40 protein-coding genes, 1 tRNA gene and 4 pseudogenes (2 of these 45 running past the window's edge) are annotated in these 57671 nt (G+C 69.8%); 12 read left to right on the top strand and 33 right to left on the bottom strand.

Annotation, left to right across the window (positions count from 1 at the left end; all coding sequences use genetic code 11):
• From OG524_RS33055 to OG524_RS33040, 4 genes and pseudogenes are all read right to left on the bottom strand, one after another.
• Positions 1 to 510 carry the 5' portion of a glyceraldehyde-3-phosphate dehydrogenase gene (locus OG524_RS33055; protein ID WP_384499346.1) on the bottom strand. The gene continues 936 nt to the left of window position 1, outside the view, so the window shows 510 of its 1446 coding nt (coding positions 1–510); its start codon is at positions 508 to 510; the stop codon falls past the left edge of the window.
• Positions 511 to 703: 193 nt separating this feature from the next.
• Positions 704 to 1453: a hypothetical protein gene (locus OG524_RS33050; RefSeq protein WP_405812225.1), complete on the bottom strand. Its 750-nt coding sequence runs from the start codon at positions 1451 to 1453 to the stop codon at positions 704 to 706.
• 188 nt (positions 1454 to 1641) lie between these two features.
• Positions 1642 to 2277, bottom strand: a pseudogene (locus tag OG524_RS33045) (transcriptional regulator); the annotation flags it as partial.
• 61 nt (positions 2278 to 2338) lie between these two features.
• On the bottom strand, positions 2339 to 2734 hold the full coding sequence (locus tag OG524_RS33040; protein WP_405812224.1) for a VOC family protein: 396 nt from the start codon (positions 2732 to 2734) through the stop codon (positions 2339 to 2341).
• A 234-nt stretch (positions 2735 to 2968) separates the two neighbouring features.
• Here OG524_RS33040 and cpt point away from each other — a divergent pair, with 234 nt between their 5' ends.
• Positions 2969 to 3502 carry a chloramphenicol phosphotransferase CPT gene (gene cpt / locus OG524_RS33035; protein WP_405386757.1) on the top strand — a complete coding sequence of 178 codons (534 nt, stop codon included), beginning with the start codon at positions 2969 to 2971 and terminating at the stop codon, positions 3500 to 3502.
• A gap of 878 nt (positions 3503 to 4380) precedes the next feature.
• Positions 4381 to 5263, top strand: a pseudogene (locus OG524_RS33030) (IS701 family transposase); the annotation flags it as partial.
• On the opposite strand, the gene OG524_RS33025 reads toward OG524_RS33030, so the two are convergent.
• The 6 genes from OG524_RS33025 to OG524_RS33000 form a co-directional block, all read right to left on the bottom strand.
• Complete coding sequence (locus OG524_RS33025) at positions 5172 to 5417, bottom strand: hypothetical protein (protein WP_405393408.1); 246 nt, start codon at positions 5415 to 5417, stop codon at positions 5172 to 5174. The pseudogene OG524_RS33030 and the gene OG524_RS33025 overlap by 92 nt on opposite strands.
• Before the next feature lies 1 nt (position 5418).
• A complete protein-coding gene (locus tag OG524_RS33020; RefSeq protein ID WP_405386758.1) occupies positions 5419 to 5733 on the bottom strand; it encodes a trypco2 family protein in 315 nt (104 codons plus the stop codon).
• A gap of 667 nt (positions 5734 to 6400) precedes the next feature.
• Positions 6401 to 9781 (bottom strand): SAV_2336 N-terminal domain-related protein, encoded by a 3381-nt coding sequence (locus tag OG524_RS33015; protein ID WP_405812223.1) that lies wholly within the window; start codon positions 9779 to 9781, stop codon positions 6401 to 6403.
• A 4-nt stretch (positions 9782 to 9785) separates the two neighbouring features.
• A complete protein-coding gene (locus OG524_RS33010) occupies positions 9786 to 10796 on the bottom strand; it encodes an AAA family ATPase (protein WP_405812222.1) in 1011 nt (336 codons plus the stop codon).
• Entirely contained in the window at positions 10793 to 12949 is a 2157-nt protein-coding gene (locus tag OG524_RS33005; RefSeq protein ID WP_405812221.1) for a trypsin-like serine protease, read from the bottom strand. The genes OG524_RS33010 and OG524_RS33005 overlap by 4 nt, the downstream gene beginning before the upstream one ends.
• A 1-nt stretch (position 12950) precedes the next feature.
• Positions 12951 to 13262: a trypco2 family protein gene (locus OG524_RS33000; RefSeq protein ID WP_405386767.1), complete on the bottom strand. Its 312-nt coding sequence runs from the start codon at positions 13260 to 13262 to the stop codon at positions 12951 to 12953.
• 121 nt (positions 13263 to 13383) lie between these two features.
• Here OG524_RS33000 and OG524_RS32995 point away from each other — a divergent pair, with 121 nt between their 5' ends.
• The 4 genes from OG524_RS32995 to OG524_RS32980 all read left to right on the top strand — a co-directional run bounded on the left by OG524_RS32995 (position 13384) and on the right by OG524_RS32980 (position 18108).
• Positions 13384 to 14949, top strand: a complete 1566-nt coding sequence (locus tag OG524_RS32995) for an N-6 DNA methylase (protein ID WP_405386768.1) — start codon at positions 13384 to 13386, stop codon at positions 14947 to 14949.
• Positions 14950 to 15619: 670 nt separating this feature from the next.
• The gene (locus tag OG524_RS32990; protein ID WP_405386770.1) at positions 15620 to 17176 is read left to right on the top strand and encodes an FAD-dependent oxidoreductase; all 1557 of its coding nucleotides are present in this window, start codon (positions 15620 to 15622) and stop codon (positions 17174 to 17176) included.
• Positions 17177 to 17499: 323 nt separating this feature from the next.
• Positions 17500 to 17826, top strand: coding sequence for a plasmid stabilization protein (locus OG524_RS32985; RefSeq protein ID WP_405812220.1), 327 nt, complete (start codon positions 17500 to 17502; stop codon positions 17824 to 17826).
• A 78-nt stretch (positions 17827 to 17904) separates the two neighbouring features.
• On the top strand, positions 17905 to 18108 hold the full coding sequence (locus OG524_RS32980) for a hypothetical protein (protein ID WP_405812219.1): 204 nt from the start codon (positions 17905 to 17907) through the stop codon (positions 18106 to 18108).
• A 496-nt stretch (positions 18109 to 18604) separates the two neighbouring features.
• Here the strand turns inward: OG524_RS32980 and OG524_RS32975 are convergent, their stop codons facing one another.
• The 5 genes from OG524_RS32975 to OG524_RS32955 all read right to left on the bottom strand — a co-directional run bounded on the left by OG524_RS32975 (position 18605) and on the right by OG524_RS32955 (position 23394).
• Entirely contained in the window at positions 18605 to 19789 is a 1185-nt protein-coding gene (locus OG524_RS32975) for a zinc-dependent alcohol dehydrogenase (protein ID WP_405386776.1), read from the bottom strand.
• 60 nt (positions 19790 to 19849) lie between these two features.
• Positions 19850 to 20674, bottom strand: coding sequence for a hypothetical protein (locus OG524_RS32970; protein ID WP_405386777.1), 825 nt, complete (start codon positions 20672 to 20674; stop codon positions 19850 to 19852).
• Between the two features lie 255 nt (positions 20675 to 20929).
• The gene (locus OG524_RS32965; protein WP_405393021.1) at positions 20930 to 21466 is read right to left on the bottom strand and encodes a cysteine hydrolase family protein; all 537 of its coding nucleotides are present in this window, start codon (positions 21464 to 21466) and stop codon (positions 20930 to 20932) included.
• Between the two features lie 69 nt (positions 21467 to 21535).
• Positions 21536 to 22450 (bottom strand): non-homologous end-joining DNA ligase, encoded by a 915-nt coding sequence (gene ligD, locus OG524_RS32960; protein ID WP_405812218.1) that lies wholly within the window; start codon positions 22448 to 22450, stop codon positions 21536 to 21538.
• A 62-nt stretch (positions 22451 to 22512) separates the two neighbouring features.
• Positions 22513 to 23394, bottom strand: coding sequence for an SDR family oxidoreductase (locus OG524_RS32955; protein WP_405812217.1), 882 nt, complete (start codon positions 23392 to 23394; stop codon positions 22513 to 22515).
• A gap of 656 nt (positions 23395 to 24050) precedes the next feature.
• Between OG524_RS32955 and OG524_RS32950 the strand changes: the two are divergent.
• Positions 24051 to 24188: pseudogene (locus OG524_RS32950) on the top strand (site-specific integrase); the annotation flags it as partial.
• A gap of 97 nt (positions 24189 to 24285) precedes the next feature.
• On the opposite strand, the gene OG524_RS32945 reads toward OG524_RS32950, so the two are convergent.
• A tRNA-Pro gene (locus tag OG524_RS32945) sits at positions 24286 to 24359 on the bottom strand.
• A gap of 125 nt (positions 24360 to 24484) precedes the next feature.
• On the opposite strand from OG524_RS32945, the gene OG524_RS32940 reads away from it, so the two are divergent.
• Both OG524_RS32940 and OG524_RS32935 read left to right on the top strand, forming a co-directional pair.
• Positions 24485 to 25186 carry a transketolase gene (locus OG524_RS32940; RefSeq protein WP_405812216.1) on the top strand — a complete coding sequence of 234 codons (702 nt, stop codon included), beginning with the start codon at positions 24485 to 24487 and terminating at the stop codon, positions 25184 to 25186.
• 59 nt (positions 25187 to 25245) lie between these two features.
• Positions 25246 to 26145 carry a transketolase family protein gene (locus OG524_RS32935; protein ID WP_405812215.1) on the top strand — a complete coding sequence of 300 codons (900 nt, stop codon included), beginning with the start codon at positions 25246 to 25248 and terminating at the stop codon, positions 26143 to 26145.
• A 73-nt stretch (positions 26146 to 26218) separates the two neighbouring features.
• On the opposite strand, the gene OG524_RS32930 is transcribed toward OG524_RS32935, so the two are convergent.
• The gene (locus OG524_RS32930; protein WP_405812214.1) at positions 26219 to 26593 is read right to left on the bottom strand and encodes an MmcQ/YjbR family DNA-binding protein; all 375 of its coding nucleotides are present in this window, start codon (positions 26591 to 26593) and stop codon (positions 26219 to 26221) included.
• A 200-nt stretch (positions 26594 to 26793) separates the two neighbouring features.
• On the opposite strand from OG524_RS32930, the gene OG524_RS32925 reads away from it, so the two are divergent.
• Entirely contained in the window at positions 26794 to 29859 is a 3066-nt protein-coding gene (locus OG524_RS32925) for a ThuA domain-containing protein (protein WP_405812213.1), read from the top strand.
• A 198-nt stretch (positions 29860 to 30057) separates the two neighbouring features.
• On the opposite strand, the pseudogene OG524_RS32920 reads toward OG524_RS32925, so the two are convergent.
• The 14 genes and pseudogenes from OG524_RS32920 to OG524_RS32855 form a co-directional block, all read right to left on the bottom strand.
• Positions 30058 to 30638, bottom strand: a pseudogene (locus tag OG524_RS32920) (GAF domain-containing protein).
• A complete protein-coding gene (locus OG524_RS32915) occupies positions 30635 to 31258 on the bottom strand; it encodes a GTP-binding protein (RefSeq protein WP_405386788.1) in 624 nt (207 codons plus the stop codon). The pseudogene OG524_RS32920 and the gene OG524_RS32915 overlap by 4 nt, the downstream one beginning before the upstream one ends.
• On the bottom strand, positions 31236 to 31607 hold the full coding sequence (locus tag OG524_RS32910; protein WP_405393022.1) for a DUF742 domain-containing protein: 372 nt from the start codon (positions 31605 to 31607) through the stop codon (positions 31236 to 31238). Before OG524_RS32910 ends, OG524_RS32915 begins: the two co-directional genes overlap by 23 nt.
• Positions 31608 to 31609: 2 nt before the next feature.
• The gene (locus OG524_RS32905) at positions 31610 to 32044 is read right to left on the bottom strand and encodes a roadblock/LC7 domain-containing protein (RefSeq protein ID WP_405386790.1); all 435 of its coding nucleotides are present in this window, start codon (positions 32042 to 32044) and stop codon (positions 31610 to 31612) included.
• A gap of 7 nt (positions 32045 to 32051) precedes the next feature.
• Positions 32052 to 33974: a sensor histidine kinase gene (locus tag OG524_RS32900; protein WP_405812212.1), complete on the bottom strand. Its 1923-nt coding sequence runs from the start codon at positions 33972 to 33974 to the stop codon at positions 32052 to 32054.
• A 494-nt stretch (positions 33975 to 34468) separates the two neighbouring features.
• Complete coding sequence (locus OG524_RS32895) at positions 34469 to 35149, bottom strand: DUF6193 family natural product biosynthesis protein (protein WP_405812211.1); 681 nt, start codon at positions 35147 to 35149, stop codon at positions 34469 to 34471.
• A gap of 27 nt (positions 35150 to 35176) precedes the next feature.
• On the bottom strand, positions 35177 to 41974 hold the full coding sequence (locus OG524_RS32890; RefSeq protein WP_405812210.1) for an RHS repeat-associated core domain-containing protein: 6798 nt from the start codon (positions 41972 to 41974) through the stop codon (positions 35177 to 35179).
• Positions 41975 to 42232: 258 nt separating this feature from the next.
• Entirely contained in the window at positions 42233 to 45880 is a 3648-nt protein-coding gene (locus tag OG524_RS32885) for a LamG domain-containing protein (RefSeq protein ID WP_405386797.1), read from the bottom strand.
• A gap of 23 nt (positions 45881 to 45903) precedes the next feature.
• Complete coding sequence (locus OG524_RS32880; RefSeq protein WP_405812209.1) at positions 45904 to 47493, bottom strand: VCBS repeat-containing protein; 1590 nt, start codon at positions 47491 to 47493, stop codon at positions 45904 to 45906.
• Between the two features lie 396 nt (positions 47494 to 47889).
• Positions 47890 to 49416: a VCBS repeat-containing protein gene (locus OG524_RS32875; RefSeq protein ID WP_405393023.1), complete on the bottom strand. Its 1527-nt coding sequence runs from the start codon at positions 49414 to 49416 to the stop codon at positions 47890 to 47892.
• 419 nt (positions 49417 to 49835) lie between these two features.
• Positions 49836 to 50831 carry an alpha/beta hydrolase gene (locus OG524_RS32870; protein ID WP_405386801.1) on the bottom strand — a complete coding sequence of 332 codons (996 nt, stop codon included), beginning with the start codon at positions 50829 to 50831 and terminating at the stop codon, positions 49836 to 49838.
• Positions 50832 to 50883: 52 nt separating this feature from the next.
• Positions 50884 to 51597 carry a C39 family peptidase gene (locus OG524_RS32865; RefSeq protein WP_405386802.1) on the bottom strand — a complete coding sequence of 238 codons (714 nt, stop codon included), beginning with the start codon at positions 51595 to 51597 and terminating at the stop codon, positions 50884 to 50886.
• 286 nt (positions 51598 to 51883) lie between these two features.
• Positions 51884 to 52291: a hypothetical protein gene (locus tag OG524_RS32860; RefSeq protein WP_405386804.1), complete on the bottom strand. Its 408-nt coding sequence runs from the start codon at positions 52289 to 52291 to the stop codon at positions 51884 to 51886.
• A 97-nt stretch (positions 52292 to 52388) separates the two neighbouring features.
• On the bottom strand, positions 52389 to 53384 hold the full coding sequence (locus OG524_RS32855; RefSeq protein WP_405812208.1) for an ArsR/SmtB family transcription factor: 996 nt from the start codon (positions 53382 to 53384) through the stop codon (positions 52389 to 52391).
• 365 nt (positions 53385 to 53749) lie between these two features.
• Here OG524_RS32855 and OG524_RS32850 point away from each other — a divergent pair, with 365 nt between their 5' ends.
• Positions 53750 to 54124: a hypothetical protein gene (locus OG524_RS32850; RefSeq protein WP_405386808.1), complete on the top strand. Its 375-nt coding sequence runs from the start codon at positions 53750 to 53752 to the stop codon at positions 54122 to 54124.
• 105 nt (positions 54125 to 54229) lie between these two features.
• Here the strand turns inward: OG524_RS32850 and OG524_RS32845 are convergent, their stop codons facing one another.
• Entirely contained in the window at positions 54230 to 56047 is a 1818-nt protein-coding gene (locus tag OG524_RS32845) for a flavin-containing monooxygenase (protein ID WP_405812207.1), read from the bottom strand.
• 223 nt (positions 56048 to 56270) lie between these two features.
• On the opposite strand from OG524_RS32845, the gene OG524_RS32840 reads away from it, so the two are divergent.
• The gene (locus OG524_RS32840) at positions 56271 to 57293 is read left to right on the top strand and encodes an SMP-30/gluconolactonase/LRE family protein (protein WP_405386811.1); all 1023 of its coding nucleotides are present in this window, start codon (positions 56271 to 56273) and stop codon (positions 57291 to 57293) included.
• 217 nt (positions 57294 to 57510) lie between these two features.
• Here OG524_RS32840 and OG524_RS32835 read toward each other — a convergent pair whose 3' ends face one another.
• Positions 57511 to 57671, bottom strand: partial view of a TetR/AcrR family transcriptional regulator gene (locus OG524_RS32835; protein ID WP_405812206.1) — the 3' end only. It continues 430 nt past the right edge of the window; the window shows 161 of its 591 coding nt (coding positions 431–591); its start codon lies beyond the right edge, outside the window; the stop codon is at positions 57511 to 57513.

Here is a 57671-nt window from a genome sequence, read left to right as displayed (position 1 = left end):
CTGGTCACCGGCCCGGCGGACGACGACGGCACGCAGCCGCAGGCCGTTGCCGGATCCGGACTTCTCGATGAGCAGGCGCGCGACGAGACGGCCGATGCGGCCGAAGCCGTAGAGCACGACATCGCGTCCCTCGCGGCGCTCGATCTTGTTGGCACCCGTGGCGTCGGCGACGGCCTCGGCAGTGAACTCCTCTGCCGAGAGCCCGCGGTCGTCTGCCTTGTAGGTCGCGGCGAGCATGCCGATGTCGATCTGGGAAGGGCCGAGATCGAGCGCGGTGAGGGCCTGCAGGAACGGCAGCGTCTCGGTGACCGAGAGCTCCTCGCCTGCGATCTGCCGGGCGAACCGGTGGGTCTTGAGGATGCTGACCACCGACTTGTTCACCAGGGAGCGGCTGTGGAGGAGGACGGTGACGTCCCGCTCCCGGTGCAGCTTCCCGATGACGGGGATCATCGACTCCGCGATCTCCTCGCGGTTCTTCCAGTTGGTGAACGAGTCGTCATTGACAGTCACAGGTTCATCTTTCGAGCTAGGCGGTGCTCATATGTTAACCCGCCCCCATTTGGAGCATCCATGCGGTGCCGCCCGAGCCCGGGCCGGCACTCACGAAGGCGGACCGAACGGGGTGAATGACACCACCTGACGTATCGCGGCGAGCCCGCAAGCACGTCTGCCCGGCCGACCCCGGGTAACGCGTCCCGACGGGTCAGGGAGTGGGCGAGGTCTCGGTGAGTGACGTCCAGTCCCGGACCGTCTCCTGGTGCGAACCGCTCGCTGTGCTCGCAGCCACTGCCTTCGCATCCTCGGCAGAGCACGGCGTTCCTGCTCGGGTGAGCAGGACGAGGGGCCACTCGGGGCCCGCGCCGGCTGCCTCTCCATCGAAGACGGTCCAGTCCCAGGGCCCGTCGAACCGCCATGCCCGGCCGACGGCGTCGGCGGCCTCGTCGCCCACCCGGAGAAACGCGTACGGACGCATCAGCAGTTCGAAGGAGAAGGGGATCCCGTCGCCGGGGTGGATCGTGTACCCCGAGCCGTCGAGATGGCTCCCGTCCGGGAACTCACGGCAGGAAAGGCCTCGGCGCAACACGGTTACGGTCCGGGTGGGATGCGGCAGCCAGACCGTCTCCAGCGGAGGATCGTGGTGGTCGACAGCCGTCACGTGCACCACGGTGGGTGGCACGCCGACCCGGCAGGCGTCCCCCGCCTTCAGCTGCTCGGGCGGAGGGTCCGTTCGGAACAGTTCGGCCTCCGCCTCGGGCGAGACGCGCCCACCGCTGCCCACCCCGAGGGCGACGATCCCGTTCCAGTGCGCGAACTGGTTGCCGGTGTCGATTTCCCACCATGGCCATCGCACCGCCAGGTGATCCCCCGTGAGACCCCGCTCGACCCTGGTCACCGTCAAGGGGCAGGCGACCGACAACACGTCGCCGACCCGGAAGTCCCCCTCATCCATCATTTGGCCAGCGTAAACGGGCCACTCTCGCCTTCTGCCCGGGACAGCCTGCCAGGGTCGCCGACTGAGGTCTGCGGGTCACCTACAGTGCTCTCGCGGACCAGCCGGCACGCTCAGGAGCCGGCTGTCGCGCTCCTGTAAGCGAGATGCCGGAAAGGCTGACAGGGGCGCGACGTCCCACGTTCTCCACGCTATTCGCCGACCCCCGGAAACTCCGCCAACGGCCGTAGCCCCGCGGATGGTCGGGGCGCCCACAGGTCTCGCACGATGGCCACTGCCAGCGTGTGGTGCCGCATCCATGCCGGCGCCACCCGGCGCAGGGACTCCAGGGTCTTCACCGCCTCGGCCGCGTCCCCGATGTCCGTGTGGTCCCGGGCCACGTCCAGCAGCAGCCACGTCCGCCAGGACGGCGGGGTGTCTTTGCTCAGCCGCATCCCCCCGGCCAGTGCCGGATCGTCTTCCGGGTGCCCGTACTGGACGGTGAGGCGGACACGTTCGATGCGCACCGACGACGGGCTGAAGACGCTGACCATCCGGTTGTCCCCACTGTCGGGGAGCTTCGCGACCCGTGCGGCTTCCTGCTCCGCCGCCTCCGTCATCGCCGCCGCGCGCTGGTGGTCGCCGCTCCGGGCGGCCGACGTAGCTGCGCTCATGGTCAGCGCGCCCCACACCTTCAGGCCGTCGGCAGTCTCGTCGCAGCCTGCGTTCACCAAGTTGTCAGCAGCGCGGAGGGCGATACCCGGCGCAGCCTTCAGCCGTCCCTGCCTCCGACAGGTCCAGGCCGTGGAGTTGACGATCATCGGCAGAAGCAGCGGGCCGGACGACCGCCTGGTCCCGGCACCGTTCTCCACCCCCGCGTGCTGCCGTGGCCGCGGTTGTGGTCCGACGTCAGAACGCTCGTTCGTCCCCGCTGGGCGCATGACTCAGATCCACGACGCAGAAGATGTTGCCGTCCGGGTCGGCCAGGACGACGAAGTCGGGATCTGCCGGGTACAGGGGCCAGTCCACTGTCCCGGCACCGAGAGAGATCAGCCGCCGGACCTCCGCACGTTGCTCCTCCGCCGTGTCCGTGAAGAGGTCCAGGTGAAGACGTGGCTGAGGCTCGGACGGGGACACGCTGCGTTGCAGACCGAGGGCACGACCGGAGCCGTCGGCGTGGTCGAGGGTCTGCCACGTGTCGCTCCTCCCTTCCTGAGCGGCGACGAGGTTCAACGCCTCGGACCAGAAGGCCACAGCACGAGGCATGTCCGTGACACCGATGACGGGGATTCCGAGTCGCAGCATGGGAACCAGCCTAGAGCGTCTTGCCGGACCCTCGGAGGCCTCCGCCCGTCGACATGCCGTCAGGCCGGCGTCCGTGGTCTGCCGGCCGGTCGTGCGGCGCGTCACCCCGACCCTCGGCGGTGACGCGGCGACCGTACGCGCCGCTACCCTGGCCGGTCGGCATCGCGCGGCTCGCGGCCGTCGGCCGTGTCACCGCACGTCGGAACGCACCACTTCGGAAGGCGAGTTCATCAAGTGAGCACCAACGTCATCGTGCTGAACGGCGGATCCAGTTCCGGCAAGTCCGGCATCGTCCGCTGCCTCAAGGTGATTCTCCCGCAGCCGTGGATCAACATGGGCGTGGACGACCTGATCGACCGGTTGCCGCCCTCCATGCTCGACTCGGGCTCCGGCGTCTCGTTCGGGCAGGGCGGCGAGGTCGTCCTCGGTGACGGCTGGCGCGCGCTGGAGACCGCCTGGACCAAGGGCGTCGCCGCCATGGCCCGGGCGGGCGCCCACGTCATCATCGACGACGTCTTCCTGGGCGGCCATGCCGACCAGGAGCGCCTCCGCGGACACCTCGAAGGCCTGGACGTGCTGTGGGTCGGCGTGCACTGCGACCCCGAGGCCACCTCTGCCCGGGAGATCGCCCGGGGCGACCGGGTACCCGGCAGCGCCGCCCTGCAGGCCGAGACGGTGCACAAGGGCGTCGTGTACGACGTGGAGGTCGACACCACGCACACCGAATCGCTCCACTGCGCACGCACCATCGCCCAGCACGTGAGCTGACGGGCTCCGCCGGAGAGGGCGGGCGCGCCGTGCGACCTGCGGAGCGCCCGCCCCGAGCAACCGCGACCCGCAACCGGACCGGATACGCGAAGGCCCCATTCGTCTGCGAAGGACAGTTCCCCCACGCCTCAGTACGACAGCGTTCTCGACACCGTCGGCCGCACACCGGTCGTCAGGCTGAACCGCATCGCGCCGGACCACGTCACGCTCTACGCCAAGGTCGAGTCGTTCAACCCCGGCGGCTTCGTGAAGGACCGCCCCGCCCTCTCCGGCATCCTCGACACCGAGGCGAGAGGCGCTGTCCGTCATGCGTCTTGGGCTGCTGCTGAGTCTTCGTCCCACTCGTCAGGAGCGCCACCCGTGCGCGCGCAGTTTCTCCAGCGCATGCACGCGCCGGGCTCGGCGCAGGGACGCGCGGTCATCTCGGTTCCGAGGGTCTTGGGCGAAGGACATACCCATCGTCCCCAGGCCTATTCGGCCTGCCACCGGCCCTCCCTTTCCCAGTGTGGTGGTTCGCACGGGACAATCCCCTTCCGGGGAGACAGCCCCTCCCGTAGCTCGCGCCGGAGGGCTTCGTGCATGAGCTAGCCGTCCTCGACCCCGCCACCGGGCAGCTACCAGAGGATCTCGCCGGCGGCGCCGAGACTCTCTCGCACGAGCAGCATCTCGGCGCCTTGGCGGATGATGCCAATGACCAACTACGCCCGGGGTTTTGGAGCCTTCGAATCCTCTGCCGTCTTGCCGCAGACCGTACGTGATGGCCAGCACGCGGATAGCCAGGGCCGGTGCGGTGACGGGTGCGGCCACCGTTGATCATCGTGAGTTGTGTGGACTGACGAAGAGACGGTGGCCTCAGGTCACAGCATAGATCCAGGCCGTTGGCGGGAGGTGTTCGAGGTGGCCGAGGCCGCATCGCAGGCCGGTCTACCCGGTCGAACCCCGGCTGCGGGCTGGGCGGTTGGTGCTGGGGCTGCTGTCGGACCTGCCGCGCAAGAACTGCTGGACGATCGCGGAGTGGGCTGGGGAGAAGGCCCCCCACGGCATGCAGCACCTGCTATGCCGGGACGCCTGGGATGCCGATGCCGTGCGGGACGACGTGCGCGAGTAGGTCGTCGAACATCTCCACGAGGAGGCGGCAGTGCTGGTCGTGGATGAGACCGGCGATGTGAAGAAGGGCACCCGCACCGTCGGGGGTTCAGCGCCAGCACACCGGAACCGCCGGACGGATCGAGAACTCCCAGGTCGCCGTCTACCTCGTCTGTGCGGGCGCCCGCGGGCACGCGGCGGTGGACCGGGAGTTGTACGTCCCGCGCTCGTGGACCTCGGACCCGGACCGATGCCGGGCGGCCGGGCTCGGCGAGGACACCTCTTGGCCACCAAGCCGGAGTTGGCCCGCACGATGATCGAACGGTTCCTGGACGCCGGGCACTGCATCGACTGAGTGACTGGCGACGAGGTCTGCAGCGGCAACCCGACACTGAGGTCCGCCCTGGAAATGGCGGCCTGGGCTATGTCCTCGCGGTGGCCTGCTCGGCCGAAGTGACCACCGGTGCGGGCACGTTCCGCGCCGACGCGCTGGTCAGGAAGCCCCCGAAGCGGGCCTGGCAGAAACTGTCCGCCGGACGCGGCGCGAAGGGGCACCGCTACTACGACTGGGCCGTCATCGACCTCACCGACCCGGCGCCCGGCCACCGTCCGCATGTGTCCAGAGCAGCTGTGCGGAGACCCGTGTCATCGCGCCATCGCTATGGTGGCCGATGTCTACGGTGATCGTCGGCCAAATCTTTTTGGTGGACCGGTCCTCCAGCACATGGCGGGCGGGCAACACCAGACGTGGGGCGATCAGATAGCCGGATCCCACACCTCGGCGCTGTTCGTCTCCGCTTCGGATCAGTGCCAGTCTGGCCGGATCCATGTCACTCCTCGCCCCACGAACCGACTTCCTCATCGCCGATCTCAGGGCTCGTGCCACCGAGGGCCCGGTCCTTAACCGACAGCCTCAGCGTCAACTTGTGGGTGCGCACGGTGGAGTGCTCGCCGCCCGCGCCACCACTGACCACGCCGAAGGTGAGCTTGCCGTCGCCCTTGGCCGACTTGCGCAGTTCGAGCTGTAGCTCCAGCTGGGCCTCTTCGACGCCGAAGGCGAACTGCTGATTGCCGCCAAGCCTCTGCGCCTCGTACAGCTCCTGCCGCAGCTCTTCAATGGCCGCAGCCAGACCGATCGTCGCCACTCTCGTCCGCCCCGATTCAGAAGAACAGTAGGTCATCGATACGGTACAACGCCCCTGGGGCACCTCTAGCCTGCTGTACAGGCAACCAGTTGCAAGGCAAGCACCCGGGACCGCCAAGGAGGAGAGGCCGCTCGGCGTCTCCAAGGAGTTCCAGGCCATCTCTGGCCCCGCTACCAAGACTTGGTCCTCAGGCTGATGTTCCTCGACTGCCCCTCGCCGCGGCCCGAATCGTGATCCGCCGAACGCCCAGGTTCACCAGTCGTGACGAAGATCTGGGGCACTACTGGACGGCGCCCACGGTGTGCGCCTCAGGCCACCGCTCCGCTGGTCCAGCAAGCTAGGCCAAGGGCGTGCCCTTGACGCACAGCGGCGAGCTCCTGAAGAAGCTCCGCAACCCACGCCGACGATCGGTTGGCAGAGAGGCTGTCCCAACCCGTGCTGGAACGGACTGCCGGCTGCGTGGGCCGACTTCAGAATCTCCCGCGCCAGTTCGCCAGCTCTCTCAGGGCGTTTCTCCGTCCCGAAGACCCGGCTATGCATTCCAGCCCCGAAACCATCTCGGACCGGTCCAGTTCTTGGGCCGTGTTCGGATCACCACCAGCTGCAGGTCGAACGCCGCAGCAATCTCGCTCAGTGCCTCGTAGTCCGTCCCCGCGACCGCCACGGCCTACCGCTCGGTGGCTTCCGCGCGGAGGGCCCCGAGCCACAGCCTGACGCGCTCGGACTGTTCGAGGACCTCGGAGGCCGTTCCCGACGGCTCACCTCCGAACCGGTGCACCACGGCGGCGCACTCGTCGAGGGTGGTCAGGGCCTCTTCGTGACGCCCCAGGGCGCCCAAGAGCACGGCGAGGTTGTTCAGGCTCACCGCGAAGTCCGTCCAGACCCGTCGTGCCCGGGCGGAGGGCAGGGCCCGATAGATGTGGACGGCCTCGGTGACGGCCCGCAGCGCCTCGGCGCTCCGTCCCAGGTCGCCCAGTCGGCTCCCGAGGTTCGCCAGGCTCATCGCGAGACCGTCCTCGTGGTCCGTCAGGCCCCCCACGACCACCCGCCGGTCGATGGCGACGGCCTCCTCGACGGCCTGGAGCGCCTCCTGCAGCCGTACCGCCTCGGCCAGGCGATGGGACAGGTTGTTCAGGACCATCGAATGGCCGGAACCGAAGAGGTCGACATCCTGGTGCGCCAACTCCCGGTACAGGGACTCCGCTTCGGTGATCGCGACGAGTCCGTCGCTCGCTCTGCCGGCCTCGCCCAGGCCCACGGACAGGTTACTGAGGGAAGCGGCAAGGCCGGAGACGTGGTAATCGCCCTCCGCGGAGACCAGCTCCCGGTACAGGCGTACGCCTTCCTCGGCGGCGTCGAGCGACTCCTGTCGGCGCCCGACGGAGGCCAGTCGGTTCGCGTACGTCCTGAGGAGGCGGGCGAACTCGCGGCCGTAGCCGCTCGGGTCCTGCGCCGCGAGCAGGCGCATCCGGTGGACATCCTCGGCGATCGCCACGAGGGACTTCTCCGAAGTGGCGCCGGACGCCGCGGCGAACGCCTCGGCCAGGTCGTCGGCGGACGGCCTGAGGGCGGGCTCGCGCCGCAGGCAACGCCGGAGCATCCCGACGAGCACCGGATCGACACCGGGCGTCGCCAGCGGACCCCAGTCCTCGTCCTCGGCCCTCGGGTCGAGCCACCGCCCCGACAGGAAGGCGAGGAGCAGGCCGCCGGCCGCGTAGACATCGCTCCGGGAAGTGAGCGACGGGCCGCCGTCGTCCGCATGGAGGGACCCCTGGTTCGTGGGGAACTCTTCGCGATGCGCGCTGTCGGTTCCGTCCAGGGTCGCGGTCGCCCAGCCGACCAACCGAACGTCGTGGTCGGAGACGAGCACGGACCGGGGTGCGAGCGAGCCGTGCACGATGCCGAGCCGGTGAGCCCGGGCGAGGGCTTCGCACAGAGCGAAGCCGATCCGCAGAAAGAGGTCCTTCGGGACCGTTCCCCCATACTCGTCGAGGACGGCCCGCAGGTTGGGCGCGGGGCCGGAGGACGCGTCGTCCGCCCTGCGGTGGACGCACGTCGCCGCGAGCCAGGGGGGCTCCTCGGCGGTGGTCGCCCGCACGTCGACGAGGGAGGGCGCGTACGTGCCCGCCATCCTGAGCAGGCACTCGGCTTCCGTGCGGATGAGGGCCAGCGCGGCCGCCGGATCGTCGGCGTGCAGCACCGAGGCCACCCGGACCGTGACGAGTGTGTCGTCCTCGTCCCTGGCCAGGAACATCACCACGTGCCGCCAGCCCCAAGCACTCCGCGCCTGGAGCCGGAACCGGCCGACCCGCACCGGGTCCAACGGCAGGAGTTCCACCCAGCCGGCCGGCAGAATCTCCCCCAGCTCGTCGTCGTACGGCGGTGGTTCCTCGGCCTGGCCCTGGGCCGTGTGGTCACGGTCCGCCGTAGGCATCACCGGTTCGGCGGCCGCGGGCGGAATGCCGAGCCACGCCAGCAGCTGGTCCCGGAGCCAGCCGAAGGAGCGTCCCGCGTCGCCGACCAGGGCCGTGCCGTCCGGGTGTCCGACCCAGGCGGGGAAGACCGGGGCGCGGCCGACGGCTTCCTCGATCCGCCTCGTGACGGTATCGGTGGTGCGCAGCAGTTCCTTCGGGGGGACGGCGCTGAGCAGGACGCGGCGGGCCTCGCCGGAGAAGTCGAAGCGCCGGTGGTGCGGCAGCCGGTCGGGCTCGCCGGTATCCTCCTCGTGCATCAGGCCTCCGAGGAACACCTCCATGAGGTGTCCGGGGTCCGTGGGAGGTCCGAGGGCGGCCTGCACCAGGCGCATGACCGGTGGTGTGACGGGTGAGACGGCGGCCACATGGGCCGCGAGCCGGTACGCCTCGGGCGTCGCGGCCTCCCGGAAGCGCAGGACGGCTTCGGCGTCGTCGATCCGGCGGGGGGCGGTCGCGTCGGGCGCGCGGGTGACGGACGGGGCGGTGTCCCACAGCGGGAGGAGCGCGGTGCCGCCCGACGAGGCGATGAGCCGCGCCCAGTCGGCGACGGCCGCGGGGGTCGGTTCGAGGACCGGGACGGGTACGGAGTCGTAGCGGACGAGGTCAAGCGGCAGGTCCGGGTCGGTGACGTGCCAGGTGTGCGTCGGGCCGCCGCGGCGGTGGGTGGTCACCTGCCAGCGCCGGGCGCCGATCCCGGTGCTCGCCCAGAGTCGGGAGGGCAGGGCCTGGACGATCGCGGTGGGACCGCACCGGGCCCAGCGCTCGGTCACCTGTCGCATCCCGCCGTCCCACCAGGCGTCGCCGACGCCGTCACTGACGACGAGGACAAGGGTGTTCCCGGTCGGGTCGCACAGTGTCCTCGGCGACTGAGGGAGTCCTCGGTGTCGGTACGGGCTGCTCCGCAGGCTCGGCGTGGCGCCGCGTGTGTCGAGTCCGTACACGCGTACGTCGCGGAAGGCCCCCGCGCGCTCCATGAGTTCCTTGATCTCGGCGGCGAGGCGCTGCCAGAGGACCATGGAGACGCCGTCGTCGACGACGAGGGCGAGGGACAGCCAGCGGGTCCGCGCCGGGCGGGTGACGGTCTCGGGCAGGCCTGTGTCGGCCATGGCCGCGACAGTCCGCACGAGGTCGAGTTCGTGGCGGCTCGGGTCGGGGAAGGGCTGCCGCAGCGGTTGGAGGGCCTTGCCGAGCCGTTGCTGCCCGGTCCCGAAGGGGCGGGTGTCGGGGGCTCGGACGGCGATCGCGGGGGACGGGGCGGCGCCCGTGTCCGCCCCCGCGTACTCGTGTGCGGGGTGCCGTTCGGCGGCCAGGAGTGGACGTGCGGGCGTGGAGTCCGCTGGGGCGGTATCCGCCGGTTCGGCGGCCGTCCCGGCGGACTCCGCCGTCGGCGACGGCGGCTCGTCGTGGTGCGGTTTGTCGGAGGACGGCCGGGGCGCGTCGGGCACCCCGGCGGCGCGGGCCAGCGGCGCGGAGGCCCGGGACAGCTTCCCGGCGAGCCACAGGGCGTCGAGGAATTCCTCCTGGGAGAGTTCGGCGCCGCTCTCGGCCAGGACCTTCGTCACGCGCTCTATCACGGGGTCACACGGCTCCGCCGAGCTGGTGCAGGACGGCCTTGAGGAGGGAGCCCGCGTCGAGGTCGACGCCGGCCTTGCGGAGGAAGACGGCGTTGAGCAGCTGGTCGGTGGCGAGTTCGCCGGTGGCACGGCGGCCGAGGAACTTGCGCAGCAGGTCGTCCACACCGTCCAGGGCTGCGGGGCCGAGGTGGGCGGCGACGATCTCGCGCAAGCGCCGCTCGTCCGGCTCGCGGAGGTCGAGGCGGACGCAGCGGCGGAGGAAGGCGGGCGGGAATTCCCGCTCGCCATTGCTCGTGATGACCACGACCGGGAACTCGCGGCAGCGCACCCGGCCGCGCGGGATCGTGGCGGGCTCGTCCGGTTCGTCGGTCTGGATGTGGACCGGGGCGTGGTCCTCAGGGAGCCGGCTGAGTTCGGGGATGATGAACTCACCCTCCTCGAAGACGGTCAGCAGGTCGTTGGGCAAGTCGATGTCGCCCTTGTCCAGCTCGTCGACGAGCAGCACGCGGGGGCGTTCCCGGGGCACGAGGGCGTTGCCGAGCGGGCCGAGCCGGATGTACTGCCCGATGTCGGGTTCCGTGCCGTCCGCGTCGCGGCGGAGGGTGGCCTCGCGCAGCCGACCGACGGCATCGTAGTGGTAGAGGGCGTCCTGCAGCATCGAGCGGCTGTTCACCGGCCACTGCAGGACAGTGCCGAGGGCAAGTTCGTGGGCGACGGCGTAGGCCAGCGAGGACTTGCCAGTGCCGGGCGGGCCGGTGACCAGGAGGGGCCGGCGGAGGTGGAGTGCCGCGTTCACGACGTCGGCCTCCTCGGGGCGGATGAGGTACGGCCTTGGGTGAGGGGCCTCGGCTCCGGTCGGCGTCTCCTGTCGGTCGAACCGGCGCCACGGCGGTGCGGCGGGGAACGGGACCTCGCGGCGTTCGCCGTCCCCCTGGAACAGCCGCCAGTCGTCGGGGCCGTCGGCGAAGGGCAGGCGTCGGGGGCCCGGGCCGGTCAGGGGCTCTGAGGTCGTCATGACGCGTGCGTTCCTCTCGAGGGGTCTCTCAGGTGCAGCGACTCGGTCGTGGGGTGGCGGCCATCCGGTTCCCAGACGAGGGAGGGCCGGGCCCGCCGCTCCCCCGGGTGGGCCGCGGAGTGACTCCGGAATTCCCGGATGCGCTCGGGGAGCGCGTCGAGCCCACCGCCGGGTGGGAGACTCCCGAGCCGGTCGGCGTCCTCGTAGCCGGCGGCGTCGCGGTCCCAGAGCACGACGGGGACGCCCAGGGCGAGGCAGATCATGAGCCAGGACTTCCGCTGGTCGGCGGGGCCGTGGAGGACGACGTGCGCGGTGTCGCGGTGCTCGGTCTCCAGCAGGTGCCGCAGCTGCCTCCCGTCGCCGCACGTCAAGCTGGTGGCTAGGACCGCCGAGCGACCGCGCTTCCAGCGGCGTTCCTGGTCGCCATCGCGCGCCGGCTTCAGGACGGTGACTTCAGGGCAGCTGAGGGAGACGCGGTACTCGGCTCCGATGGGCCATGCGAGCAGGATGTCGTCCGGTTCTCCGGGCTCCCACTCGTCGACGGCCAGGTCGAGTCCCGCACGGTCGACCACGACGGTCACCCAGGGCACGTGGTCGCCCTGGCCGGGCTCCCGGCGAGCGATGGCGACCGCCTCGCCGAGGGAACTCGCCGCCTCCCGCGGGGCCTTCGAAACCGACTCCGCCTCCTTGAGGACGCTGTGCGAGCCGTCGTCACGGGCGATCAGGATCCGGCACCAGTAACGTTCCTCCGCCGTCGCGGTGTCGCGTTCCAGCTCCATCACCACCCGCGTCACCGGCGCGACCCGGCGCTTGGCCCAGTGGGCGGCGTCGTCGCGCCGCTCGCTCAGGGCTCCGGAGTGGACGCCGAGCCGGTCGGCGGTCGCGCTCGACCACGCGCGCAGCTCGTCGCCGAGCCGGCCGGCGGCGGAGGCCACGTACTCGACGAGCCGCAGCAGCGCCGGGACCGGTGGGGTGCCCTCGGGGACGCTCTCGCTGTCGGACAGCTCCTCCAGCCCGTGGATCGCGGCGCGCAGGTCGTCCTCGTCGAGGTGCGGGCGGGTAAGGTTCTCGGGCAGGACTGCGTAAGGCAGCGCCTCGGGGGCCGTCCTGGGCAGGAGCCTCGGCTGCTCCTCGCAGACCCGGCTCAGCAGGCCGAGCAGGGACTCGTACTCGTTGACGGAGAGCAGGGAACCGTGTGCGAGCAGGCGGGCCCGCGCGAAGAGGTGGGTCCACGCAGCCCGAACCGACCTCGTCGCGTTCCTCATCGGGGCTTCGCCGAGCGAGGCGAGCGCCCGGGGGTGGGCCTTCAGGAGGGCCACGAGGTCGGCGGTGGTGGGCTCGTAGCCGACGGCCTCGTAGCCCAGCTCACGTGCCAGGTCCCGCGCGTGGCCGATGCGGGAGGCCCGGTCCGGGAACAACGGACCCAGCAGCCGTTCGAGTTCGCGCTCGGCCGGTGTGCGCTCGGCGGCGGGGGCCGCCTTCGGCAGGGGCACACCGACAATGCCCAATTCGGGGGGCGTACCGGCGTACTCCACGAGGTGGGACACAAAGTCGTCGTCCTGGGCGAAGGTGCGCGCCGGCAGGGCGAACAGGCGGCGCGCTCCGTAGGAGTGCACTTCCTGGGTCACGACGCCGACGAGACGGTCGCCGCAGAAGATCGCGGCTCCTGAGGTGCCGCCCCAGGCGTTCTTGTCGTCGGTGCGGGGTACGGGCGAGGGTCCCTGGTCCAGGACGTAGCGGTCCGTGGAGCCAGAGAGGGGCGGCAGTTCCCCGCGCAGGTGCTCGGGGTCGCGGGTGTCGCCCTTGGCAGACAGGGGGTAGCCGAGCCCCCGGTAGGGCAGCGGGGCGGTGCCGGTGGGGCGGCCCCAGCGGACGGCCCCGGGCAGGTCCAGGTCCCGGTCGATGCGAAGCAGCGCGACGTCCCGTCCGTCCGGGTGCTGCCAGAGCAGTTCCGCCGCCGCCAGGACCGGCTCGCCGTATCCGTGATGGCCGATGCGTACGGTGATCGCCGGCCAGGGCAGTCCCGTGGCGCGGTCCTCCAAGACATGACGAGCCGTCAGGACCAGTCGGCGGGTGATCAGATAGCCGGAGCCCACGCGGCGGGGCCGTTCGTCGGTTCCGCTTCGGATCAGCGCCAGTCTGCGCGGATCCACGTCACTCCTCGTCCCACGACCTGGTCTCGTCGTCGATCTCGGAGCCGGCACCACCGGTGGCGCGGTCCTTGACCGAGAGCCTGAGCGCCAGCTTGTGGAGGCGGACCGTGGAGCGTTCGCCGTCCCCGCCGACGGTGACCACGCCGAAGGAGAGTTTGCCGTCCCTCTTGACGAACTTGCGCAGTTCGAGCTGGAACTCCAGCTCCGCCCCCTCGACGCTGCAGGCGAACTGCTCGCCGACGCCGAGGCGTCGCGCCTCGTACAGCTCCTGCCGCAGTTCGTCGATGGCCGCGGCCAGACCGATCGTCGACATGCTCGCCCGCCCCCGGATCGAGAAGAACAGTTGGTCACCGCTACGTTACAGCGCTCCTGGGACAGCTCCCACCCCGTCGTGGACAATCGGACGATCGGTCACGGAAGGAGGTGGCAACCTCGTGCCACCGCGTGAGAAAAGGCCCACCGAGCAACGGGAGCGCATCGGCGCGGCCGCCGTCGAGGCGGTCCGCGACGCCATGTGGAAGGCGGCGGACGCGCTTCGCGGTCCCGTCGACGTGGCCGAACACAAGGAGTTCGTTCTCGGGCTGCTCTTCGTCAGGTACCTCTCCGACTCCTTCGAGGAGCGCCGGGCCGAGCTCGCCGAGGAACTCGCCGCCGAAGGTGTCCCCGAGGAACGGCGAAGCGCCCTCCTGGAGGACCGCGACGCGTACCTCGAACGTGGGGTCTTCTGGATCCCGGAAGCGGCCCGCTGGTCCCGCATCACCGCCGACATAAGGCACCCGCACGCGGGCGACCGCCTCTCCTTCGCGATGGAAGCGATCATGCGGGAGAACGAGACGCTCAGTGGCGTCCTCCCACCGGTCCTCCACCGCGGTGACATCGGCCGGCGGCGCCTGGCCGAGCTCGTCGACCTCATCGGGGACCCTCGCTTCACCCACAGCGGACGCATGACCGCGCAGGACACGCTGAGTGAGGTGTACGCGTACTTCCTCGCCTACTTCGCGCGTGCCGAGGGCAAGCGGGGCGGCGAGTTCCACACCCCGCAGCCGCTGGCCCAGTTGATCGTGGAGATCCTGGAACCGTACCGGGGGCGCCTGTACGACCCCGCGTGCGGCTCGGGCGGCATGCTCGTCGAGGCGGCCAAGTTCGCCGACACGCATGCCGCGCTGGAACGCCCCGGCTTCCTCACGGTCTACGGCCAGGAGGTGAACGAGCGGACCTGGCGGCTCGCCAGGATGAACCTCGCGATCCACGGGGTCGATACCGGCGACCTCGGGGGCGGGCCCGCCGACACCTTCGGCGACGACCAGCACCCGCACCTCACGGCCGACTTCGTGATGGCCCACCCTCCCTTCAACATCAGCGACTGGGCCAGGGACGAGGGCGATGCCCGCTGGACGTACGGGGTTCCTCCGAGGCACAACGCCAACTACGCGTGGCTCCAGCACGCGCTGGCAAAGCTGGGCCCCGGCGGGACGGCCGGGGTCGTCCTTGCCAACGGCTCGATGAGCTCGGCGCCGAGCGTCGAGCGAGACATTCGTCGAAAGCTGGTGGAGGCGGATCACGTCGCCTGCCTGGTGGCGTTGCCGGGCCAACTGTTTCGTACGACGTCGATCCCAGCCTGCCTGTGGCTCCTGACCAAGGATAAGTCCTCACAGGGCTCGAAGCACCTGACCGATCGCCGGGGGCAGATCCTGTTCGTCGACGCCCGCCAGATGGGCACGATGGCGGATCGCACGGAACGCGTACTCACCTTGGACGACATCTCCAAAATCGCCGACAGCTACCACGCATGGCGGGGCACGCCATCGGCGCGAGCCGCCGGCCTCTCGTGCAAGGACGAGCCCGGCTTCCGCTACTCCGCGGACCTGGCGACGGTACGCGAGCACGGTTACGCCCTCACCCCAGGGCGTTACGTCGGAACCGCCCGGCAGGAGCCGCCGTCGGCCCTGCGGGAGAGACCGGCATCCCTGATGAGGAATCTGTACGCGATCTTCGACTGACCGCCGGAGCGGCTGATCCTGGCCTCGGCGGCCGCTGCCGACGGGCGGAAGGAACCCGGTGCGGCCTGTTCGGCGGCCCGATCCTCGACGTACATACCCAGGCGTTCACGCATGTGGGCAAGGGCGTCTCGGGAGCTCGGGGCCCCTTCAGCGCAGGGTAATCACTGGCCCACGCGGCCGTCGATCCGCTCGCGCAGGCGAGGAATATGGGGGGTACGGCGGAGAGGACACCGACTATGGCCAACGGGCCCGCACCGCCGGTGTCCCGCTCGCCTGGGTGGGCGGCGCGCCAGCCTTCCACCAGCACCACCCGGTCTCCAGCCCGCCGATAGGGCACCTCGACGACATCCTGCGCAACGCCGGAATTTTCCACCGCTGCTGGGGGTGGTGGCCCATGGCCGACTGGCTCGACGCGTTCACAGACCGCGGACTGATCCGCTGGAACCCCATCCGCCGCGTGTTGGGAACGCACCCCACCCACCGGAGCCGACACGACCACGACGAACCCGAGGCTGCACCGGCCATGACGGAGCCCACCACGCAGGAGTCCATCACCGCAGTCGTGAGAGGCGAGCCCCAGATGCTTCCACGGGCGTACAAGCACACCCATGTGGTCCCCGGGCCCGTGGCTGTCGGCATCTTTTCCCACGGGATGAGGAACACGCACTGCATGGACGCACACAGCACCTCCGCCTCGCAACCGCTTCCGGGCCAGGATGAGTCGTACTGGATGGCTACGAGCCCGCCGACATCACTCCCCCCGCTTCCTGCGGACACGGAGACGGATGTGGTGGTCGTGGGAGGCGGCATCGCCGGGCTCAGCACCGCCTGGGAACTCGTCCGCTCCGGGCTTCGTGTCGTCGTCCTGGAGGCCGACCGCATCGCCGCCGGCGTCACCGGCCACACCACCGCCAAGGTCTCCGCCCTGCACGGCCTGGTCTACGAACGACTCCTGCGTACCCGTGGGCTCGATGCCGCCCGTATGTACGCCCGTTCACAACAAGGTGCCGTCGAACGGATCTCCGCTGTCCGCGACGAGCTGGACATCGACTGCGCGTGGGAGCGACGCCCAGCCTTCACCTACACCACTCGGCCCGAGAACCGTTCCGCACTGCGGGCAGAGGCATCCGCAGCCCAGGATGCGGGGCTGGACGCCCGGTACGTCGAACAGACCGGGCTGCCCTTCGACGTGGCGGGAGCGGTGCAGGTCGAGGGACAGGCCCAGTTCCACCCCCGGGCCTATCTCCTCGCCCTGGCCGATGACTTCCGCGCGCACGGCGGGGTGATCCATGAGCGGAGCCGGGTGACGGGCCTGCACGAGGGGACCCCGTGCCGGGTCACCACCGAGGCCGGGCACACGGTGACCGCGCGGAACGTCGTCGTCGCCACCCACTACCCAGTCTTCGACCGGGCCCTGTTGTTCGCCCGCCTCTCACCGCGCCGGGAACTCGTCGTCGCCGCGCCCCTTGCCGCTGACCAGGATCCGGCCGGCATGTACCTCACGCAGGACGACGGCAAACGGTCCGTGCGCACCGCCCCCTACGGTGACGACGGACAACGGCTGCTGATCGTGACCGGTGAAAGTTTCACCCCGGGTGAGGGCGACCCGGCCGCCGGCTTCGCGCGCCTCGACACGTGGATGCACGCTCACTTCCCCGTGGGTGAAACCGCCTACCGCTGGGCGGCCCAGGACAACGACGTCAGCGACACCGTGCCGATGATCGGCCGCTACCACCCGGGCGCCCGGAACACCTACGTCGCCACGGGCTTCGGTGGATGGGGCATGAGCGGCGGGGCGCTGGCCGGACAGCTCCTCACCCGGCTCATCCACGATGAGGAACCGGTGTGGGCGGGCCTGTACGACCCGCGAAGGCTCTGGAGCGCGGTGCGCGAGGCCCCCGCTCTGCTGAAGCAACAGGCCGACGTGGCGCGTCATTTCGTGGGTGACCGCCTCGCCACCACCCACGTCGACTCGGTCGCCGAGATCGCCCCGGGTACGGGAGCGGTGGTACGGATCGACGGCAGCCGGTGCGCCGTCTACCGTGACGAGTCCGGTACCGCGCACGCCGTCTCGGCCCGCTGCACCCACCTCGGCTGCCTGGTCGCCTTCAACGCGGCCGAGACAGCCTGGGAGTGCCCGTGTCACGGCTCCCGTTTCGCCACGGACGGATCGGTCCTCCAGGGCCCCGCCACCAAACCGCTTGCGCCTCGCAACCCGACGGAGTAGTAGCACTCTGGTCTGGCCGCCGATGGGCATCGCCTATGTGAGTGGGCTGGGCGGCATCCACCTGCAATGGAGCTGGGGCCCAACGGAGTGTGGCGCGCCAGGGGCCGATGGCCGCCCTCGCCGCACTGCGCGTCCGCAGCCCTCTCTGTGCCCGGCCGGGGGCCTACTCATCCGTTCGGTCGCTGTCTGCTCGCACACCTACCAGGACTCCGCGTCAGATGGGACCACTCCGGATCCTGGATGAGAGGCCCACCGGAGGGTACGCGGAAGGTCGTCGGGCAGCCCGCCCGGTGGACCGCATCCGGGTCTGGAAGGAGTACGTCATGCCGCAGGGTTCCAGCAAGAAGCGTGAGCGTCAGTACGAGCACATCAAGGAAGGCGCGGAGAAGCGCGGCACCTCCGAGGGCCGTGCGAAGGAGATCGCGGCGCGCACCGTGAACAAGGAGCGGGCCCGTTCCGGCGAGTCGGAAACAGCCAGCAAGACTTCCACGCGGGACAAGAAATCCGCCTCGCAGCGCGGCGGCGAGCGCTCCCACGCCGGCTCTCAGGGGCCGGCAAAGGATCAGCTGTACGCGGAGGCCAAGAAGCGCAACATCGACGGCCGGTCGTCCATGAACAAACAGCAGCTGGCCAAGGCCCTCGGCCGCTGACCGACAACTGCGGCGTCCTCAGGGGCCGGGGCGGGCCCGCCGCCCCGGTCGGTGGGCGCCACGTGATCAAGAAGACCCGTGAGCACTCACAATCCCAAGCACGAGCCCTCACAGGACGAGGAGCACCCCGCCACGGCCGGCGAGGAGGTTCTGCACGAGGCGGAAGAGGCCGAGACGTGCGTGGCGGACGACGGGGAGCCGGGCAGCAAGGATGGCGAGGGGTCTGATGCGCTGTCCCCGAACGAGGACGCACAGGAAGACGTCCACCATCGCGGGGCCTGACCTCTGCCCCCGCAAGATCCATTCGCAACCCATCCGCGTACTCGCGCACCCATGTACATCTCAGCACCCGGTGCACGGCAAGTTCGCAGCAGACGGAGGCTCTACGTGTTCGACAGCACCTTGGCATTGATGGCCCAGGGATACGCGTGGTTGCCCGATCGTCGTCGACGCAGTGGTGGCAAGCCGGTGCACTGTCGCCTCATGGGCAAGAACGCCTCGAACCTGGGTGCCCAGACGCCCTTGGGGCGGGGGCTCAGCCCGAAGAGATCGCGCCGGCCTACGTCTACCTCGTCAGCGACGCGGACTCCAGCTACACCATCGGCGAGACCATCGCAGCCACCGGCGGATACACGGACTCCCGCTGAGGATGATGCAGGTCCCCCGGCGACGCCCTCCGGCGAGTCGCCGGGAGCCCAGCGCGGGGGCCGCCCACGGGATCCGACGGAACCGTCCTGGTGACCGCGTGTCCGCGGCCAACCGATGTGCCGACCCGGGCTCAGGGCTTGAGTAGCGTTTTGATCATTCCGTCTTCCTTGTCCTGGAACATCTGGTACGCCTTGGGGCCGTCTTCCAGCGCCATGTGGTGGGTGGCGAAGGCATCGACGCCGAGCGGGTCCTCGTCGGTGAGCAGCGGCAGGAGGTCATCCACCCAGTGCTTGACGTTGGCTTGCCCCATGCGTAGCTGGATCTGCTTGTCGAACATGGTCAGCAGCGGCATGGGGTCGACCGCGCCGCCGTAGACGCCGACCACCGAGACGGTCCCCCCGCGCCGGACGATGTCGATCGCCGCGTAGAGGGCGTTGAGCCGGTCGATCCCGGCGCGGTCCATGAGTTTCTCGGCCACGGCATCGGGCAGCAGGCCCACGCCCCATTGCACCGCCTTGGCCAGAGGCGCCCCGTGTGCCTCCATTCCCACGGCGTCGATGACGGCGTCCGTGCCACGCCCGTCGGTCAGGTCGCGGATTTCGTCGCCCAGCCCCTTGCCGTACCGGCGCAGGTCGAGGGCCTTGACGCCGTCCGCGTGTGCGCGGCTCAGCCGCTCGGGCACCAGGTCCACCCCCACGACGAGGCTCGCTCCCCGATGCAGCGCCATCCGGGCGGCCATGGCGCCGATGGGTCCGAGCCCCAGGACGGTCACCGTCCCGCCGGGCGGAATGTCGGCGTACTCCACGGCCTGCCAGGCGGTCGGCAGGACGTCGGAGAGGAAAACAAAACGATCGTCCGCAGGGCCTTCCGGCACCTTGATGGGCAAGGTGTTGCCGAACGGCACCCGCAGGAACTCTGCTTGTCCCCCGGGCACTTGGCCGTAGAGCTTGCTGAACCCGAAGAGCGCCGCACCAGTGCCGCGCTCCTTGACCTGGGTGGTCTCGCACTGCGAATGCAGTCCACGGTCACACATGAAGCATTGCCCGCAGGAGACGTTGAACGGCACCACCACACGGTCGCCGGCCGACAGCTCGGTGACCTCTCGGCCGACCTCCTCGATGATTCCCATCGGTTCGTGCCCCAGGATGTCGCCGGGATCGAGGTAGGGCCCCAGGACCTCATACAGATGCAGATCGGATCCACAGACACCCGTGGACGTCACCCGCACGATGACGTCGGTCGGATCCTTGAGCACAGGGTCGGGGACAGTCTCCACACGGACATCACGCTTGCCGTGCCAGGTGAGTGCACGCATCAGGGTCTCCTCCGGTAGCAGTGACGCTTGGTCTCCTGCGGGTCTCCCGTGAGGGCGACGCTATGCGTACGCACGGCCTGTGCCAGCGGTCGATCCACAAGCGCAAGGGGCAGGCCACACCACACGCCCTGTGCTCGCCCGCACATCCACCCTAGGCAGAGCCTGGCGGAACCGCACCCGCGCGCCCCTCGTGCTGTCCGCGCCGCCGCGCATGGAGGCTTTCCGGCTCCCAGTCGCGGCCATAGCCGGGTGGTACTCACATCGGGTAGCTCGGTCGAGAAGCCGGTGGCGAGGGCCGTGCGCCCGTTCGCCCACCGCTCCGAGCAACGCCCAGGCGGTGACTTGGTTCGCGCTGACAACGGGTTTGCCGAGGCGTTCTTCGAGGCGGGGAAGCGCGTCGTAGGTGGGAAGCGTGGTGCAGCTGATGAACACGGCGTCGGCCCGCGGGTGATCTCCCCTGATGACGGTGTCCACCACCTGTTGTTCCTCCACGGCGTAGACGTCCTCGACCGCATCGAGCCCCAGCCCTGTGAGGGCCACGACGTCGAAGCCGGAGGTGCCGAGGTAAGTGGCCAGCAGCCGATCGACCGGCTCCTGGTACGGGTGAACCACCGCGAGTCGCCGGGCGCCGACAGCACGGAGCGCGTCGCTCACCGCTCCACTCGTCGTCACAACCCGCTGCGCGCCGTACGCCAGCATCGCTTCCCGCAGTGCCCGCTCGCCGATCACACCGTCGACGAAGCTACAAGCAGTGCACAGATACGCCACAGCCTCCGCTCCACGCTCGACGAGTTCATGGACGGGCCCGGCCAGTAGGCCCGCCCTGCCGAGACGGGAGACGAGCTCTAGATTATCCCGGTAGGGGACCTCCCCGGTGTAGGTCATCGTCCACTGCGCATTCGGCGGAATCCACCGGCGCAGCTCCTCCTGACGTGTGAAGTCATAGGAGGCGACCACCCCTACGTGTCGCCCTTCCGTAGTACGAGGGCTTCGCTGACGCATGTCCTCGACGCTAACGCGACAGCAGTGGTTCGCCTTCGACCAGAGACCGTGATGCCGCCGCCAAGCGCCGCGCCGCCGACATGAGTGATGCGCGGATCCTTCTCCTGGTGGCGCCGGGCGATCGCTGCTCACCGCCATTCACAGCTTGACCTGATCCACGCTCATGAGATCCGCGCCCATGTTGCGCTCCATCATCCGGAGCGCCGCGTTCGCCAGGTCGTCGTGGATAGCCGCGACAGCATCCTGGACGACGATCACGTCCAGATGCCTGATGTGGGCATCAAGTGCGGAGTACAGCACGCACTGCTCGGTGACCTGACCCGAGAGGATTACCTCTTGCACGCCCAGTTGGGAAAGGAGATACGACAGGGGCGTCTCGTAGAAGATCGAGTGCCTGGCCTTGACCACGAAGAGTGATTCCTCATCGGGTCGAAGCGGCTCGACCAGCTCGGCATGCTGACCGGCGAGTGCGGTTTCGACGATCTCTCCGTGGTGGGAGCGCCATTCGCCGAAGTTGTCGTTGGCGTAGATCACCGGAACGCCCGCGGCCCTGGCCCGCTCCAACAGCCGGACGATGGCGGGCACGGCCTTGCGGACCCCGGGAAGAAGCAGGTCTGCGTCGGGGTGCTCGTACGTATTGATCATGTCGATGACGATGACCGCGCTCCTACTCATGGACTGGTCGCCGCCCCGGGTGCGCGGAACCGGCATGAAGGCACGCCCCCCGAGCCGACCCGCTGCCCGTCACTTCGCACCACCCTCGCTCTGTGCCAGTCCTCGCAGGCGCCGGTTCGCCGCAGTCACGCCGCGGCCGTGGCGCGCGAGCCCCTCCCATGGGTCCTTCTCCAGGCGGTCGCCGAGGTCAGTCACCGTCCACCGGCGGGTGGTCAGTTCGGGGTCGTCCAGTTCGTCCCAGCCCAGTGGCACGGCCACGTGCGCGCCCGGCCTTGACCGGACGCCGAACGGCGCGACCACGGTCTGGGCGTAGCCGTTGCGCGCGACATCCAGATACAGGCGCCCCTTGCGGGGCTCGGTCGTCAGCTCCTGCTCGTACCGGAAGGCCAGAGTCCGGGCCGTTGCGCGGGCGAGCGCCAGCACGTCGTCGGCGTCATCGCGCCGGTTCAGCGGTACGACGACGTGCAGCCCGCGGGAGCCTGTGGTCATCAGGCCCGAGGGAAGGTCCAGCTCCTCGAGCGGCTCGTGCAGGCGGTGCGCCGCTCGGCGTACGGGTTCGAAGTCATTAGTGGGCGGATCGAGGTCGAAGACCAGGCGGTCGGGGCGGCGCGGTTCGTCGGCGCGGCTCAGCCAGCGGTGCGGGGTGGTGCACGCCTGACCCGCGAGATAGACCAAGGTCGCCGTGTCGTCACAGACCACATGCGTGACTTCGCCGTCTTCCTTGTCGACCGTGGCACGACGGATCCAGTCGGGGAAGTAGCCGGAGACCGTCTTCTGATAGAAGCGGTCTCCGTCGATGCCGTCCGGCATCCGCTCGAGGTTCAGGGGCCTGCCGCGCAGCTCGGGCAGCATCCGTGGCGCCACACGCCGATAGTGCTCGGCGAGATCTGCCTTCGTGATGCCGGCCTGCGGGAACAACTCCTTGTCGGCCCGCTTGACGGTGACCTTGCGTCGCCCGATCCGTAGCTCGACGTCTGGACTCACGCCACCGCCTCCTCCTTCGCACCGGTGCTCTTACTGTCCCAATTCCCTGCGCCCCGAGCCGATCAAGGGAGCGGAGTGCCTCCGGTGGCGTTCATGATCTCCGCAGTGATGAAGCTCGCGTGCTCCGAAGCCAGGAACACATACGCGGGCGCCATCTCCGCGGGCTGAGCCGGCCGGCCCATCGGCGCCTGCTTGCCGAACTCCTTGGTGTCCGGCAGCGTCGCCGGGATCAGCGGCGTCCACACCGGCCCCGGAGCAACGGCGTTGACCCGGATGCCGTCCTCGACCAGCATCTGCGCGAGGCCCTGGGTGAACGTCACGATGGCGCCCTTGGTCATGGCGTAGTCGAGCAGGTGAGGGCTCGGCTTGTATGCCTGCACCGACGTGGTGTTGATGATCGATCCGCCCGAAGGAATGTGCGGCACAGCCATCTTGCACAGCCAGAACATGCCGTAGAGGTTCGTGCGCACCACCCGGTCGAACTGCTCCGTGGTGATGTCCCCGATGCCCTCAGGCTGGGACATCTGATACGCCGCGTTGTTCACCAGCACATCGATGCGCCCGAACTCCGCCACGGCCCGTTCGACGAGGCGACGGCACTGCTCCTCTTCCCCGATGTCGCACGGCACGGCCAGACCGCGGCGCCCCGCCTCCTCGACGAGGCGGGCTGTCTCCTTGGCATCCTCCGCCTCCTCGGGCAGGTACGTGAACAGCACGTCCGCGCCCTCGCGTGCGTAGGCCAGAGCGACTGCCCGCCCGATACCGGAGTCACCGCCGGTCACCACCGCTGCGCGGTTCTGCAGCAGCCCGCTCCCCCGGTAGGAGTCCTCGCCGTGGTCAGGACGGGGGTCCATCGGACCGGTCCAGCCCGGCGGCTCCTGGTCCTGCTGAGCGAACTCCGGCTGCGGGTGCTTGGTCGTCGGGTCCTGCGGGGTCTCGCCCATCAGTACTGTTCCTTCCTCGGGTCCACTGTTTCCAGCTTGCGCCGCACCTGACGGAGGCGCGAACGCCCACCGCACGCGGTGAACGAACGGCGTGGACGCATGTCTCCGCAGCATCGCGTTTCCCGTGATCCGCGGTTCCACACATGCGGGGCGAGGCATTCCACTCCGTCGATCCTCTCCATGGGCCTGTCGACACAGCCGTCAGCGGCGTTGGAGCGAGACACGGGTCCGGGAACGGGGTACCACCCTCGCAGTGGGTCCCGTCCCGATGGGCCACGGCTGTGCCGGCTTGGCCGCCAACCGGACGGCGTCTCCTTCCGCTTCCGGGAAGGCCCTGGCCTCGACGCCCGGCGAAGGACGTCGTGCCCCGCGCGGCTCCACCTGCAGACCCATGACGTGTTCGACGCGGCAAAGTTCCACGGGGAAGACTCGACTGGGCCACCGAAAGGGAGACTCCCTGTAAACGGGCCACGCAGTACGTCTCATCCGAACGAGTGGCCTCTCGGCATGTCCCGAATTCCGTCGGGATCAGTGAGCATTGTTCTCTGGGCAGCGCACCCGGGAACGCGGGAGAACCACATGAACCAGCTCCTCAACGAGCGGCAGCAGGCCGTGCTCGACTGGGTGGGTCAGGGGTGTCCCGACGGAGTCTGGCCGGATCACTGACCACCACCCAGCGCTACCTTCACCCGGATGTCCACAAGATCACGGCTGCCGGGGAGGCGCTCTCTGCTCACTTCAACGTGCTGCGCGCACCACGCTCACTGCCGAGCCCCATCGTCATGACCCGCTGACCCGGTCAAGGACGCCGGGCCCCAACTGGTCCCCAAAAATGGTCAGGGCCGGTTTCGGATTGCTCCGAAACCGGCCCTGACCTGCGACTGTCTCCAGTCGGGACGACAGGATTTGAACCTGCGACCCCTTGACCCCCAGTCAAGTGCGCTACCAAGCTGCGCCACGTCCCGATGCCCGTCTGACCTGGGGTTTCCCCTGGCTGAACGCGCATGAGAACAATACCGCACTTGGACGGGTGGTCACGAACCCGTTTCCCGCTTGACCTCAACCAAGGTTGATGTTCAACGCTGGGCTCATGACGAACACGACCGACGCGCAGCTGTACGGATACGCAGATCTGAACCGGTTGATGAGCCTGATGACGGGCGACGAGAAGCACGGGCCTGCCGCGACCTCCACCCTCGACGCCCTCTGGGTGCTGTACGACCGGGTGCTGCGGGTCACTCCCACCACCGCCGACTCCCCCGGCCGCGACCGTTTCCTGCTGTCGAAGGGGCACGGGCCCATGGCGTACTACGCCGTGCTGGCCGCACGCGGCTTCTTCGGCGAGGAGCTGCTCGCCGACTTCGGGGCGTACGAATCACCGCTCGGGCACCACCCCGACCGGCTTCTCGTGCCGGGCGCCGAGATCGGCAGCGGGTCCCTCGGGCACGGGCTCCCGCTCGCGGTGGGCAGCGCGCTGGGGCTGCGGGCGCAGGGTCTGACCGAGCCGCGCGTATGGGTGCTGACCGGGGACGCCGAGCTGGACGAGGGCAGCAACCACGAGGCCATCGCCTACGCGGGACCGGCCGGGCTGGACCAGCTGCACACCGTGGTGATCGACAACGCTTCGGCGACGTACGCCAGGCCGGGCGGCATCGCCGCCCGGTTCGAGGCCGCCGGCTGGTCGGCCCTGACGGTGGACGGCCGGGACCACGATGCACTGCACGCCGCCTTCAGCGCGCCTCACCCCGGCCGGCCGCACGCGGTGATCGCCCGCGTGGCGACCGAGCGCTGACCGCGGCCTGCGGCCCGCGACAGAACGACACCGGAACAGGACGACGGAGGACATTGCTCATGGACACCATGCGGGACCGATTCATCGCCACCACCTCACGGCTGCTGGACGAGGATCCCCGTCTCGCCCTCGTGCTCGCCGAGATCAGCCGCGACGGCTTCGACGGGGCCGCGCGGGCCCATCCCGACCGTGTGATCAACGTGGGGATCAGGGAGCAGCTGCTCATCGGCGCGGGGGCCGGCCTGGCACTGACCGGCATGCGGCCGGTTATGCACACCTTCGCGAGCTTCCTCGTGGAGCGGCCCTTCGAGCAGGTGAAGCTGGACCTGGGGCATCAGGGCGTGGGGGGTGTACTGGTCAGCGCCGGAGCTTCGTACGACTGGCCGGCCGGGGGCTTCACCCATATGTCGCCGGGCGATGTCGCCCTGCTGGACACTCTCGACGACTGGACGGTGCACGTGCCGGGCCACCCCGACGAGGCCGAGGCGCTGCTGCGGCAGGCCGTCGCGTCGGACGGCCGCGTCTACGTACGCCTCTCCCTTCAGTCGAACAGCGCGGGCCGCCCTGTCACCGGGACCGGCTTCAGCACGGTGCGCCGGGGCGCAGGCGGGGTGGTCATCGCCGTCGGGCCGATGCTGGACAACGTGCTCGCGGCGACCGGGGGCCTCGACGTGACCGTGCTGTACGCGGCCACCGTCCGCCCCTTCGACGCGGCGGGGCTGCGGCGTGCGGCCGGTGCGGGCCCGTCGGCAAACGTGGTGGTCGTCGAGCCGTATCTGGCGGGTACGTCGACGGCGGCGGCCAACGACGCGCTCGCGGACCGGCCCCACCGGGTACTGGGGCTCGGCGTGGGCCACGCCGAACTGCGCCGCTACGGGCAGATGGAGGAGCACCTCACGGCCCACGGCCTGGATGCGCCGGGCCTGCGGCAGCGGATCACCGGCTTCCTGCACCGCTGACCTTCGGCCTGCTCGGCGCCGGACACCGCGCCCCGTCCGCCGTGCCGCGGCCCCGATGCGCGCCGCCGCCCTGTCAGCCGTCCTCGGCCGGCGGCGGGCTCAGCTCGGGGTGCGCGACGGCGATTCCGCGCGGGGCGGCCTGCCGCCAGGAGTCGGTGAGGACCGCGGTCAGTTCGGCCGCGTCCTCCAGGGCGGCGATCCGCACCCGCAGCCAGGCGTAGTTGTCGTCGTGGCCCGCGCGCACGAAGAATTTCTCCGGCTCGGACACGATGAGCTCCGCCCGCTCGTCGACGGGACACTTGACGCCCATGGTGGTGTCGTCGGCGGCGAGCGAGGCGAAGATCTTCCCGCCGACCCGGAAGGTGGGCTGCCCCCAGGCGAGCTTCTCCGTCGTGTCGGGCAGGGACAGCGCGATCGCGCGGACGTCGTCGGCGGTGAGGCAGGTCATCCGCGGTCTCCGATCCGGTCGGCCCCAGGGTGCTCCGGTCGATCCGACCGTAGCGTCCGGCACCGACGGTCATCGGATGCCACAGCGGGCGCCGCCGCCCCATTGACCCCGGCGAAGCGGTGAACCTACGCTGAGCAACGCACTCCAGAAAGCGCTTTCTAACCCCCCACTGCCGGCATCACCCGCCCAGGGAGCGCCCAATGAGCAGCCGCCGCCCGTTACGCAGCAGTCCCGCGCCCCAGGTATTCCCCCCGCCTTTGATCGCGCTCATCGCAATTCTGGCGCTGATCCTCGGATCCATGCTGGCCGCCTCTCACCGGAGAGCCCATGCGGCCCCTTTTCGTGTGCTGGTGTATTCGGAATCCACGAATGCCTCCCACGGCCCTGTTCCCGCCGGAATCCGGGCGGTCAGGGAATTGGGTGCGGAGAACGGATTCGACGTCGAGGCCACGAGCAGTTCCGCGGTCTTCAACGACACCGATCTGGCACGCTTCCAGGCGGTCGTCTTCAACAACACCGAGGCCACGCCGGGTGAGGGCCGACTGCTGGAGGCCGACGAGCGTGCCGCACTGCGGTCGTACATCCGGGCGGGCGGCGGCTGGGTCGGACTGCACGCCGCGGCCGGCGACGGGAGCGACTGGGACTGGTACGCGGGCCTGACGGGCGCGGTCCTCGACCGGAGCACTCCTGTGCGGACGGGCCGGATCGACGTGCTCGACCACGCGCACCCCTCCACCAGCGGCCTTCCGGACCTCTGGGAGCGTACGGAGGAGTGGTACGACTGGCGTGCCGATCCGGCCTCCGACGTGCACACCCTCGCGCGGATCAAGGTGCGTGACGGCCTCACCGGCCTCGACGAGGGCCGGGACCACCCGTGGTCCTGGTGCCAGAACTACGACGGCGGGCGCTCCTGGTTCACCGCGGGCGGCCATGTGGCCCGGTCCTTCCGGGAGGAGGGTTTCCTCGACCATCTGCTGGGCGGTATCGAGTGGGCCGCGGGCGCGAAGCCGGGCGACTGCTCGGCCACCCGCACGGGTTCCTTCCGGCGCACGGCGCTCGCGACGGACGGTCTCGCCGATCCCGTCGACCTGGCCGTCGCCCCGGACCTCCGGGTGTTCTTCGCCGAGCGCGCGGGGAAGGTGAAGGTCGTCGACCAGCGGTCGATGAGGGTGTCCACGGCGATCGACTTCGCGTACGCGCCGGAGACGGTCGACCGGTCGGGCGGGCTGGTCGGACTCACTCTCGACCCCGCCTTCGCGCGGAACGGCCGGCTTTATGTGCTGCGTTCCGAAAAGGCCGGAAATCGACTGCTCCTCTCACGGTTCACGGTCTCCGGAAACACGGCCGAACCCGCTTCCGAGAAACGGCTTCTGACCGTTCCGGTCGGCACCGGAAAGAAGGGTTCCACGGAGGGCTCCTCCCCCGTATCCGCTTCACTCGCCTTCGACGCAAAGGGAGTTCTTCATACGGCGACGCCCGCTGCGGCGGATCTCTCGGTCGCGGACGATCCGAATGATCTGCGGGGCAAAATTCTGCGGATCGTCCCGCAGGACGACGGCACGTACACCGTGCCGGAGGGAAATCTCCACGCGCCCGGCACGGCGGGCACCCGACCGGAAATCTATGCGACGGGTCTGCGTCATCCGTACCGCATCGCGGCGGACCCGCGCAGCGGCGCACTGCTGGTCGCGGACCAGGGCCCCGAGGGCACCGTCGGGTATCTGCGGATCACCGAGGCGGGCGTGGTCGGCAGGCGGTACTGCGCCGACGGCGCCACCACACGGCGCACGGGCCCGGCCCTCGACTGCGCGGCACCCGTCGGCGGCCCGCCCCGCGCCACGAGGGCCGTCACGACCGCCCCGGTGACTGACGCACCGCTGAGCGGATCCGTCTACGACCACGACCCTGCGGTGTCCGAACGCACCGCATTCCCGGCGTACTTCGACGGGAAGTGGCTGTCCTACGACCCGGTGGGACGGCGGTTCACCACGCTCTCCTTCACACGGGCGGACCAGACGTTCACGGATCCCCGCTTCGACCCGGTGGACGCCGGTGCCCTCCAGTCCGTCGACGGCGCGTTCGAGGACATGGAGTGGCACCGGCCGACCGCCGCCCGCTTCGGTCCGGACGGCTCGTTGTACGTCGTCGACCACGGGCTCGACGGCGGCACGGGCCCCGCCGGGGGCAACGAGGGCGCCGGCGTCCACCGGATCGACTACGCCGGTGACGGCGGGCTGCCCGAGGCGACGATCACCGCCGACCGGGACAACGGGTCCGCCCCGCTGACCGTCGCCTTCGACTCCGCGGGCTCCGGGCTCCACGGGAAGCCCCCGGTGACGTACGCCTGGGACTTCGACGGTGACGGCACCACCGACTCGACGGCGGCGAATCCGTCGCACACCTATCGCGGGGAGGGCAGGTTCACCGCACGGCTCACGGTGACCGGGCCCGGAGGGACGACGGCCCTCGCCGGACAGGAGATCACCGTCGGCAACAGCCGGCCCGAGCTGACGCTCCGACAGCAGCACGGAGGCGGCCTGTTCACCTTCGGTGACACGCTGGCGTTCACCGTGGCCGTGACGGACAGGGACGGCGGTGAGCCAGAACCGGTCGACTGCTCCCGGGTCGTCGTGCGGTCGCGGCTGGGCACCGGTACTCCGCTGCGTCCTGTGGCCCGTCCTCCGGGGTGCCGGGGCGAGATCGTCACGGCTGCCGGGGACCGTCACGGCCGGGACCCCGATCTCCCGTACACGCTCACGGCCCGGTACACGGACAGGGGTGCCCCGGCGCTCACCGGTTCCGCGTCACTGACGCTGCGCACCGCGTTCCGGGAGGCGGAGCACTTCGCGGCGACCGGGGGTGCCCACGGCGGAGCCGTGGCGGCCGGCCGTACGAACGCCTCGGGAGGCAGGACGCTCACGGAGATCGAGGACGGCGACTGGATCGCCTTCGATCCCGTACACCTCGGGAACGTCGACTCGGTCATGGTCGGCGCGATCGCCTGCGGGATCGGCGGGACGATCGACTTCAGGGCCGGTTCACCGACCGGCAGGCTGCTCGGTTCGGTGTCCGTCGCGGGTACCGGCTCCCGGGGCGCGATCGTGTCGCCGACGACCGCGCTCGAGGACCCGGGGGCCGGGGTGAGGCTGTACGTGGTGTTCACCAACGCCGGGTGGAGCAGCGAGAGGTCCGACCTGTTCACGGTCGACTGGCTGCACTTCCGCGGACCGGGCAACGGGAGGAAGCCGTCCGCCGCGCGCCCCTGACATCAGCGCACGGCGAGGCGCACCGGGCGAGGGTCGCGCCCTGGTCGGGACGTCTCCGCGTACTCGGCCGTGAACACCACGTCGGGCTACCCGCCCACGACCGCGAGGTCCGGCATCGGGTTGGACCCTGCTCACCGCACAACTGGGTTTGCCGGGCGGCGCGTTCACGCAGTCCTGAACGGCGGCGGCGCCGTATTCTCAGCCGTGGGGCCGCTCCCTGCGGTCGATCTGCCCGACGAGTTCGCCCGCCAGCAGCTTGATGGTGTCCAGCCCCGCCCGTCCCCAGGCGCGCGGCACGGTGTCCACGGCGCAGACCGTACCGAGCGCGATGCCGGTGCGGTCGATGAGCGGGGCGCCGAGGTAGGAACGGATGCCTATGCGACGACGGGGTTCCCCGCGAACCGCGGGTAGTCGCAGACATCCTCCAGCACGAGGGCCTTGCGTCGTACGAGCACGTGCGGGCAGTAGCCGTGGTCCCGGGCCAGGTGGCGGATGCCACGGCAGCTGCCACCCGCGGCGGCAGCCCCGAGGTCGAACCCTCTCCGGGTACCGGCCGGGGTGTGCAGTCCGGCGAAGAACTGCCGGTTCCCGTCGATGAAGTTGACCATCGAGAACGGCGTCGCCGTCACTTCGGCCACCCTGTCGGCGAAGGCGTCGAAGCTGTCGAACGAGGCGTCGGCACGCTCTCCCAGGCCGAGTCTGCGCAGCCGCGCGCCCCGGACGGAGCCGTCCGGGTCGACGGGGGTGAGCAGCGGCCGGCCGGTCCCGTAAGGGATCACGGATGGGCTCCGAAGACGGACAGCGGTGCCGGTGCCGTGGCGTTGATGAGGTGCTGGACGAGGGTGACCAGCGCGCCGGTGCCGGAGCTCGCGATCCGGGCGTCGCAGAGCACGACCGGCACCTGAGGTCCCAGGTCGAGTGCCCCCCGCACCTCGTCGGGCTCGTAGCGGTAGGCACCGTCGAACTCGTTGACCGCGACGATGAATCCGATGCCGCGCCGCTCGAAGTAGTCGACGGCGGCGAAGCACTCCGCGAGCCTGCGGGTGTCGGCGATCACGACCGCCCCCAGCGCCCCCTTGGACAACTCGTCCCACATGAACCAGAACCGCTCCTGCCCGGGGGTGCCGAAGAGGTAGAGCACGTGCTGCTCGGAGAGCGTGATCCGGCCGAAGTCCATGGCCACGGTGGTCGCCGTCTTGGACTCGATGCCGTCGAGGCTGTCGGTGGCGACGCTCACCTGGGTCAGGAGTTCCTCGGTGCTCAGCGGGGCGATCTCGCTGACGGCTCCCACGAACGTCGTTTTGCCGACGCCGAATCCGCCCGCGACCAGGACCTTGAGGGCCACGGGAAAGTATTCGGAGCGGCCGGTGCTGCTGTCAGAGCTGTCGTCGTAGACCATCGAGCACTGCCTCCAGCAGGGATCGGTCGGTGGGCATGTCGTGGAAGGCCGGGGCGTGGGCGGTGACCGCGCCGCAGTCGACGAGGTCCGACAGGAGGACCTTGGTGACGACCGCGGGCAGCCGGAGGTGCGCGGCGATCTCGGCCACGGACGTGGGGCCGTCGCACAGCTCCAGCGCCACGCTGTGTTCGGGCCCCAGATGGACCTGGGGCTCGCTCCCCGTGGCCATCACCAGGGAGAGCAGGTCCAGCACGGTGGTCGGCCTCGTCCGGCCGTTGCTCACCGTGTACGGGCGGATGAGCCGACCGGCCGCGTCGTCGAGCAACGGCCCGTCCAGCGGGACCGACACCCTCACGCCCCCGGAGTGAAGGGCGTTCCGGCCGTCTGCCGGAGCGGCGTCATCAGGTACGTGCGGACACTCTTGACCAGCATGGCCATCTCGTACCCCAGTACGGCGGCATCCGCCTCGCGGCCGGAGAGGACGGCGAGGCAGGTCCCGGATCCGGCGGTCGAGACGAACAGCAACGTCGAGTCGAGCTCGACCACGACCTGTCGCACGTCCCCGTTGTCACCGAACCGGGCACCGGCACTGCGGCCCAGGGAGTACAGCCCGGCGGCCAGGGCCGCCATGTGGTCGGCACTGTCGGCATCCATGCCATGAACGGATTTCACCAGGCCGTCGGCCGAGAGCAGGACCGCGCTGCGCGTGTAGGGGACGCGCTGGACCAGCCCGCCCAACAGCCAGTCGAGGTCCGATCCCTGACCGGACGGCATATCGCTCGTCATGGTGTATCTACTCCTTGAAGGTGTTCTCGGTTCGTGGATCCGGTACGGGCGACTGCGCTCCGGGGAAACCCGGTTCGAGCAGCTCCGCACCGGCTGTCGCGGTGGTCGGGGTGGCGGTCGGACCGCGGACCGGCAGCGGGGCGAGCCTGTGCGTCCGCTGCGCTCCGACGGCGGCCACGGGACCGGACATCGCGCCGTACACGCCTTCGGGTTCCGTCTCCTCGGCCGACCGGGCATCGGCGAGATCGACCCCCCGGCGGAAGGCGGCCATCAGCCCGGGATCGTGCAGGACGTTCTCGTCCTCGGCACGCGGGACGGGTGCTTCCCTGAGCTGCGGGACCAGATGTTCCTGGTTGCTGCGCCTGGGAAGTTGCGGACGGCCCGGTGCACCGGTCGCCGCGGCCGTACCGAGGCCCTCTCCGGCGGGCGTCCCACCGTACTCCTCGCCGGGCCGGACGCCGGGTGGCGTCGCGGCGGCATTCGGCCGGTCGACCCGCTCGGCGCGCAGGGGCAGCGGCGGTCCGTCGCCCCGGCGGCTCTGCTGGGGCGGCTGGTCCAGGCGCAGGGGTGGCTGCGTGGCCTGCACCTGCGGGGACGGTGTGGCCTGTGCCGGTGGGGCGTCCTCCTGCGTGGGGGGACGGTGTACGGCTCCGGGCGGCGGGACGGGCGCGACGTCCGGGGCGGCGTCGGCGTCCGCGTCGATCCCGAGGAGTACCTGCGGCAGGACGAGTACGGCCTGCGTGCCTCCGTAGATGTTGCTCTGCAGCCGTACGGCGATGCCGTGCCGGCGGGCCAGGGACGCGACGACGAACAGTCCGATCCGGCCGTCCTGGAGTAGGTGCCCGACGTTGACCTGGTCCGGGTCGGCGAGCAGTGCGTTCATCCGCTTCTGCTCGGCGTCCGGCATGCCGAGCCCGCGGTCCTCGACCTCCAGGGCCAGCCCCGCGGTGACGCGCTGGGCCCGCAGCAGGACCTGGGTGTGCGGGGCGGAGAACACGGTGGCGTTCTCGACGAGTTCGGCGAGCAGGTGGATCACGTCGGCTACGGCGTGCCCACGCAGGGTGCCGTCGATCGGCGGCACCAGCTTGACCCGTGGGTACTGCTCGACCTCCGCGATGGCCGACCGCAGCACCTCGGTCGTGGTCACCGGGTTGCTCCACTGCCGCCGGGAGACGGCCCCGCCGAGCACGGCGAGGTTCTCGGCGTGCCTGCGGATGCGGGTGGCGAGGTGGTCGACGTGGAAGAGGCCCTTGAGCAGGTCGGGGTCCTCGACCTCGTGCTCCAGTTCGTCGAGGATCTGGATCTCCCGGTGCACGAGGGACTGCAGCCGCCGTGCCAGGTTGACGAAGACCTCGACCTTCTGTTCGTTGCCGGTGCTCCTGAACATCCGGGACGCCTGGACGACGGCCGCCACGGCCCCGTCCTGGGCACGGCCCATCTCCAGGGCGAGCAGGTCGAAGGCATCCGCGTCGGGGCCGGCGGGCCGGGCGGCCCGCGGCTCCGGCACGGGTTCCCCGCCCCGGAGCTGTTCCACGATCCGCTGCAGCTCGGCGTGGTGCCGCGCGCTGGTGCGCCGGAGCACGAGACACCGGTCGACGACTCCGGCTGCGACACGGTTGGCGCCGAGGAAGGCCGCGGCCACGGCCGCGACGGCCAGCGCGCCGGAACCACCGAGCGCCGCCAGGAGGCTGCCGGAAGGCCAAACGCCCGAGGACCGGATGGTGAAGATGACGGCCGCGGCACCACTCAGCACCGCGGCGACGGCGGGCAGCACGGCGGTGCGCAGCAGCTGTGGTCGCATACGGGCGTCGGGGGCGGGCTGCACGGCACGCGGCCGGCCGCCCGTCGAATGCGAACGGCCACCCGGACGGCCGTGCCGTCCGCCCTCGCGGCGTTCGGGTCGCGCGGTGGGTGCGCGAAGTTGAGACATCATCGTCCTCGGTACGTGGGGCACCAGGAATCGGCATTCATGTGGTGACACCTACGGTGGTCGGGCAGGCCTGGGTCAACGGCTGGACAGGCTCGACAGACATGAGCCCACCGTTGATCACCGGCAACACACGGTAGTCGCGTATGGCCCGAGCCCGCCGCGCAGTTGTCGAACTTGCCCACCATGCGTCCCGCTCTGGGATGAAGGCTCGCACGGGTGGCCGAATAAGCCGCTAGTCACAGTCGACGGGGCAATCGACGATCGAACACAGAACGAACTCAGCTACGAAGTGACGCTCCGGTGGTTCCGGCCGCCTCACGTCGACATCGCGACCCGGGCCACAGGAGTAGAGCACTGCTCGCCCCGTGCGGGTCCGGCCGGCCTTCCCACCAGAGCGTGGAGTCGTTCTCGTTGCCGCCCCCTCCGAACATCAGGATGCCCCGCCGGAAATGAGATCCGGCGGGGCATCCTGTCAACCCGAGCGACTGCTTGATTCAGGAACCGCTCAGGGACTCGGCAGCCTCTACAAGAGCTTCCTGCAAGGAACCCAGGAACTTCGCGCGAGAAGCTGCGGTGTCCTCCACACAGTAGGATCCGTCAGCGAGTCGGCCGATGTGAATTTCTCGGGCACCCTGCGCACCGAAACGGTCAGTGCTCAGGCGGAGCGTTCCGTGACTCAGCTTGGGAAAGAGCCCTCGCAGACGACCGTCCGCGTACACGGAATCGATCAATTGCCGCTCCGCAGCACCGAATTCCTCTGCTTGTCGCAGCGAATCCCACTGAGCAGCGATCGGATCCCCAACATCCAGTGACCTGGCCAACCGCCCCAAGGTCATGAAGGGGAATCTCTCGGCGAACGCGTCCACCGCAATACCGGCTTGCCAATCCGCCACCGCCGCAACGAGACTGCCAAGATCTTCGATACCGCCTTCGGCCCAGGTGATACCCGGCTGATGGATACCCAAGTAGAAACTGCGGCTCCTTCCGAGGGAGACAGAAATTTTCCCCCTGCTCGAATTCACCTCCGCAGTGGCGAAAAGCCCCGGCCCAGAAGCGTACTGACTGGTCACGCCGCCCAAGTCCAGTCGCGCCCTCCGGGCAACAGTCTCCATGGCCGAAACGAGGCCACCCATGGAGACGATGTCCGGGTAGATCTCATTGTCGACGCCTTCCATGATCACACCCCCTCTTCCACCGTCGCGCTAGCACTTACAGAATTTCTGCGCATCCGATGAAAACGGGCGAAGTCTGCCGAAGGTCGACCAGTCGGGTTCGGGCACGTCAAAACTTTCCAACCCTTCCTTCCCGGGCCGGTAGAACTTGACCGACAACCACGAGCGTTCCCCATTGGCAACGGATCTGGCAATCCAGCCCATCTCGGTGTCGGTGGCGTGGGCTCCCGCCTTGAGCCCGTCCCGGGCCGAGTCGGTGAATGTCCCCACTCCCTTCATATTCACGTGCAGCCGGACCGATGGGTCCCTGATGGCGTTCTCCACGGGGCCCTGCCACTCATCCTTTCCGTATTCCTCGAAGTGCTTGAATCCCTCGTCCTTCGCCCATTTGTAGGTTCCTTCCAGCTTCTGCCCCAACGCCACATCGCAATTGTGAACGAGAAGGGGCGTAGCCCCCGCAAGCACATAATACGAGTGAATCCCCGTCACCGTCAGGTCGTGGGTGCGCTGGCGCTTGTCGAAGTGACGCGTGCCCGTGACCTCGACCGTCTCACCGGTGGGGGTACGCAGGGTCATGCCGGGGCGCAGGTCGCCCGCCTTGATCCATTCGCCTTCGGACACCGCCCAGAACGGATGTGTCGTGGTGGCAATGAGCGCCTCGGCAGTGCCGGAGGCCCCTTCGACGGTCAGGTCGACGAAATGCTTGTCGTCCTCCGTCACGATCGTGCCCGCGACTTCGCGCACCGTCGTCTCACCGGTAACCGGATCCGTGACGGTTACCTGGTCACCGAGCTCGACGTCCTCGATCGATTTCGTCGTACCGTCTGCCAGAAGGACCGACGTCCCGGGGAGGAAGCTATGGCACTCAGGTTCCTTCTTCTTGAGTGCTGCCGCCGCCTTCTTCCGGGCGGCGGCCAGTGCGTCCTTCGCGTTCGCCAGCCCGGTCTTCGCCTTACCGACGGCCTTGCTGGCGTTCCAGAGGTCCTTCACGCCCCCGACGAGGTCGCCCACCAGACCAACCACGCGCTTGGCCAGCCTGGCCCCCTTGGCCCAGTTCCACGGCGCACCATATTTGGCGAGGATCTTGCCTGCGAGTCCGCCGGCGAAGCTACCCGCGATGTTGAGCAGCGTCTCGCCGCAGGCGCCCATGTCACCACTGGAGACGCAGTCGAGCGCTGCGTCGATGCCCAGGATGTCCCGGGCGATCTTGACGAGGGCCTTGGCCGAGGACTTGATCCGCTGCTTGGCAGCGGACTGCTGCCCCTGGGCCCCGGCAAGGGCGTTGGAGGCTTGGTCGACCTGCTTTTCCTCGTTGAACGTCGAGCCGGGCTTGCTGACGGGAAGTCCGCCCTGGCACTCGATCAGCCCTTGCATACACTCCGGGATGGCCATGCCGCTCGGGTCGGCATGGGTTACGGGAGAGTTGTTGGCATAGGCGTAGCCGTTGATCTGCTGTGGCTGGGTGTGATCAATGATCGGGTCGACGGAGATGAACTTGCCCAGGACCGCGTCGTATTCGCGGGCCCCCAGGTGGGTCAGGCCGGTCGAGCTGTCGATCGTGCCGCCGACGAAGCCCTTCTCACCAGGCCAGGTACCGCTCGCCTCGCCGCGCTCGACACCAAAGGGATCGAAGCGACGCTGCGACAGAGCCCCGGTGACCGAGTCGACGGCGAGTTCGCCCGTGCCATGGTGGTCGGAAGCGAGGAACGACACCTTGTTGTCGTTCGTACGCACCGCAACCATCTGGTCGGCATGGGAGTAATACCGGGTGGCTTCCTTCTTCGTCCCATCGGCTGAGAGCTTCAGCTCCATGCCGGGCAGATACACCGTCGTGCCCGAGGAGTCCTTACGCTGAACCCTGTTGCCGCTGCCGTCGTAGAGGTAGGTGGTCTGGGAACCGTCCGCCTCTGTGGCCTTGTCGAGCCTGCCGGTGTCACTCCAAGCCAGGACTTGGGCGTCGCCACCGATGGTGCGTTTGGTGGTGTTTCCTGTGTCGTCGTACTCGTAGGTGGACTGCCGGTCACCCGACGGGGTGCTTTCGACGACCTTCGTCACCTGGTGCGGACCGTCACCGAGAGCTCCGGCACCGCCATAGGTGTAGCTGCGCGTAATGTTCTTGGTCGTGTCGAGCCCTGTGTCGTGCACCGTGTCGGACGTCCGGTTGCCGATGGCATCCGTGACGTACGACTTCCAGTACGGAGACGGGCCCCCCAGGGGACTGGCACCCGGAGCAGCCTGGCATGCCTTCGGCCCAGAGCCCTCCACCGGTGCCACTGACCCGGTGGTGCCATTGCCTCCGGCGTCCGCCACGGTCGATGCCGGGCTCCATGCCTCGGCCAGACGCTGTCGCGCGTCGTAGGCGAAGCACTGGACATCAGACTTGGCCGAGTTCGCCGTGTCCGAGATGGAAAGGACGTTCCCTGCCTGGTCGTAGGAGTAGTTGGACTCCTTGGCCGGAGCCGACGCCCCGTAGACATCGACCACCGAACGGGTGAGCCGGTCCGTTCCGGTCTCGTAGTCGAAGGTCTCCCAGACCTTCTTCCCGGTGCCGGTGGACAGTTCCAGCTGCTGAAGATGGCTGTTGTCGGAGTAGATGGTGTTGGTGACGTACGACGTCAAGCCGGTCAGTGTCGTCGGACGCTGCAGGGAGTCGTAGCCGTTGACCAGAACCTCGGCGGGCAGATCACCCGCTGCAGGCATTCCGCTCGACTGCAGACTGCCGTCGCGGTTGTACTCCGACGTGAAGGTGTACGTGCCGGCGAGTGCTCCCTGGGAGGCGGGGACCACGTAGTTCGTCTTCAGCGGACGGTAGAAGTCGTCCATCGTCTGAATGACGGCGCCGAAGGACTCCGTCGGAGAGATGTAGCTGATGCTGGCCCACACCTGGCCCAGCAGGCCTGCCTTGTCGTACCGCGTCTCCGAAAGCCTGGTCCCCGTGGTCGGCTCGCCCTGCCATGTGGACAGGGTGCGGCCGAGCTTGTCGTAGACCGTGGAGACCTTCTTGCCCCGGCCGTCCGTGGCAGAAAATGGACGGTCCAGCGCGTCGTACTCCGTGGTGGACGCGCCCGCGTCCGGGTCGATGCTCTTCGCCTTGCGGCCCAGCCGGTCGTACTCGTAACGCCACACGTTGCCCTTGGCGTCCGTGACCGTCTCGAGCTCGTTCTTCGGGGTGTAGGTGTACTTGGTGACGTCGTAGCCGGACAGCGGGTTCGGGGAGTCGCTCCGGTAGTGCCAGATCTCCTTCGTGTTGCCCGCGAAGTCCGTGACGGTCGTCGTGGGTACGCCGCCCTTGGGCGGGTCGACCGTCGTGCGCTCACCGTCGTACGTGTTGGTCGTGCGCCACTGCTCGACGCCGGAGACCGCCATGACCTGCGCGGTGGCGCGGCCCAGGCCGTCGTACTCCATCAGGCTCTGCTGACCGACCTCGCCGTTGTGGACGATCAGCAGCTCGTCCGATGCGGCTCCGGCAGCGTTGTACGTGGCGTTGGTCTTCTTGACCTTGCCGGTGCCGTCATAGAAGGAGTCGGCGACCATGCGCGTGCCGCCCGGGCCCTCCGTCTGGAGCTGCCGCGGTCGCAGCAGGCCGTCGTACAGCTGGTACTCCGCGCCGTACGAACCGTCGTTCTCGATCTTCTCCGTCTTGATCGCGACGACCTTGTCGCGGCGGACGTTGTAGGAGTACTTGATGCTCGGGGTCTGGGTCTGCGCGCGGTCCGGGAGCCAGACCGAGGTCAGGCGGCCCAGTCCGTCGTAGGCCAGGTCGGTGCGCTTGCCGTTCGGGTCGGTCTGGCCGGCCGACATGCCCCAGGCGGGAGCGAAGTCGGTGGTCGTGACGTGGCCGAGCGCATTGGTGTTCCTGGTCTGTGAGATGAGGCCGTTGACCTCCGTGTACGCAGTCTTCGTCTCCGCCAGGCTCGCGTCCTTCTGCGACAGCGGGCGGCCGAAGGCGTCGTAGGTCGTCGTGCCGGTGACCTGGTACGTACCGGTGGTGCCGTTGTGCGAGGTCAGACGCTCGGTCGTCGTCGCGTCGCCCTTGGTCGGTGCCGCTCCGAAGGCCTTGCTGTCGTAGGAGGTGCGCTCGTCGGCGTGAACCTGTGTCTTGCGGTCCGGGGTGACGGAGCACTTCACGCCCACGGCCTCGCTGCGCGAGGGCAGGGTGAGGATGTTGGCGGCCGTGTTGTCGGCGTACCAGGTGCGGGTGCAGGTGTCATCGACCGCCGTGGACACGTCGCCCTGGTCCTCGACCTCCAGTACGCGGCCCGTGCCGTTCTCGGTGTCGTACTTGATCGTGCTCCTGGTCGCGCGCCAGGTTCCGTCGGACAGCAGGCTGTAGCCGCGTTCCGTGTCGGACCGGACGAGCATCGAGTGCGATGTGCCCCAGTCGCGGGTCTGGGTCGCCGTGTAGTGCTTCCACGGCTCGCTGATCACCTTGGAGACGAGCTTCGTCCCGTCGTAGGTGTGTGCCTCCAGTTCGTGACCGGTGAATTCCTCGGCGTCCGTGTACTCGACACCCGTGGAGTCCTTGACCTTCACCGAACGGGTTCCGCCGTCCGGGTCCTTGTCGCCGTCCATGCCCTGCAGATACGTGTAGTCGATCCGCGAGGTCTGGTTGTCGGCGCTGCCGCTGGTGACCTTGACCTTGCTGTAGCCCTGCCAGCCGCCCCACGTGAGGTACTTGTCCTCCGTGATGCCGTCCGGCTTCGCCTTACGCCAGGCCGCGTCGCCCTGGTAGTCGTAGCGGGTGACGAGGCTGTCGCCGCCGCCCGTGCGGTCGGTCTCGACGATCTCGGCGACGACGTACTTGTGGAACCAGTCCGTGATCGGTTCGACGGTGCCGGGCGGGGCCCACTTCACCGGGTAGCAGCGCTTGGTCGACTCGCCGGGCTTGGGCAGGGCGGCCTTGGTGCAGTCGGTGGCCGCGTAGTTGACGTCCAGCTGGGCGCCCGTCTCGCTGAGGACGGCCGCGAGCCGGAAGCGGTGGAAGGGGGCGATGTTGTCGCCGACGGCGTCGACGCGGTTGACGAGCTGTTCGCCGTAGAGTTCGAGCGTCGGCAGCTTCGCCGCCGTGCCGACCCGGCCCTCGTGGTCGATCTTCGACAGCCAGAGGGTCTTGGAGTCGTCACCGTTGTCGGTGAACAGGTGGGTGAAGGTCCACGCGTCCACGTCCTGGTACTCGGTGGCGCTCTTGCGCATCTGGGTGGTGATGCCGGTCAGGCGCTTCGTGGTCCAGAACGTCTGGCCCACGGTGCACTCGGTGGCTGCCTTGCACTCCTGGTCGACGGGGGTGTCCGGCCAGTGCGCGGCGTTCGCCTTGGTCCGCTTGGATTCGGCGCAGTCGAAGTCGGCGGTGGGCAGGCAGCGTTCGGCCACGTCGAACACGACACGGGCGGGTGCCTTGGCCGCGTAGGCCTGGCCGTCGCGCTGGCCGTAGTCGACCCGCTCGAGGTAGCCGCCGCGGTGGTACGCGGTGCCGTTGACGTCCGTCTTGCCGTTGAGGGCGTAGTAGTTCGTCTCGGGAGCGTAGAAGTAGGACATCACGTTGCCGTGGGTGTCCTTGACGTGGTCCAGGCTCCAGCGCCAGGCCTGCTTGCAGTGGGCGCTGGTGAACGTGGCGTTGTAGCAGGGCTCGCCGGAGTCGTCGCCGAAGACGGGCACGGTCCAGGTGGAGTCCGTGGTCTCATTGCCGTCGGTCCAGCCCGGGAGGCGGTTCAGTCCGAACCAGTACTCCGTGCCGTCGGCGGTGGTGACCTTCCAGTGCTCGCCGTCGTTGTCGCCGTTCGTCGCCCCGGTCAGCTTCTCGACCTTGGTGCCGTCGTCGGACGAGAACTTCCAGTCGCCGGTCTCGTCGTCCTTGATGAGTTCGGACGAACTGCCGTTGAGCATGATCGTGGCGTTGTCGAAGGCCCAGCACTGCTCGGCCGACGTGGAGTGCCCGTCGTCGGAGCACGGCTTGTAGCGGCGTTCGATGTACCCGGGGTCGTACGAGAAGCCCTCGCCGACCCAGGAACCCTGGTTGTTGGTCACCGAGGTGCGGCCGTCGGCGGACTGCGAGGAGTAGCCGAGCCCGACACTGGGCGACTGTCCGCCCGGCGTCGGAACGGTACGCAGCGGGTAGCTCCAGCTGAAGCCACCGGACGAGTTGGCGACGCTCCAGCTCGCGGACGGGGCGAGCGCGGTCGCCTTGTAGCTGCCCTGGGCGGAGGACGGGCCCGCGGCGAGGGCGACAAGCGGTGCCGCGCTCGGAGCGGCCTTCGCCGTCACGGCGGAGGCGGGTGCCGCGGTGGCCTGGACGTCGGCCGAGACGGTGCGGTCCTCGGTGTCGTTCACCGTGGTGAGGGGCTTGGCCTGCTCCGGGCAGGCCTTGCTGCCGGGGGCCGCGACGGCCGCGCAGGCGGGGAGCTGGACGAGCTGCAGGCGGGCCCCGTAGTCGCCGCCGTACGCGTCGGCGAACTTCGAGTAGTCCACGGAGAGGCGGACCTTCGCGGCCTTCGCCCCCGCGTCCGTGCGCTCGACGCGCATCAGGGCGCCGGCGCCGATGGCCGCTGCCCGCTTCGCGGGCAGTACGGCGACCTCGACCTCGGCGGGACCGGCGGACGGGACGGACTTCTCGGACGCCTTCGCGCCCTTGGACGTCTTCGTCGTCCTGGGCGTGACCGCGGTGACCGCGACGGGCAGCCCGCCGACGGTCTCCGCTACGGGGGACGTGGCGGCCACGGAGACCTTCGCGCTGCCGCCGGCCGGCCAGACGGCCTTGTCCAGCAGCTTGACGGCGGCCTTCTTAGCCTCGTCCGCCGGACGCTTCTTCGCCTGGGCGTCCTTACCCTCCACGGGATCACCGAAGTCCTGGACACCAGGTCTTCCGCGTCCCTCCTGCCCCGGTGCCGACGGCACGGCCTGGACGGTGCTGCCGGTTAGGGCAAGGGTGATACCCAGGGCGGTCGCCATGAGCAACCGCCCGGGTAGGCGCCGGTTCAACAACCGGCCTCTGAATGCCATCACGTGTCTCCGCACGTTGTGAGGGATGGGACTGAAGCGGGCGGATGTGCCGGTTCCGCTGGGAACCGGCACACCCGCCCGGGGGAGGGATCACATGTTCGGAAGCGGTGTCCCGTTGGCCATCTGCTGGATCGCGGTCCGGTCGGCGGCCCCGCTGTAGACGCGGACCTCGTCGATGGCGCCCGCGAAGTACTCGCTGCCGCCGCCGAGGGCCGAACGGCCCACCTGCAGTGCCCCGGTGGCACCCCAGAGGGTGTCGTCGGTGCCGTGCGCGATGTCGGCGAGCTGGCCGGCCACGTACAGCCGGATCTCGTTGGCGAACGCGTCGTAGACCACGGCGAGGTGCTGACCGGCCATGTCGACGTCCGGGAGCGTCTGGTCGTCGGTGAAGGTCTTCACCGACGCCGTCGCCGAGTCGGACTCGGCGACCGCCAGTTCCCAGGTGGAGGAGGACTCCGCGTCGGCGGCGGGCCGGTAGCGGACCGCGAGCCGGTTGGCTGCCTGGCCGGGCAGCGACAGCACCGTCTGCGGCACGGTCGCGTCCAGCGTGGTGAGCTGCACGCGGGCCGTCGCGGTGAAGCTGGCCGCGCCGGTGACGGGAGCGGTGGCCGTGGACGCGTAGTCCCCGTCACCGTCCAGTACCAGGTGGCCCGCGCCGACCATCGGGTACGGACCCTCGAAGTACGGGTCGTCCGTGGGCGCGTTGTAGATCGAGGCGTTGCCCGCGAGGGTCAGCTTCTGGCCGGTGCCCGTGTCAGCCGAGGCTCCCGCGGCGGCCGAGTCGAGCTGCCAGTAGTTCATGCGGGTCGGCTTGACCGTCATCATCTCCGCCACCTGGGTGGCGGGCAGGACGCGGTCGAAGACGCGTACCTCGGCGAGGTCACCGGAGAAGTTGTCCCGGTAGCCGCTCTTGGCCGTGGTCCGGCCGATCTGGAGGGGCCCGTACGACTTCCACACCGAACGGCGGGAGGCGGTGCCCTTGGAGTCCTTGTTGATGTAGAGGCGCAGTTCGGACTTGGCCGCGTCGTAGACGCCGGTCAGCAGCACCCACTGGTCGGGGACGACGCCGACTCCGGTGGCGACGGCCTTCCACTGGCCGAGGGTGTCGACGTCGGTCACCGGGACGGAGAACGCCCAGGTGCCGGCGACGTGGTCGTAGCCGAGGGTGAATCCGGGTTCGCCGGTGCCGTCCTGGCTGACGACCGCCATGTCACGCGTGGGGGTGCCGTTCGGGCGGACCCAGGCGCTGACGCTGAAGCTCTCGGAGGAGTCCAGCACCGTTTCGTTGACGTCGGCGTACGCGGCGCCGGTGCCGTCGAAGCGGGCGGCCGAGTCGGCCTTGCCGCCGGGTCCCTCCACGCCGAAGGTGACTCCGGTGCCCGTGTTCGCGGAGAACGCCCCTGTCTCGTCGTGGGCCTCGGTGCTCGACGGTTCGTCGGCGAGGTTCCACTGGCCGGCGACCGGGGTGCCCTCGGTCACGAGGAACTCGTAGTGCGCCTTGGTGCTCGGGTTCTCGGCCTTGTCGACGGCGATGACGTCGACCCAGTGGCGTCCGGAGCGGGTGGGCATCCAGCTGACGGTGGCGGATCCGCCAGGGGTGGCGGCGTCGACCGTGGTGGCCGGGGTGGCGGTCCCGTCGAACGCGTACCGGTACTTCACGACGTCGGTGTCGGGCACCGAGTCGTTCGGGTTCGGGGCGAAGGTGAAGGAACCGTAGGTGCCGACGCCGTCGTGGTACACGGTGTCGGAGGGGTACTGCTTGGACAGTACGTTCGGCTTGCCCGGCAGCGTCTTGTCGTACATGAACTCGCAGTGCACGGTGTCCCCGTCGTAGCTCCAGGGGCCGTATCCGTCACCGTCGTAGGCGCGTGCGCTCCAGTAGATGACGGTGTTCTGCGGGATGGACGACTTCACCGTGTGGGTGAACTTGGTGCCGGACGTGGGCGCCAGCCAGGACGGGGTGAGGTAGGAGTAGGTCTTGGCCTCCTTGGTGACCGGGTCCGTCCAGTCCACCTTGAATTCGACCTTGACCTTGTCGGTCAGGCCGTTGCCGTGGTCGGGGTCGCTCGCCACGGCCTGAAGCTGCGGCGGCACCTCGGAGAAGGGACGGCCGGCGCCGCTGGTGCAGATGCCGCCCGGGTTCTGCGAGAGCGTCGTGATCTTCCGCGGCAGGTTGTTGTAGCTGATGGACAGGTAGGCGTTGCCGCAGACCCGCTTCCACTCCGGCAGGCGGGTCTCGTCGGCGGCCCGCAGGCCCAGCGTCATGGACGACCAGCCCTCGGCTGCCGCGGTCTTGACCTCGGTGGTCAGCTCTCCGGTCGCGCCCGACTCGAAGTGCAGGTTGGCCTGGCTGGAACAGCTCGTGGGCGAGATCGCCTTGTCGACGGTGCCGATGTGATCGGTCCAGTCGTCCGAGGTGTTGGACCAGCTGGAGGAGGAGGTGATGCTGTAGTTCTTGCCGCCGATGCGGTAGAGCCGGATCGGCTCGGCGGTCGGCGAGGCGCTGTAGATGTGCTCGACGCGCGCGGAGAACGTCGCACCGAGGATCTGCTTGCCCTTGTAGAACGACATGGGCATCGTGAACAGCGTCCGGCGCACTCCCACGCCGTTGCAGGAGACCGGGCTGTAGTCGGTGGGGCACTTGCCCACGCCGGCACTGCCGGAGTACTTCCAGTCCTGCTCGCTCGGCATGCCGGACATCACGCCGGTCCACGCGGTGCGCGAGGTGGTGCGCTGGATCGGGTCGATGACGACGGGGAAGACCGTGTCGTCGCCCCGGAGCAGCTTCTGGTCGGGGACGAGGGACAGCTTGCCCCTGCCCACCTCGATGGCCAGCGGTGAGGTCCGGCCGCCGCCGCCGGGGCCTGTCAGGGCGGCCTTCGGCGCGACGGCCGGGGTGGGTGCGGCGTCGGCGGTCGCGGCGGCGAGCGCCTTCGACACGGCCTTGGGGCCCTGGGCCTTGGCCGCGGCTTCCCTGACCGCGGCCGAGTCCCACATCACGGGCTTGCCGGCCTCGAAGACGGTTCCGCCGACGGCGGCGTCCTCGGCCTTGATGGCGCCGGAGGCGTCCTCCGCGACCTTGAGTCCGTCGGTCGTGAGACCCAGGTCGAGCCGGGCCAGTCGCGGATCGGCCGCGGCCTCGGGGGTCTTGACGACCAGGAGGTGGCCGAAGCCGTCCGCCTCGGCGCGCACGGTGAGGTCGACGCCGGGCAGTGCGTCCTTGTACGTGGCCGTGTCGCCGTCGAGCGAGGGGGCGGGCAGCTTCCCGTACGGCCAGGTGAGGGCCATCTCACGGCCCGCCTGGTTCATCGTGACGAACGGCTCGCCTGCGGTGCCGTCCGAGAGGGACAGCGCCACCGCTGCGGCCTTCGGCGAGACCGAGCCGTCGGCGTGCCGTACGAGGGTCCGGTCGATGTCGACCCACGTACCTTCCTGGAAGGTACGCACGGGGTCGGTGTACTCGCGGGCCGTGAACGTGCCGTTCGGTTCGGCGTAGATCTCCCGGCGCGAGGTGCGCATGCCGAGGATCTCGACCTTCTGGCCGCTCTTCCTGGCGACGGTCAGTGCCTCGGCCTCGGTCTGTACCGGCTTGCCCGCTGCGGCGATCGACGGCTCGGGGGCCTCGTCGGGAGCGGGGCCCTCCGACTGGGCGCTGAGGATCCCGGTCATCACGGCGCCCGCCACCACTGCGGCGAGCGCGCCACGCAGCACCGGGCCGCGTCGTATGCGTCTGGACATGCGTCTGTTCTCCAGGTCGTTCATCAACGGGTCACGGCTCCGAACGCGACATCACCTGTGGGGATGCCGTCCCAACCGGGCTTGAAGGTGCGGGTGGGCGTGCCGCCGGACGCCACGTTCCAGCTGAAGGAGTGGACGGCGTGTTCCGCGGCGGGCCCGTAGGGCATGCCCACGTACAGGGCGGACGGGTTGGCGCCCAGGCTCATTCCGGCGAGCTGGCGGGGTGCGGGTTCTCCGGGGATGCCCCAGCCCGGGTCGATCCAGGCGTCGGAGGCGCCGGCCGCGCCGACGAGCGGGAAGATCTGCACTCCGCCCTTCTCCATGTGTTCCTCGGAGGACTCCTCGCCCGGCACGCCGACCGCGAGCCGGACGGTGGTGGCCGAAGCGGTGCTGTTGGGGGCGGTGTTGACTGCGGCGAGCCCCTGTCCGAAGAAGTCCCCGGCCTCGGTCTCCTCCTCCGCGTCCGCCGCGTTCTGGTCGAGCCAGTGGATCTGTGTGAAGGTCCCGGTGGCCGTGATGCGGAAGACCTGGACGGCTCCCGCGTCGACGGTCGTGGCCAGGTCCTCGCCCGGGACGCCGACGGCGAGCAGTGACTCGGTCGTCGAGGTGGCACCCGAGGGCCGGTACGGGACCATGGCGAGCGCCGTGCCGAAGCCGTCACCGGGCTCCTCGGCGCCCTGGATGCCGTCGATGTCCTGGGACAGGCCGACCAGCGGTTCGGGAAGACCGGACACGAGGGTGTGGCTGAAGACGGCGAGTCCGCCTGCGAACGGTACGGTGCCTATCGCCTCGCCCGGGCCGCCCACGGCGAAGTGGGTCGGGGTGGCCGCGAACGAGGAGCCGAACCGGTCGTCCATCTCCATCGTCCCCGGGACCGGCCCGGCGGTGGTCGTGTCCTGGTTGATACCGACGACGGTCGCCGCGTCGGCGGAGACGTAGAAGAAGCAGCCGGCGTCCTCGACCGTCCCCAGCGCTTCGCCGGGCGCGCCGATCAGCAGGTACGACGTTCCCGCGGCGGTCTTTCCACCGGTCAGGGCGTAGCCGACCCAGTCACCCGTCTCCCTGCCTCCGCCGAGCGACGAGGTCGCGCCCTGCGCGTGCTCCTTGACGGCTTTTCCGCCGGCCAGTCCGGCCGCCGAACCGTAGACGATCTGGACCAGACCCGCGTCGCGGACCGTGACGTCGTCCGCGGCGAGGTCCTCGTACGGGATGCCGACGGCGATGTCGCTGCAGCCGTCGGCGTCCGCGTCGTAGACGGCGAAGGAGAAGCCGAACCGGTCGTCGGGCTCGGCGCCCCCCGGAACGTTCGCGGTCTCCTGGGACAGCTGCATGCTGCCCTTGTCGTCGCCGTAGACGATGTGGATCAGGCCGGCGCCCGGGACGTTGTCGACGGTCCCTTCGGGGTCGGCGATCACGGTGTCCCTGACGCCGTCCCCGTTGAAGTCGGAGTCCACGCCCGAGCATCCGGCGGCCAGGGCGGTGGCGGGTGCGGTGAAGGGCGCCCCCGGCCCGAACCCCAGGGCGAATGCGGTCAGGACGACCGCACTTACGGCGAGCGCTGTTCTTCCTCTGGCCGTGCGCCGTGGCGGGCTCATCGGACTGGTCACGGACATGGTTCCTCCCCTGATGGCTCCGGCAGGTGGGCCGGAGGTCCCCGAAACGGCTTCGGGCGTGCTGGTGGCGTTCGTCCCGTGACGGCGTCGGCCCGCGCCCATGGGTGTGGGGGGCACGGCGGGCGTGGTGGGCGTGGACGGCGTGAGAGTGCACGCGCCGGTAAACGGGCACGGGTTCGCGGGTCGTGAACGGGTACGCGGGCGTGTGCGGTCGTGAACGGGTGCTCGGCCATGAGCGGATGCGCGGTCGTGTGCCGTCGCGAACGGAGTCGTCGCCGCGTCGCCCGTCCGGCATACGGGACTCCGCGTACGGCATACGGGATTTCGCGTACGGCATACGGGATCGCCGCCGCGTCGGGCGCCCGGCGTGTCTGCCGTGCGCCCGTCCCGCCCAGGTCAGCTCAGACGCGCACCGAAGGCGACGCCCTCGGCCGGGATTCCGCCTTCGCCGGGGCGCCAGCTCTGCGTGGGCGCGCCGCCGTTCGGGGTGTTCCAGGGGAAGGCGTGGACGGCCCTGTTCTCGGCGGGACCGTAGGGGACGCCGACGTAGAGCGACGTCGGGCTCGCACCGAGGCCCATGCCCGAGAGCATGCGGGGTGCGCGGACGCCGGGAATGCCGTCGCCGGGTGAGATCCAGCTGTCACCGGCGCCCGGGTCGCCGAGCAGCGGGAGGATGTGGACGCCGCCCTCTTCCGGGTACTCCTCGGTCGACTCCTCGCCGGGCGCTGCCACGGCCAGGCGCATCGTCGCCGCGGTGCCCGTGGTGGTCGGGGAGGTGTTGGCCGCGGCGAGGCGCTGTCCGAAGAAGTCGCCGGACTCGGCCGAGCCCTCGACCTCGGGCTGGTTCCGGTCGATCCACTTCAGGTGCTGGAGGGTTCCGTCCGCCTCGATGTGGTAGGTGTGGACGGCTCCCGCGTCTACCGTGCCTGCCAGGTCCTCACCGGGGACGCCGACCGCGAGGAGCGAGTCGTTGTTCGCCGTGGCCCCGGCGGGACGGTAAGGGGCCATCGCCAGCGACAGGCCGTACTGGTCTCCGGCCTGCGCGGTGGTGTCTCCGCTGCCGCTGCGGCCCTGGCCCATGCCGAAGAGCGGGGCCGGGATTCCGTCCACGTTGATCGAGGGCCGGAAGGCGATGACCGCCCCGGCGAACTCGACGTTCCGGGACGTCGTGGCTATGGACTCGCCCGGGGCGCCGACGACGAAGTGACGGTCCGTCGCGGCGATCGTCGCGCCGAAGCGGTCGTTGGGCTCGGGGTCCTCCCAGACGCCCGCCGAGTCCTGCGCGACGTGGGCGACGTCGTACCCGGTGCCGTAGACGTGGTGGAACATCCCCATGTCCTTGCCCTCGGCGCCGTCCTCACCGGGCACGCCGATCACGAGGAAGGGGATGCCGCTGGCCGAGGTGCCCGCGGCGACGGCGTATCCGACCCAGTCCTCCGGCTCGTAGCCACCGCCCAGTTTGCCGTCGGCACCCTGCCGGAAACCGATCGTGCCGAGCCCTCCGGATGCGATGCCCGTGGGCGAGCCGTAGATGAGGTGGACGAGCCCCGCGTCCTTGACCGGCCCCTCCGCCACGTTGATGTCCTCGAACGGGATGCCCACGGCGATGTCGCTGCAGCCGTCGAGGTTGGCGTCGTAGACGGCGTACGAGAAGCCGAAACGGTCGTCCGTCTCGGCGCCGTCAGAGACGTTCGGAGAGTCCTGCGACAGCAGGAACGTTCCCGCTCCGCCTCCGTAGATGATGTGGATCTGTCCGGCGCGTTCCTTGCCTGAGACCGTGGCCTCGGGGTCGGCGATGACCGTGTCGCGGATCCCGTCACCGTTGAAGTCGTGCTGCGCTCCGGCGCAGCCCGCGGCGGCGACCGCCTGCGGAACCGGTAACGCTCCTGGTCCGAGCAGCGTGAACGCCGCCACCATTGTCATCCCGGCCACGGCCCGGCCGCTCCGTCTGCCTGCACGCACCATCGATCCAGCCCCCCACCCCTGCGGCACGACGCCCTTCGAGCGCACGTCACCTTGCTGTCGCCCCTCCCTGATCGGCTGTACCGCACGGCACGGCGAAGTTCCCCACTTCGCCGCCCCCGGTCCTGGACCGGTGGTGCGCTTCGCATGATCAACAGAGGCGGGACGGGACTCTGCCACGTGTCATCAGGGCCGCGCAAGAACACATGTCCGACATCAACTCATCGGTGACCATCATGACTTGGTCACATCACATTCACAGTAGGGTCATGGATTGGCCACTATGAGTTGTCATCGCCCGGACCCGCACAACACGGTGCGGCCACACCCACTCCGGGGCATGGCCGCACACATCGGACGGACTGTCGGAACCTTCGGTACTACGCCTTACGGAGCCTGCCGATGATGCCGTCGAGGTCCCTGATGAAGAGGTCGGGGCGGACGAAATGTCCGCCGGGCACCTCGTGCCACTCGTGCGGGATGCCGGCCCCGCCGAGCCGCGACCGGAACTCCCGCTGCCCGTCCAGCACCGCTGTCTCGTTGACCGTGTCGAACCAGTTGATCGGGTCGGGACTGGTGCCGGCGACGAGGAAGACCCGCTTGTTCCGGTAACTCTCGACGCGCTGTACGGGGTTGTCGGCGCTGACCCTGGCCTCGTTCCACAGCGGCGCACCGTAGACCGTGCCGCCTCCCAGCTCCGCGGCCGCGGAGGAGACGTTGGCCCAGTGGGTGACCAGGCCGGCGTCACGGCGCAGGCTGGCCGGGCCGGAGTGGGCGCTGACCGAGGCGAAGTGGCCGTAGTACTTGGCCGCGTACTTCAGCGCGCCGAAGCCGCCCATCGAGAATCCGGAGACGGCGCGGCCGTCGTACTCGGCGTACGTACGGAAGTTGGCGTCGATCCACGGGAGCAGCTGGGCGATGTGGAAGGTCTCCCAGTTCCGGGGGCCGGTGTTGGAGCTGACCGGGTTGGAGTACCAGCCCGCTCTGCCGCCGTCCGGCATCACGACGATGACGGGCTTTCCGGCGGTCCAGGCCCGGATGCCCATACGGTCGAAGTCGATGAAGTCGCCGCCGCCGCCGTGGAACAGGTAGAGGACGGGGTAGCGGCGTCCGCTGGTGTGGTAGCCGTCGGGCAGCAGGACGTTGACGGCCGGGTCCCAGCCGATCGCGTCGGTGGCGAATCGGTAGTACCACATGCGGGGATCACGCTCGTCGTGGTTCACGATGTGCAGCCCGAAGCCGTCGCCGGCGGTGACGGCCGCTCCTGCGGCCGAGGCCGACGCCAGGACGCCTCCTGCGCCGAGGGCCGTCGCGGCGGAGATGCCGCCGAGGGCCTTCATGACGTTCCTGCGGGTGGGACGGTGCGTGCTCAACATGACCTCCTGATGGGGACGGGACGTGTACGTGACGGCGGGGCGCCGGGCCCGGTCAGGCCGAATACCCCTTCGGCGGGATCAGGGTGGCGAGCTGGTCGAAGGAGATCCAGTAGATCTGGCTGCCGCTGAAGGAGGCGGGGTCGGCGATGAGTACGGTGCGGTCCACCTCGTCGTAGCCGAAGACCGTGAAGTAGTGGTAGATCGTCTGGTCCGACGGGTAGCCGGGGGGCTGGTTGCCCGGCGGGGCGACGATGTTGGCCACCAGTGGGTAGTTGCGGTCGATGTCGAACACGATGTCGTTCCACAGCAGGTCGCGCTGGCCCTGGGTGGGCGGGTCGTTCGGCATCTCCTTGGTCTCGTACCAGCCCCCGCCGAGGTTCGAGTTGAGTACGCGGGTGACCTGGCCGATGTGGTCGGTGCCCGCTTCGGTGGTGCCGAGCTGCCAGGCCAGATCGCCCTGGCTGGGCGGGGCCATGCGGGCGGAGAGCGCGATGCGGGCGGCTGCCGGGCCGCACCAGTAGCCGGTCTCCTGGATCTGGTAGTCGATCTGCAGCCAGTGCGCGCTCCGGGTCCGCCCGGCGTCGACCTTCAGCCGGGTTCCCGGCTGGTTGCGCCCGCTGACGACGGCAGTCCCGGCCTCCGATCCGTGGGCGAGCACGGACACGGACGGTATCGGCGGAGCGGGCGACGCCAGGGCCGAGCCGGGCTGGAGCAGGGCTCCGACGGCGGCGACGACGACGGCCGCGGGCACAAGTCTCTTACGCATGAAGGCTCCTCGGGGGGTGGGGGGGGGTGGCCTTGCGGGAGGAAACGGCTTCAGGGAGGCGTCCAGCCGTGTGGGACGGCGGGGACCCAGCTTGGTTTCTGTCCCACGGCGGGCGCAAGGGACGAAAGTTCAGGCTTACCTCCGCGGTCGCACGCGGCGAACTGCCCAGGTGGGGGCGGCCGTACGAGCGCTGCCGCCAGGCCGTGGGCGGCTGTGTCCTGAGGCCCCGAGGCCCTGCGGTACTGCGGTCCCGAGGCCCTGCGGTCTCCTGCGGTCTCCTGCGGTGTCAGACCTGGTACGGGTAGAGGGCGACACGGTCCGTCCGGATCCTGATCTCCACCCAGCTGCCGTCGACGCCGTCCGGAATCGGTGACGCGACATCGAGCAGGATGTTCGAACTGTCCATCCGGAGGCAGGCACCGGCCTCGTCGAGACGGAGCTGCCCGCGCATGACCACCCGGTTCCCTTCCTGGCCGAGTCCGGACCCGGCCGACGCGGCCGGCCGGGTGTTCAGCCCCCAGACGATGCCGTCGTCAACGGTCCATTCGACCAGGTGCGTGCCGTGCGCCTCCTGTGGATCACCGCACCAGAGCACCACAGCGGCTCCGATCGCCGTGTGGACCCGGACCGTCATCGGGCTCCGGGGACTCTGCGGTGCCTTCTCCGTACGGACCAGCATGGCTCCATCGTCCACGACCGCATCCGCATCACCTCGGGCGGCGCGGGATCGGCGCAACGGATCCCGTCCGTTCATTGATCGCTATGCCGCCTGCGCGGGCGCCACGATCCCGCTACCGCAAACCGGTTCGGTCCTCCGTGGCCAGCAGGGCCCGCCCTTCCGCTGTCGCGACGTGGAAGGACCGCCCGGACTTCCGGACCGTGGTGACCAGCCCCGCCGCGCGCAGGACGTTCACGTGCTGGCTGACCGCCGGGTGGGTCACGTCCAGGCGGCGGGCGGCCTCGACGGTGGAGCAGCCCGTTCGGGTCGCCCGCAGGATGCCCGCGCGCGTGTGCCCGAGCAGCGGGCCCAGGGGGCCGGATTCCTCCGGACGCGTACGGCGGACGGGTTCCGCCCAGTCGGAGGAGTGATGGATCGGGTAGACCAGGACCGGCGGCAGTTCACCGTCCGCCAGCGTGGTCGGCGTGGGCCAGCAGAAGAAGGACGGCTGCAGCACGATCCCCCGTCCACGCAGGTGAAGTTGCTGGTCGACGGGGTACGCGACCTCCAGTACGGGTGGCCGCCAGCGGATCTGCGGTCCGAGACCGGTCAGCAGCCCCTCCGTACCTCCGTCGAGGAGACTGCGCAGCCGGACGGCGCGGTCGGCGTCGACGTGGGCGTGGATGCGCTGCCAGTACGGGGCGAGCGCTTCCGTCTGGTAGGTGTGGACGGCATCTCCCAGCCGGCGCAGGGCATCCGGGTCTCCGCCCGCCAACGAGCTTACCCAGCCGGGTGGTTGCGGCGAGGACGCCAGGTGTGCCAGGTCCGTCCGCAGCCGGGGGCCCGGGGTGCGCAGCAGGGTGTCGACAGCCGCCTGGAGCGTGGTGCGGTCCCCGGAGGTGGGGGTGAGGAAGTCCGGTGAGTACCCGCGGGGTGGTAACAGGCAGGACAGCAGGCGGCGGCTGTCCGAGAGCCGCGGGCGCACCCGGTGCCGCCAGGCGCCGAACGCCCTTTCGCCGTCCCGGCGTTGCAGGGTCTGCACACTGTTGCTGATCTCCCAGAGGAAGTCCGGCCCGGGGGCCACCCGAACCCTCGCCAGGTCCTCCGGTGTGAAGTGCACCCGTAGCATGTTCGCTCCGTCGAGATGAAGGTGTGTGCCGACGCCGGGGCCGGGGACGTCCGCCGGGAGCGCGGAGGGTCACCCCGGGGCTGCTCCGCCACAACGCCGACCCGTTCCGGGTCCCGCTCCGTGGAGCGTATCCGCGAGTGGCGCGCAGGTCACGGCATGTCCCGAACAGGACTTCATGAACTCTCAGAACGCTCCGGTCATACCCCGTCCGGCGGGCCGCACTCGGGACCCGCGAGGGGCCGAGCGGGAGGGTACCGAGCGGGAACATGCGGAGCCGGAGCGTACCGAGCCGGAGCATGCGGCGACCGGCATTGTCAGTCCGGGCCGGTACGCTGCCTGATTCCCGACCGATACACGAGGCTCTGGTGCTGGACGCTCCCACCGAGCGGTTCGTCGCGGCCGTCGGGAAACTGCCGCCCGACGTACTCGCCGAGGTGTTCGAACACTCTCTGCTGCTGTACCCGGGCGGCGGCCGGGAGGCGGCCCTCGCGCTCAAGCTCTCCGCATCGGAGTTCTCCGAGCTCAACCGCGCGGTCGCCTCGGCGTTGCTTCCGCGAGCGGGTGCGCTCGATGCCTTCCGTGAGGGCCTGCACTCCGACGCCAAGGCCGCGTGCAACATCGCGGCGAGGGCCGTCCGTACCCGCGCGACGCTCGCGGAGGAGCACTACCGCGTGCTGACCGCACCGTTCACGGCCGCCGGTGACCCCGCCCCGGCCCACCCGGTGACCCCGACGTCCTGACCACCGTTCGGAACGGATGGGCCGGCCCCGGCCCCACCAGGCCGGGCGGACGGGCGCCCCGAGGTCGCCGCCCGCCGAGTGGGCTCCGCCATGCCTACCGCGGCGTCAGTGCGCCGGAGTGCGAGCGGCGGTCCTGGTGCGGAGGATCCCTCTCATGGAGTCCTCGCGCCATCGCCGGAGGAGTTCGTGGAAGGCGAACGCGCCGTGGGGGTAGGCGATGGGGCCGTTCGGCCGGCCTCGCCCCTCCCGGTTGTAGTAGCCGGGGGTGCACTCGGCGTGGAACCACTCGTGGTCCGGCGCGCCATCGGCCAGGACGGCGATCCAGGCGTCCTCTGCCTCGCGGGACGGTTCGACGAGTGCGTCCTCGGCCTCGGCGGCTGCCACGAGGGCCGCACCGTGGACCGCCTGCTCGTCCAGGATGTGCGTGTAGTTGACACTGCTGGCGTTCTGCAGCGATCCCATCTGGATGAGGTTCGGGAAGCCGTTGCAGGTGAAGCCGTGCAGGGAGCGCGGTCCCCGCTGCGCCCACGCGTGCAGCAGTTGGGTGCCGGCCCGGCCGTGGACGGGGAGCTTGCCGGAGAGGACGCCGGAGGTCCCGACGGAGAATCCCGTGGCGAAGATCAGACAGTCGAGTTCGTAGGTGGTGTCGCCGACCACGACCCCGCGTTCGGTGATGCGCTCGATGCCGTGGGTGTCCGCGGTGTCGACCAGGGTGACGTTGGCGCGGTTGAACGCCGGGTAGTACTTGTCGGAGAAGGTGGGGCGCTTGCAGGCGTACCTGTACCAGGGTTTGAGCTGTTCCGCCGTGGCTTCGTCGGTGACGGTCCGCTCGATCCGGGCGCGGAGCTCGTTCATCTTGGCGGCGTCGGCGGCCTCGTAGGCCACCTCGAAGGCCTCCCGGTCGCCCTGCCTGCGGAAGCTCGGCAGGAGCTTCTCCAGGAGGCCCGCCGACATGGTCCAGCGGTCCGCCACGAGGTCCTGCTCGACCGTCTCGCCGGAGACGATGCGGAGGTAGTTCTCCCGCCGCTCGCGTGCCCAGCCGTCGCGGTCCGCACCGACGTCCCCGGCGGTGGTACGGCGGTTGGCGCGCACGTCCACGGTCGAGGGGGTCCGCTGGAACACGTAGACGTGTCCGGCGTCCTCGGCCAGCATCGGGATGGCCTGGATGCCGGTGGCTCCGGTGCCGACAATGCCCACCCGCTTCCGCGAGAGGCCGGTCATACCGCCGTCCGGCGTGCCGCCGGTGTAGGCGTAGTCCCATCGCGACGTGTGGAAGGTGTGGCCCGTGAAGTCCTCGACGCCGGGTATCCCGGGGAGTTTCGGCTCGGACAGGGTACCGGTGGCGGTGACGACGTACGTGGCCCGGAACGCGTCGCCGCGGTCGGTGGCCACGATCCACGTCTCGGACTCGTCGTCCCAGGTCAACGACGTGACGGCGGTGGAGAACAGGGCGTCCGAGTAGAGGTCGAACTTCCGCGCGATCCGCATCGCGTGACGCCGGATCTCCTCGCCGGGTGCGTACTTCCACTCCGGCACGTATCCGGTCTCGTCGAGCATCGGCAGGTACACGTGGGACTCGATGTCGCAGTGGATGCCGGGGTACCGGTTCCAGTACCAGGTGCCCCCGAAGTCGCCACCCTTCTCGACCGTCCGGACGCGCCGCACGCCCTGCTGCCGCATCCGCGCCCCGGCGAGGATGCCGCCGAATCCGCCACCGATCACGGCGACGTCGACGGTGTCGTGCAGCGGATCACGCGCAGTCGGCTCCCCCGCGTACGGATCGGCGGCGTAGTAGCCGAACTCCGCTTCGGTGTCGCGGTACTGGCTCGCACCGTCGGGCCGTACGCGCCTCTCTCGTTCGAGGCGGTAGCGCTGCCTCAGTGCGGTGAGCTCGCCGGGGGCCGGCGCCTGCGGGGTGGTCATGTGGGGGGACCTCGATCCTGCCTGTCCAGCCGCCCCGGACTGAGCGGCCGTCCGTTACGGTAGCAACTACCGGACAGCACTGTCCGGTTGAGGCGTGGTGGTACCGCGAGTTTCGGCCACAGCACGTCCGTCCGCGTCCGCCGGCGAACGCCGTCCCCCCACCACTCCTGACCAACGACGACCCAACGACATCCGCGCAGACGGACATGGAGAGTGTTCCCCCATGCGACGACGACTCCCGATCCGAACCACTGCCGTGCTCACCGCGATCGGCACGCTGACCCTCACCGGATGCGGTACGGAAACGGGCGCCCCCCGCGACCGGACGGCCTCCACCGGCGACGTCGGGACCATCCGCCCGCACAAGGTCATGCAGCTGACGCAGGTGCACACGGAGACCGGAATGACCCTGCTGGAGGGCCCGGCCTTCGGCGAGGACGGCGCCCTGTACGTCGTCGACGTCACCGCACCGCCGGGAAAGCCCAAGGTGATGCGCGTCGACGTCGGGAAGAGGACCTCGCGCCCGGTCCACACCGACAGCCGGGGCGCGTACACCTCGGCGCAGTTCAGCCCCTACGACGGCCGGCTCTACCTGACCGACTACGCCCACGGCGAGGTCGTGAGCCTGGCCCCGGACGGCGGCGATCCGCGGACCTTCTTCTCCGGCAAGGTCGACGGAGCGGCGATGAATCCCGACGACATCGCCTTCGACCAGGCCGGCAACCTGTACATCAGCGACTCACGCGGGCTGTCCGAGGGCGCGGCGCACGGGCGGGTGGTACGCATCGACCGCGACGGCCGGAAGGCCACGGTCCTGGCCGGGGACCTGGCCGCCACGAACGGGATCTCGTTCGACGCGGACTACCGCGGGCTGTGGTTCAGCGAGCTCACGGAGAACCGGATCTCCTACCTCCGCCTCGACGCCGAGGGAGGGGTGACTTCCCGCCACACCGCGATCCGCGTCGACGGCGGGATCGCCCAGACCGACTCGATCGCCGTGGACGCGGACGGCAACCTCTACCAGGCACTGCACGGCCGGGCCGCGATGGTCGTGTACGACAAGCACGGTGAACGCCTGGCGACGGTGGAGGTACCCGCCCACGTCCAGGGGCTCGAATCGGCCACGAACGTGGCAATCACGCCCGGCAGGACGAAGGCGTACATGACCGTCAGCGGGCCCGCCGGAGGCTACCTGTACACCTTCGACGCGCTGGCGGAAGGCATCCGGCAGTCCAACGGCGGCTGACACGGGGGCGCACCCACCTGCCGGATGACCCCGGCGGCCCGTACTCACCTCGTCGAGGGCAGGCACCGGTCCTCACCCGCCGTCGGAGGACCGCACCGGTACTCACGCGTCGCACCCCCGCACAGGTCCGTAACCACCCGCCGAAGGACCGCACCGGCCCACACTCAGCCTCACCGGCCTGCATTCACCCGTCACGAGCCCGGTACCGGTCCGTGTCTCACCCGTCGAAGGGGCGCACCGGTCCCACCGCGACGCCGAGCAGCCGCCAGGCGGCCAGCGCCCGGCGTTCCCGCTCGTCACGGGTGGGGCCGGTGACGGCGCCGGAGACCATGGCGACCGCGAGCATCAGGTCGTCCGCCGCGGCCAGCCGATGGCCGT

The organism is Streptomyces sp. NBC_01520 (assembly GCF_045040375.1).
Classification (GTDB): domain Bacteria; phylum Actinomycetota; class Actinomycetes; order Streptomycetales; family Streptomycetaceae; genus Streptomyces.
The sequence above is the reverse complement of the archived record's forward strand: the minus strand, read 5'-3'. Positions and strand labels throughout refer to the sequence as shown.

Coding starts and splice junctions, on each gene's coding strand:
- OG524_RS32915 (WP_405386788.1), bottom strand. CDS start 31,258: ATGGTCTACGACGACAGCTCTGACAGCAGCACCGGCCGCTCCGAATAC.
- OG524_RS33000 (WP_405386767.1), bottom strand. CDS start 13,262: ATGTCGACGATCGGTCTGGCCGCGGCCATCGACGAACTGCGGCAGGAG.
- OG524_RS33040 (WP_405812224.1), bottom strand. CDS start 2,734: ATGCTGCGACTCGGAATCCCCGTCATCGGTGTCACGGACATGCCTCGT.
- OG524_RS32935 (WP_405812215.1), top strand. CDS start 25,246: ATGGACACCATGCGGGACCGATTCATCGCCACCACCTCACGGCTGCTG.
- OG524_RS32970 (WP_405386777.1), bottom strand. CDS start 20,674: ATGACCTACACCGGGGAGGTCCCCTACCGGGATAATCTAGAGCTCGTC.
- OG524_RS32845 (WP_405812207.1), bottom strand. CDS start 56,047: ATGACCACCCCGCAGGCGCCGGCCCCCGGCGAGCTCACCGCACTGAGG.
- OG524_RS32930 (WP_405812214.1), bottom strand. CDS start 26,593: ATGACCTGCCTCACCGCCGACGACGTCCGCGCGATCGCGCTGTCCCTG.
- OG524_RS32965 (WP_405393021.1), bottom strand. CDS start 21,466: ATGAGTAGGAGCGCGGTCATCGTCATCGACATGATCAATACGTACGAG.
- OG524_RS32895 (WP_405812211.1), bottom strand. CDS start 35,149: ATGGAAGGCGTCGACAATGAGATCTACCCGGACATCGTCTCCATGGGT.
- OG524_RS32940 (WP_405812216.1), top strand. CDS start 24,485: ATGACGAACACGACCGACGCGCAGCTGTACGGATACGCAGATCTGAAC.
- OG524_RS33025 (WP_405393408.1), bottom strand. CDS start 5,417: ATGGATCCGGCCAGACTGGCACTGATCCGAAGCGGAGACGAACAGCGC.
- OG524_RS32925 (WP_405812213.1), top strand. CDS start 26,794: ATGAGCAGCCGCCGCCCGTTACGCAGCAGTCCCGCGCCCCAGGTATTC.
- OG524_RS32840 (WP_405386811.1), top strand. CDS start 56,271: ATGCGACGACGACTCCCGATCCGAACCACTGCCGTGCTCACCGCGATC.
- OG524_RS32885 (WP_405386797.1), bottom strand. CDS start 45,880: ATGTCCAGACGCATACGACGCGGCCCGGTGCTGCGTGGCGCGCTCGCC.
- OG524_RS32855 (WP_405812208.1), bottom strand. CDS start 53,384: ATGCTACGGGTGCACTTCACACCGGAGGACCTGGCGAGGGTTCGGGTG.
- OG524_RS32870 (WP_405386801.1), bottom strand. CDS start 50,831: ATGTTGAGCACGCACCGTCCCACCCGCAGGAACGTCATGAAGGCCCTC.
- OG524_RS32990 (WP_405386770.1), top strand. CDS start 15,620: ATGGACGCACACAGCACCTCCGCCTCGCAACCGCTTCCGGGCCAGGAT.
- OG524_RS32875 (WP_405393023.1), bottom strand. CDS start 49,416: ATGACAATGGTGGCGGCGTTCACGCTGCTCGGACCAGGAGCGTTACCG.
- OG524_RS33050 (WP_405812225.1), bottom strand. CDS start 1,453: ATGATGGATGAGGGGGACTTCCGGGTCGGCGACGTGTTGTCGGTCGCC.
- OG524_RS32955 (WP_405812217.1), bottom strand. CDS start 23,394: ATGGGCGAGACCCCGCAGGACCCGACGACCAAGCACCCGCAGCCGGAG.
- OG524_RS32865 (WP_405386802.1), bottom strand. CDS start 51,597: ATGCGTAAGAGACTTGTGCCCGCGGCCGTCGTCGTCGCCGCCGTCGGA.
- OG524_RS32880 (WP_405812209.1), bottom strand. CDS start 47,493: ATGTCCGTGACCAGTCCGATGAGCCCGCCACGGCGCACGGCCAGAGGA.
- OG524_RS32900 (WP_405812212.1), bottom strand. CDS start 33,974: ATGTCTCAACTTCGCGCACCCACCGCGCGACCCGAACGCCGCGAGGGC.
- OG524_RS32975 (WP_405386776.1), bottom strand. CDS start 19,789: ATGCGTGCACTCACCTGGCACGGCAAGCGTGATGTCCGTGTGGAGACT.
- OG524_RS32985 (WP_405812220.1), top strand. CDS start 17,500: ATGCCGCAGGGTTCCAGCAAGAAGCGTGAGCGTCAGTACGAGCACATC.
- OG524_RS32905 (WP_405386790.1), bottom strand. CDS start 32,044: ATGACGAGCGATATGCCGTCCGGTCAGGGATCGGACCTCGACTGGCTG.
- OG524_RS33010 (WP_405812222.1), bottom strand. CDS start 10,796: ATGACGACCTCAGAGCCCCTGACCGGCCCGGGCCCCCGACGCCTGCCC.